This is a genomic window from Gilliamella sp. Pas-s95 (genome assembly GCF_009795795.1).
In the GTDB taxonomy this organism is placed as follows: domain Bacteria; phylum Pseudomonadota; class Gammaproteobacteria; order Enterobacterales; family Orbaceae; genus Gilliamella; species Gilliamella bombicola.
Window position 1 is genome coordinate 1 of the sequence record NZ_WTFC01000009.1, and the last position, 57,671, is coordinate 57,671.

The window sequence follows — 57,671 nt, forward strand, 5'->3', positions numbered from 1 at the left end:
GCGAGACTTGAACTCGCACGGCCAAAAAGGCCGAGGGATTTTAAATCCCTTGTGTCTACCGATTTCACCACCCGGGCTCAAAACTTACTACCAAAAGGTAATTGCGTTTTGAATGCTGTGCATTTTACCCATCTTAAATTTGTCGTCAACAAAAAAATTTAAATTATTATCTAACTGCTCAATGTTTGTCACATTTTGTGGGTTTATTCATCTATTCCGCTTAATAGCTAAAAATTCTGATGTGCTGATTAGCAATATTATTAGCGTTTAAAAAAATTAAATACGAATTAAACACTAAAAGATGAACCACAACCACACGTTGTTGTTGCGTTAGGATTATCAACCACAAAGCGAGAACCTTGTAGGCCTTCTACATAATCGATTGTGCCACCGACGAGATATTGTAAGCTCATTGGATCGATAACTAGCGATACGCCATTTTTTTCGATAGCGAGATCATCTTCATTTACTTTTTCATCGAAAGTAAACCCGTACTGAAATCCACTACAACCACCACCGGTAATGTAAACTCTTAGTTTAAGGTTTGGGTTTTCTTCTTCTGTTACTAATGATTTTACTTTATTGGCTGCTGCATCAGTAAAGTTGATTGGTAAAGCATCGCTCATATTCTTCTCCTAATATATTGATCTTAGCATTATATACCCTTGCTAAATGAAAATACAAAATAGAAAAATTCTATTAAATAAATTTCGAATAGTTGGCTTGAATTTATTTTGATTTTATGAATAAATACAATAAAATTTTATAGAGAGAGCATCTCAATTATGCGAAATACATTTAAATCAGAAAAGCTTTATCATCAGGCCTTATCCGTTATGCCTGGCGGTGTTAATTCACCAGTCCGCGCATTTAACGGTGTGGGTGGCACGCCTTTATTTATTGAGCGCGCAAACGGTGCATATATTTATGATGTGGATAATAAAGCTTATATTGATTATGTCGGTTCTTGGGGGCCGATGATCCTTGGGCATAACGATCCCGATGTTGCCAATGCGGTAATTAATGCGGTGCGTAATGGTTTAAGTTATGGAGCACCAACCGAAATTGAAACCAAAGTTGCCAATTTAGTGACACAATTAATGCCTTCTATTGAAATGGTGAGAATGGTAAATTCGGGAACCGAGGCTACTATGAGCGCCATTCGTGTTGCTCGTGGTTTTACAGGGCGCGATAAGATTATTAAATTTGAGGGTTGCTATCACGGACATGCCGACTATTTGTTAGTTAAAGCAGGATCTGGTGCGCTTACGTTTGGTCACCCAACTTCTCCTGGTGTACCTAACGATTTTGTTAAGCATACCTTAGTTTGTGATTATAACAATTTAGAGTCAGTCAAAAAGCAATTTGAGCAATATCCTAACGATATTGCTGCCATTATTATTGAACCTGTTGCCGGCAATATGAACTGTGTACCTGCCCAAAAAGAGTTTTTGCAAGGATTGCGTGAACTTTGTAATCAGTATGGTGCTTTATTGATTATTGATGAAGTGATGACGGGGTTTAGAGTCGCGCTTGGTGGTGCTCAAGATTATTATGATGTAGTGCCCGATTTGACTTGTTTAGGAAAAATTATTGGTGGCGGTATGCCTGTTGGGGCATTTGGTGGTCGTGCGGATATTATGATGCAACTAGCGCCAACGGGTCCAATATACCAAGCCGGGACCCTTTCAGGTAATCCTGTTGCAATGGCAGCTGGATATGCAACGTTAACGAAGTTGATGGAAGTCGGTATATATCAGGAGCTAGAAAATAAAACTGCAGCACTTGCCGATGGTTTATTAGCAGCAGCTAAAAAGTATAATGTGCCATTAGTGGTGAATTATGCAGGGGCGATGTTTGGGGTATTTTTTACAACTGCTTCCGAAGTGACCAGTTATCAAGATGTGATGCGGTGTGATGTTGAATTATTCAAAAAATTCTATCATCATATGCTAACGGAAGGTGTTTATTTTGCACCGTCAGCTTTCGAAGCGGGATTCATGTCACTTAAACATACAGATAAAGAGATCAATCACACAATTGAGGCTGCAAGTCGTTTTTTTAGTAACTTAGCTTAAAAATATGACACTGTTTTATATATCCAAAGAGAAAATTAAACTATTAAAATAGGTAATAATCATATGGTTAATCCACTTAAAGAAGGTGAAAAAGCACCTCAGTTTTCGTTGCCAGACCAAGATGGGGAGCTAGTAAGCTTGAAGGACTTTAAAGGTCACCGTGTTTTAATTTATTTTTACCCAAAAGCAATGACCCCGGGTTGCACTGTACAAGCATGTAATTTACGCGATTGTTCTGATGAATTAAAAAAGTATAATGTTGTGATCCTTGGTATTAGTACAGACAAACCTGAAAAGCTATCTCGATTTATTGAAAAAGAGCTGTTAAATTTTACATTACTTTCTGACGAAAATCACGAAGTCGCCCAAGCATTTGGTACTTGGGGCGAAAAAGAGTTTATGGGAAAAACCTATGATGGTATTCACCGTATTAGCTTTTTAATTGGTAAAGACGGAAAAATCGAAAAAGTATTTGATGATTTTAAAACAGCTAATCATCATGAAGTGGTTTTAGATTATCTTAAAAAACACGTCAAATAATTACTTTGAATAAAAGCAGATTAGCCATTAATCTGCTTTTAATTCACCATTTGCGTTATTTAATTCGTCCTGTTTTGGCCAAGCATTTATGATTGCTTTGACTAATGTCGCTAATGGTATTGCAAAAAATATTCCCCAAAATCCCCATAAACCACCAAATACAATCACAGCTAAAATAATAACTAATGGATGCAAATTGAGTTTTTCAGAAAATAAACAAGGCACGAGTAAGTTGCCGTCTAACGCTTGTATTAGAATATAGAAAAACAATAAATAACCAAATTGAGCAGTGAATCCCCATTGAAAGAGTGCTATAAGGACAACGGGGATACTTGAAATAATAATACCCACATAAGGCACCAATACAGATAAGCCAACAATCACTGCTAATAAGAGCCCATAATCTAAGCCAAAATACCAAAAAGGAATATAAACACAAATCGTTAAAATAATAATATGTAGTACATTGCCAACAATATAATTGGATATTTGCATATCCATTTCAATAGCAACTTTATTTAGAATTGTGCGGTTTTTAGGTAAGATTTTTGAGCAATATCCCCATATTTTGGCTTTATCTTTTAATAAAAAGAACATCATAATTGGTATTAATACTGCATTAATCGCAACAGAAACTAACCCTAATAAAGAGACAATTGAAAACTGCAGTAATGAATTACCCGTTTGTACAACTTTTTCAGTAATACCTTGAAGCACCGAATCGAATAAGCCGACATCGATTAATTCGGGATAGTGTTCAGGCAATGTGGTTAAAAAATTATTAGCAAAATTTAGCATGTTTGGAATATTGGTGATCAAGCTGATACTTTGTTGCCAAATTAGCGGCAATAAGATCATAAATCCGACCAATACCACCATGATAAAAAGCAGTAAAACGATCACAACAGATAGTGTTCTTGGAATATTTTTTTTGTGTAAAAAGTTAACCGGACTATCAAGCAAATAAGAAAGCACAATAGCAATAAAAACAGGCAGAAGAATTTTATTGAAAAAATAGATTATAATAAATAAACCAATAATAACCGCCATTAACGATACAACATGCGGATCACTAAAGCGCTTTTTGTACCATTCAATAAACATTTTTAACATTAAAATTCTCCTACTTTACTGATATTTTAAGCTATAAATTTAGTTTAACTATTTTTTTAAGCCACCCAATATGCCACGGGTGATCTGTTTGCCTATTTGATTAACAACTTGTCTTGTTGCGCTTTTGGCTATTTGTTGGGTAATGCCATCATGCTGCCCACCTTTGGGACCTTTGGAGCCAAAAAGCAGCGTACTTAGAAAATTAAGCAACCCACCATTATTTTGTTTATTGATATTATCATCACTTTTTGAGGCACTATTATTGGCATCTTGGTTAGGCAGGCCATTTAATGAAAATCCATCTTTTAATATTTCATAAGCCGATTGTCGATCTAAGCTCTGCGCATATTTATTGTAAAAATGAGATTGATGCATAATAGATGATTGATTATCTGGCGACATTGCCCCCATTTTGGAATTTGGAGCAATAATATAGCCTCGTTCAACCATGTTTGGGCGACCTTTTTCATCTAAAAACGAAATAAGTGCTTCGCCAACACCGAGCTCCATGATTGCTTTTTCGGTGTCAAAGCTTGGGTTAGCACGCATGGTTTGGGCTGCTGTTTTTACAGCCTTTTGATCTTTAGGGGTAAATGCGCGTAAAGCATGCTGTACACGATTACCTAATTGCCCTAAAACCGTGTCGGGAATATCGTTTGGATTTTGCGAGGCAAAATAAATGCCTACACCTTTAGAGCGAATTAAACGCACCACTTGTTCTATTTTTTCTAATAATGCAGGCGAAATATCATTAAAAAGTAAGTGAGCTTCGTCAAAAAAGAAGACAAGTTTAGGTTTGTCAAGATCACCAACTTCTGGCAAATGTTCAAAAAGTTCTGACAATAACCATAATAAAAAAACTGAATATAATTTAGGCGAGTTATATAATTTATTGGCCGATAATATGTTAACTATGCCATGACCTTCAGAATTAACGTGAATTAAATCTTGGATATCAAGCATGGGTTCTCCAAAGAAGAATTCGGCACCTTGTTGTTCGAGTGTTAACAATCCGCGTTGGATTGCACCAATTGACGATAGCGAAATGTTTCCGTATTGTGTAGTAAATTTTTTGGCGTTATCGCCTACAAATTGAATTAATGCTCGAAGATCTTTGAAATCAATTAATAGTAAGCCGTTATCATCCGCAATTTTAAATGCCAACTGTAACACGCCTGCTTGAACGTCATTTAAATCAAGTAATCGACCAAGTAAAATCGGTCCTATATCTGATACGGTACTGCGAACAGGTATTCCTTTTTCAGCAAAGACATCCCATAGTTCAATTGGTGACGAATCTGGTTGCCAGTTATCAACCTCAATGCTAGCTAAGCGGGCTTGTAGTTTGTCAGATAATATACCCTTTTCACCTATTCCTGTTAGATCACCTTTAACATCAGCAAGAAAGACCGGCACACCTATTTTTGAAAAACCTTCGGCCATTTTTTGTAATGTAACAGTTTTGCCAGTACCCGTTGCGCCAGTAATTAAACCATGACGATTAGCTAATGCAGCTATAATAGATAAATCTTTACCTTGGCTTTTGGCAATTACAATCGATTCACTCATAAATTAACCCCTTATTAATTTTATGATAAAAATTGCATTGTTATAGGAGCAAATCTGTTATAGGAACAATTATGCTATAAAACAATTTCTCTATTAAAATGGCTTATAATATTGTATTCTGAATTAGCAATAGCTGCTATTGTTATTATTCTATCTAGCCTATATAAGGAGGCACTATGTTTCCAGAATATCGAGAAATCATTTCTAAATTAAAAAATACCGATTTACGTTTTCAAAAATTGTTTGATCAACATAATGAGCTCGATCAAAAAATTAAAAACATTGAATCTGGAATTATTGTCAACACTACCGAAACGATAGAGGCACTAAAAAAACAAAAACTTAAAATTAAAGATGAAATTTATGAAATTTTAAGAAAAGCATCTGATACTCATTTAAATTTATAATCAAGTATCACTTGTAAACATTTTAATTAATAGACTAGTTATCACTTAAAATTAACACAAATAAAAACCCCAATAACTGGGGTTTTTTATTATCTGTTAACCTAATTGTTTGTATTCACCATTTTGGTTTTAATTTCTTAATTGTTCTTGAGCTTTTTTTTGTTTTCGGCTTTTGATTAACATAATTAAATTTTTATGTGGTGTTTTCATAGATTATTTCCTTTTTTGTTATAATTATATGGTTAATAAATTAATTTTTAATAACTTTTACTATATAAATTTTAAAATTGCTAAGCGACGTTGATATCGCTTAGCATTATTGGTAATACGCTGTATTATGGTTAAATTAAAACCATTGACCGAAGCGTTTAATATAAATCCGTTTCATCAACTGAGCAACACAGCAATAACTAAATAGGGTTGCTAAAAGCCATGGGAAATATGACCAAGGTAACGGTTGTAAACCAATTAATCCACCCAGTGGAGAAAACGGAATATAAATCCCTACAGCCATAATTAACATTGTCATCACAATAACAGGAAATGCTGCGGTGCTTTGCACAAATGGAATTTTTTGTGTTCTAAGCATGTGCACCACCAATGTTTGTGACAATAACCCTTCAATAAACCAACCTGAATGAAACAGCGATTGCGCTTCAATACTGTTTGCACTAAACACAAACCACATTAGTGCATAAGTTGTGATATCAAAAATAGACGATGTTGGTCCAATCCAAATCATAAAGCGTCTAATATTTAGCGCATCCCATTTGCGTGGTTTTTGTAAAAACTCATCGTCCATTTTGTCCCATGGTAATGAGAGTTGAGAAATATCATACAGTAAGTTTTGAATAAGTAAATGTATCGCTAGCATAGGTAAAAACGGTAGAAACGCACTAGCCACTAATACTGAAAAAATATTGCCAAAATTCGAACTTGCGGTCATATTTAAGTATTTCATGATATTGCCAAAGGTTTCGCGTCCGCATATTACACCTTCTTCTAATACCATTAGACTCTTTTCAAGCAGAATAATATCGGCAGATTCTTTAGCAATATCCGTTGCAGTATCGACCGAAATTCCTACATCAGCATCGCGCAGTGCCGGTGCATCGTTTATACCATCCCCTAAAAAGCCAACGGTATGACCGTTATCTTGCAATAATCGGATAATTCGCGATTTTTGTAGTGGAGTTAATTTAGCAAAAATAGTACGTTGTTCAATTTGTGTTTTGAGCTCAGCATCATCCATTTTTTCAATTTCAGCACCAAGTAGTGGAATGCCAGGCTCTAAACCAACTTCTCGACACACTTTGATGGTGATGATTTCATTATCACCGGTTAAAACTTTAACGCCAACACCATGTTCACTCAATGCTGAAATTGCCTCGAAAGCGCTTTCTTTTGGTGGATCTAAAAAGGTTAAAAAGCCACGAATAGCAAGCGCTGTTTCGTCTTGTACTGTGTATTGTTCTTTTGTTTCGCTAGCTGGAATGTCTTTTATACCAACCGCTAATACTCTAAAACCATCTTTGTTGTAGTCATGTGCAAGTGCAATTAACGCTTGTTTGCGTTTATCGTCTAACGGTAAGTATTCGCCATTTTCATAAACATGACTAGCAATAGATAGCATTTCTTCAACTGCACCTTTACAAATCATCAAATGGTTATCACTGCCATTTTGCACAACTACCGATAAACGGCGACGTACAAAATCAAACGGTAACTCATCAATTTTTTTGTATAAACCAACACCCACCTTTTTCATATTGGTTTTTTCTTCGGTAAAACGGATGATCGCTTTATCCATTAAGTTTTTCATACCACTTTGATAATAGCTATTAAGCCAAGCGAGTTCTAAAACAGAGGAATCAACTTGCCCCTTTATATCAAGGTGATGCTCTAAAATAATTTTATCTTGCGTTAAGGTGCCTGTTTTATCGGTACATAAAATGTCCATCGCGCCAAAATTTTGAATAGCGTTAAGTCGTTTAACTACAACTTTACGTTTTGCCATACCAACGGCACCTTTGGCTAGGTTAGCACTGACGATCATTGGTAACATTTCAGGCGTTAAACCAACCGCAACGGCTAATGCAAAGAGTGCTGCATCGCCCCAATCGTTTTTTGAAAAGCCATTAATAAAAAAGACAATTGGCACCATGATTAGCATAAAGCGAATAAGCAACCAACTAACACTGTTAACACCACGATCAAATGAAGTTTCAGCACGTGATCCAACAATTGATTTTGCTAATGAGCCAAAATGCGTATCAGCACCGGTTGCAACCACGATAGCAGTTGCGGTTCCACTGACAACGTTCGTCCCCATAAAACAGATGTTATTAACATCAAGCACATTATCTTTGTTAAGATTTGATTTTTCGATATTATCGGTCGTTTTTTGCGTTACTGCACCTAAGGTGTCATACTTTTCAACAGGAATGGATTCGCCAGTAAGTACCGCTTGGCTAACAAATAAATCCCTAGATTCAATTAATCGGATATCCGCTGGGATCATGTCGCCTGCTGATAAATAAACAATATCCCCCGGAACAATTTCACTTAATGGAATTTCAATGCGCTCTGGAGTCATATCTTTATGTGCACGACGCAACACGGTTGCTGTTGTGCGAATCATTGATTTTAAGGCTTCAGCCGCTTTGTTTGATCTAAACTCCTGCCAAAAACGCAATAATCCACTAAGCGATACCATGGTTAGGATAATAATAATCCCAGTTAAATCAGTTTCTTCACCATTTTGCAAAGGCAACCAAAAATCGGTCACAAAACTGACACTAGCTAATGCTAATAATACAAATATAAATGGGTTATTAAATGCCATTAATAATTGCACTAGAATTGAGGGTACCTTCTCACGTGCGACTTCGTTTTTACCATATTGTTCAATTCTCGATTTAGCACTTTCTTGTGTTAATCCTGAAAGACTAGATTGGAATTTAGATAAAATACTATCAAGGCTGCTTTGTGCCTCATTGATAGCTTTGATATCTGCACTATTTTGTGCTTTATTTTTTGATGTAGTTTTTGTCATCTCGAGTACCTATATTCATAATTTTGGCAAAAGTATGCCTACTCATTGTTACCAAGTAACGATAAGTTATTAAATTTTATGATGAGCTAAAATTTTATTGCATAGCAAAACTAGCCCGTAAAGCTATTTTGGATAGCTAGTGCTGAGCATTAAATTTAATTAGCAAATAGAATTAATTAAGAATTTAGATACAACTCGGTGGTTCTAAATGTTTTTCTGAAAGATGTAAAACACACAACATTAAGCTTTGTGCGCATTGATGTTTAGAATTTGTGTGATAGCGTGTAAGAAAATGCATATCGTTCACCATTACCGTTTTATCAATTTCGGCTTGTGAACTGAAAAAATAGTGATTTAGACAGGTTCATTAACCGATAATGATATGTTTAAATTTGTCTCCCCGCATTTTGGGGTGACCCGATTGAGTGTCCATATTTCTCCTGTAAATTGAACTCTTCACTTTATATTTTAACTTCCCTTCACCTTCATTTTTAACTTCCATTATAGCTAAAAAAGGAAGAAAAGCTCAAAAGGCGGGCATTTTATACGCTTTTCCGAAACAGAAGTCAACCAATAAATCAAAAAAGAGGAGAACAATTATAAAAAACAGCACTTATCGCTATTTTTACCTTCATTTTAATATAGAATTGATATCTCACTTACCTAATATAGGTTACAATCACAGCACGATTAATTAGTGAGAATACTTTAAATGGAAATTTCGGAATTACTCCATGATAATTGGTTCAATTTGATCATTATTTTTGTGCTTTCCTTTATCGCATTTATGTATAAAAAACGCCCTCAAAATGATGGTTTTGACAATATTATTAAATATACCGATATTTTGGAAAAGACACCTCACCCTCAATATAAAACAGAATTTTTAAATAATATTAAAAAGAAACTTATATGGAACAAGGTTTGCTTTTATAAAGCAGGGGGTATAAACAAAGAACGTATCGCTATTTCGCTAATTAACGCTGACGTTCATAACATTATCGAACTGACTCAGTTAGATTCATTAACACACTATTTTAGTATCACAAAAAATCACATAATACCACTTAAACCTTATTTAATTAAAGAGGTTATACTTAGTAGTACGGCATTTATGTTTGCCTTTGTTATGTTGCTTTCTAATATAGTAACAATCTTTAGCTCTTCTTTGATAATTAATGTTATTGTTGCTATTTTAACTATTTTTATCATTATCATCGCACTGTTTCGCTTTGCACTAACCCCAATAAAACGATTCAAAACATATCTTTTAATCGTAAAAGACAAAGCCTTTTTACAAAGAGCAAATAACGAATTAGCCAAAATAATAAAAGATAAAAATAACATTAACGCCGCAATGCTAGACGAAATAACGGAACCAGAAAAATAGCCCAACGGCAACTTAATAACATTATCAATTGGCGCTAATATAACGTATTAATCGACAAAATGAATGTGATAATAATAATTATCTCATCCTATTTTTATATAGCACCTAGGCTCGAATATTCAACCTTGCATTTTTTAACTGATTAACAAGATCCAACAGCGAAGAATTAAGTTGATGCATAAATTGCTGGTATGAAAATGCTTTCTTACTAATTTCGTCTAATTGTAATTCCCAATGCGCTGTCATGTCAGGCATCGACATGACATCGGGGAGAGATAAAATAAGATTTTTACCCACATCAGTTGCGCGAATTGCCTTGCCTTGGCGAGTTAAAAACTGGCGTTTAAATAGCAATTCAATAATGCCCGCTCTGGTTGCTTCGGTGCCTAGTCCATCAGTTTCGCGCAATATTTTTTTGATTTCGGGATCTTTAACAAATCGAGCAATTCCCGTCATTGCAGACAATAATGTTGCATCGGTAAATGGTCTTGGCGGTTGAGTTTCTTTACTAACCAGCTCGGTATCAATACATTGCACGGTTTCGCCTTTTTTTACTAATCGAGTTAATAGACCATTACTTTCATTACCATCTGTATCGGCTTCAACTTGATTATTTTTACTTTTAAACAAAACCTTCCAACCTTCGTCAAGCATTTGGTTAGCTTTAGAAACAAATTTACCGCCTTGAATATCAACATCAATTTGCAATTCAGCATATTTATAAGTTGGGTAAAATTGAGCTAAATATTGCGTTGCCACAACTTGATACACTGCTTTTTCGTTATCAGTTAACTTTTCCATTCTAGCTTTGCGCAACGTTGGAATAATGGCGTGGTGTGCTTCAACTTTTTTATCATTCCAAGCCTTGGAACGTAATGCAAAATCAGCATCACCAATAGCGGTTTGTAGTTCAGGGCAATTATTTTCAATGGCAGACTTTACGCCTGTAATTTGTTTTAAATGCTCTTCAGGTAAAAATCGACAATCCGACCTTGGATAGGTAATTAATTTGTGTTTTTCATATAACGATTGGCAAATATCGAGTACTTCTTGAGCACTCAATCCATTTTTTTTGGCCATTTCAATTTGCAATGTAGATAAATTAAATGGCATTGGTGGCGCCAGTTCTTTCTTTTTATTACTGACTTTGTCAATTGTTCCAGATTGATTATTAATACGCTGGCAAACATTTTCAGCTAATTTTTTAACTAATACGCGCCCTTCTTCATCCTGATAAGGCGAGCAAGCTTCGCTGGGTTGCCATTTCGCTTTAAATGTTTCATTATCTTTGGTTTGTAACACGGCAAATACTTCATAAAACGGTTTGGGTACAAATTGTGCTATCTCTAAATCTCGCCTAACGACTAACCCTAAAATAGGCGTTTGTACTCGCCCTATTGATAACACGCCGCGATAACCATTTTTTTGCCCAACAATAGTACAAAGCCGGCTCATATTAATGCCATAAAGCCAATCTGCTCGAGCTCTTGCTAATGCAGAAGTGGATAAAGGGATAAAATCTTGATTACTACGCAACTGTTGTAATGACTTTTCAACAGCGCTAGCATTTAAATCACTAATCAAACATCGTTGTATTGCTTTACGTTTATCTGGCGGTAGTTGACAATAATTTAAGACTTCATCAACTAATAACTGCCCTTCTCTGTCTGGATCACCTGCGTGTACAATTTGATCGGCGGATTTAATCAGATCCACCAGAATATTAAATTGCTTTTTGGTATTGTCTTTTGGCATCAATATCCATTGTTCGGGCACGATAGGTAAATCGTTAATCGCCCATTTTTTATAACGAGGATCATAGATTTCTGGAGTGGCTTGCTCTAATAGATGCCCAATACACCAGCTCACAACATCGCCATTACTTGCTTTAATAAAGCCATTACCCTTTTGATGAGGTTTAGGTAAGACATCAGCAATAGCCCGAGCTAAACTAGGTTTTTCGGCGATAAATAAACGATAGGACTGATTAGATTGCATGAGAATGATTGTTCATTAAAAATTCCAAAAGGTATAAGCTATTATTCATCTTTCTAAAAATATGAATCTAATTACCACCACTTTTTATATTTAAGCCAAATGACTGAAACAATACAAATGACAACAAGCAATAATATTAATCCAATAAAAGACCACCCTTCCCCACTAAAAGGAATACCGGCTAAATTGACCCCCAGTAAACTGGTTAAAAAAGTAATCGGCGTAAAAATAATAGTGAATAGTGACATTAAGTAAATTCGTTTATTGGTCGATTCAGCCAAGAAGCTGTTGATCTGCTCCATGATTGAGGCTATTCGTAATAAACAGCTATCAATATCAGAGACATAATGGTTTTGTTGATAAGAAATATCGTGTAATCGCTGACGATCGTTATCATCAATCCATGATATCCGTTCAGTTGAAATCTTCACAAAAATATCACGTTGTGGTGATAACAATCGGCGTAATACGATCAACTGTTTACGAACACGGCCTATTTCTTTATAAGAAAAGATACGTTGATTTAACACAGCATCTTCTAACTTAATGATTTTATTATGAACACTATCAAAAGACAGATTAACTTGATCACTAATTAAATCAGACATTTGAATCAACCAATCAGCCACATCAACCGGTCCAATGCCTTGTTCTAAATGATCTTTTAATTCCGCAATAGCCGCAATTTCTTGATGTCGAGTTGAAATGATCATGTTATCGGTAATAAAAAAACGAAAAGTAACAATAGGATCGGGAAGTTCATTAGGAATAAAGTTAACACCTTTTAACACGACTAACACCCCTGATTCAAAACGAATTTCTTTGGATATTTGGTTTGGTTTTACTAACTCATTTTTAATCAAATCAGGCACAAGATTTGTGGTATTTATCCAGTTGATGGTTTCTTGTTTAGCAAAATCTAAATGAATCCAAAATGGTTGCGAAACTGAAGGAGTGCTCTGTTCATTAAGCGGTATTGCTCTGCCTTTACCATCTAGCTGACAGCAGAAAGCCGGTTGAGCCTCTAGAAGATGTGAAACAGAAATAGAATTTACACTATTTTGATTAGTCATTATCGATCCCATTTGTTGTTTTTGCAAATTATATACTGAATCTATCTTAAAATGGAGTCACCAATTAGTGTTTATTTATTTTTCTTAAGGCATTAAATAGACTTGAGGGACACAAGAATTATCAGGGTGATGATAAATACCCAACTCAACCCCATACCAGCGATGGATATTATCCGATGTCAAAACGTCTTTAGGTGTGCCTTGTTCAACAATTTTACCCTGATTAATTAATAAGATTTTATCAGCATATAATGCCGCTAAATTGAGATCATGCAAGACACAACATACCGCCAATTTCTGCTTATGAGCAAGTTGTTTTAATAATCTTAAGGTCTGTTGTTGGTGATATAAATCAAGCGCTGAGGTTGGTTCATCTAAAAAAAGTAATTTTTCAGTCGGTTTGGGTTGCCATAATTGAGCTAAAACTCTAGCTAACTGCACACGCTGCTGCTCCCCACCCGATAAGCTACGGTAATCACGCTCAGCCAACTTTAAACAATCCGTTTGCGACATCGTTTCTTGCATGGCTTGGTTAAAATCAGCTTTACCATAAGGTGAACGGCCCATAGCAACCACTTCTTTTACTTTAAATGGAAACGTTAACTGGCTTTGTTGCAACATCACCGTTCTGACTTGAGACAACTGTTTTTCTGACCATTGTGATAGTGGTTTATTAAGTAAATAACATTCTCCAGATGATGGTTTTTGATAACCAGTTAACAAGCGCAAGAGTGTTGATTTACCGGCACCATTTGGCCCAATAATAATCATAATTTCACCGGCATTTATCGTTAAAGACACGTCATTAATTAAAGTGCGGCTTGCATAACTTAAAATCAAATGTTCAGCAATTAACATAGTCGATTCCATCTATTATTTATGTTTTAAAATTAGCCACAGAAAATAAGGACCACCAATTAAACTCGTAAAAAGTCCAACAGGAATTTCGGTAGGCGCAACTAATGTCCTTGCAAATGTATCAGCAAGCAATAATAAACAAGATCCACCTAATGCTGATGCAGGTAATAGCCAACGATGATTCGCACCCACTTTTAATCGAATCATATGGGGAACAACTAACCCAACAAAAGCGATTATGCCACTAACTGCGACCGATGTTCCTATTAACACCGCACAAAGCAATAATAAATAGCGTTTTATTCGCTGGACATTGATGCCTAAATAATGTGCATCTTCATCACCAAGTTGAAGAATATTAAGATGATGAGAAAGCTTAAAAACAGCAAACAGAGCGGGAGCAATAAATGACACTGCAACAAAAACCAGATCCCACGAGCCTTTACCCAAATTGCCCATCGACCATAATGAAATTTGTCGTAATTGGACTTCATCGCCTATATAGCTTAGACATCCCATTATTGCGCCAATAATGGCATTAATGGCAACACCCAATAAAACCATTTTAGCCAAGTTACATTGCGAGTTTAAGCTATAAATATAAATCAATAAGCAAATCAACAAACTACCTACAAAAGCGGCCACCATTTTACCGTAAAGCATCATAATAGGAGGAAAGATTGCAGGAAACAAAATAGATAATCCAACCATTAACGCCGCCCCACTACTGATACCTAATAAGCCAGAATCGGCTAATGGGTTTCTAAACAAGCCTTGCATCACTGCGCCGGAACTAGCTAATGCCATACCAACAACAACCGCTAATATAATTCTTGGCATGCGAATATTGAGCCAAATATTCCACAATGGATCATCTAATGGCATGTTCATTAAATGCGCGATAGACAAGTTTAAAGCACCACAATTAGCAGAAAGCAGAACAAGCGCTAAAAGGAGACCGGTTAATCCCCATAACAATGAACGATGGCTATTGGAATAATGACGATTATTTTGCACCGGCTAACCTCTTTTTTGTTGATTTTTTCATGTCATTTAATCAATAAGTGACTTTTAAGCTAGGGTCAACCACACTATAAGCGCGATGATCAAACTGATTAGCAGCAATTTCATCAACAATAATTTTTGCTAAATCAATACGATAAACAAAACCATGAACTTCTTGCTGATAATAACACTCGGCATGTTGTGTCATTTCACCATCACGCAGTCCACCTGGTCTTAAGATAACAAAATTTAACGTGCTAGTTTGCAACCAAAGTTCAGCTAATGACTTTTCTCGTACGGCATAACCAAAAGCTTGTTTAGCTTTAGTCGATAGCGTAGGCCATGAATCGCCACAGCCGAGTGAAGTTACCAAAATCATCTGCTTAATACTGGTTTGCTCAGCGCAATCAATAATTACTCGTTGAGCCTTATAATTTCCTGTTTCTCCCCCTAAGGTTGTCACAATCGTAGCATCCAATCCAGCTACCTCGCATAAAGATTTCACAAGCAAAGCATTAGTTGCGTCACCAACATAAGTTTCAATGCCTTGATTTGCTAATTGTTTAGCAAACTCATTATCACGAACCAGAACAATGTAACGCCAATTCGGATAAGTTTGCTTTGCTAGCTGCAAAACTTGATAGCCCGTTCCAAGTTTAGGACTTACACCAAAAATCAATAATGTTTTCATAATATTAATATCTTAAAATTAATTGATTTTTTTAGCTAATGCTCTAAATTTTTCTAACTGGTCTGCTTTTAGTTGATGTTTTTCATCACGACCAACAAAGATTTTGAACATCGCTTGCCCCATATGATTAAGAAATATCATTGATGCGGTAGACATCTTCATAAAGTTACGTTCAATAAAAGCAATGTACTGACAATGTTCTGCTTTGATATGACCACTTAGGCCTTTTTGATGACGTAAATTAAAGTATTTTTGGCTATGCGAGCCTGAAGGCAATTCACCCGAAATTTCAGCAATCACATCACCGGTATGAATTAAAAACAGCACCTCTCCCCAAGTTGTCACTTCATCCCAAATTGCATCAAAATGGCTACCATCAACAATTTTTGCACCGGGTAAAGCTTGAATTACTTGCGTCAATGTAACATGATGATCTTGAGCAATTTTTTCTAATAATTCTTCTGGATTGGTTTGCATATAAGCAGCTAAATTTGCTAAATGAGACTGTTTTTCTACCATAATAAGATCCTTTAGTTACGAAATGTTATGTGGGTGTTTTGCTTTTTTAATAACGGAATGAGGCATTGCTGGTTTACCATTGTTCGATAGTCCTGCTTGCGCTCTTTTTTGTTGTAATTCAATATATTCTGGATTATTGAGTTGTAACAGTAATTTCTGCAAAGCTTGTAGCATGTTGCTTGACCAAAAACGCCCCGATAAGGTTAAAAACATGCAATGATCTTTATTTTTTAAAAGTCCTACTTGATGCCATTGAGCAATTAGAGGCTCAAATAATTGATAGTGTGGCGTTAATTTTGTTAAATCAACTCGCCCCTTTTCAATACCTGCTTGTAATTGATATAACCATTCACCTACCAATGGTTTGCCGGTTAACGTCATTATTGGTTTCTTTCCTTGATCAAGCTGGGCATAATATTGGTTTAAATCGCGATGGAGCATAAAGGATTGACCACCTAAACGCCCACCAGCACAAGATCCAAAAGCAAAAAAATTCGAACCTTGTTTAATTAAAAAATTATATAAATTTCGTTCACGGCTGGTTTTTGCCCAATGAGAATTGGTTAAATGAACCCAACCTTGCTTAGCAAGGAACTCGGCACCTTGATGATAAAAATCACATTTATCTATTACTGATGGTATCTCAATACGCTTATTTTCAATACTTTTAGCCAGTGGCGTGGTTGACAATAAATTGAGCGAATAAAGATCAACGCCATCTAAAGGTAAATTGTTGGCAATGTCTAAATCTCGTTGCCACGTTTGAGCGGTTTGATTAGGTAAACCAAACATTAAATCACATACCAATGCAACACTATCACGCAATGCAATACGCTCAAAACGGTTAATAATCTGCGCTTCAGTCGATTCACGACCTAATTTTTGCCTAATTGCAGTATTAAACGTTTGCACTCCGATCGAAAAGCGATTTGCCCCCGCGTCAATATAACTATCAACACGTTCATCATCAAAATCAGAGATGCGACCTTCGATTGTAATTTCACAATCGGGGGCTAAAGGTGCATGCTGTTTAAAATAACGAATAACGCGCGCTAATTGCCCTGCGGCTAAAGCAGAAGGCGTACCACCACCAAAATAAATGGCATGAATAGGCGCTGATTGCATCGCTTTATTGTGAATTTCGAGCGATATTTCTTTTAATAAATAATCGATATATGTTTCAGTATTAAATTTTCTTAATGGATTTTGATAAAAACCACAAAACTGGCAATGAATATCACAAAAAGGAATATGGATATAAATTAACCGTTTTTTGCCAGTTAAAGCGGTATTTTGGATAATTTGCCACTGAGGTGCAACATCTTGCGGCGATAAAGGCAAACTGACTTGCAAAGGCATCACTGCCCAACGATTTTTGAAAGGTAAAGTCGCATTCTCTGCATAAAACGGACTAACATCTAATGATTTCATAACAACAATTCTTGAACAAATAATCTTCATAAATTAAATAATAATTATTATCATTTAGCAATATTTTTTATTTATTTTTTTTATAACAATTTGATATTTTTATGTATATTTTTATGTGGATATCTGTAACAAAGTTTTTAGGCACAAATTTGGCGATGTTTTAATCTATAAAAAAATAGCCTAATAGATTAAATTTACTACTAATTAAAATTCTCAAAACATCATGCAATCCTATTGAAATTTTTATCGTTGCAAAAATAAATATCGCCACCTTATTGATAATGGTTATCATTTTCATTATAGTATTTCGATTAAAAAATAACTAATCAACAGGAAATAAACGATGAAGAAAAATTTTTTCGCAAAATTAGGACTATTTTTATTCATTTTCGGCTTTAACAGCTTTATTAATTTAAGCTTTGCGAATGAAAGAATTGTTATTGCTGGAGGCTCTTTAACTGAGATCGTTTTTGCCCTTGGAGCAGGCGATCAGGTTGTTGGTGTAGACAAAACAAGTAGTTATCCTAGTAAAGCCAAACAGCTTCCCCAAATTGGTTATTGGAAATTGTTAAATATTGAAGGTATCTTATCGCTTAAACCCTCGCTATTTATTACATTAAGTGATGCTGAGCCTGATAACATCATAAGCCAAGTCACTCAAGCTAAAGTTGATGTTTTATCGTTACAACGAGTACCAGGAACGACCGAATTACTTTATGCTAATATTGAGAAAATTGCCGACAAATTAAATAAACAACCACAAGGGCAACAGTTAATCAACAAAATAAAAACCAACCTAACAAAAATTCAAGAAAAAATCAGCAATCACCCTAATAAGCCCAAAGTCCTTTTTTTAATGAGCATGGGTGGAACGAATTCGGTCGCAGGTAAAAACACCACTGCTGATGCCCTCATTACTATCGCAGGCGGGGAAAATCTTGCCAAACATACAAGCTACAAAACCTATACAGCGGAATCCCTAATTGCCATGAATCCTGAAATTATTGTATTAAACAACCACTCAATTGAACAATTAGGTGGAATGGAAAAATTAAATACTATTGCAGGAATAACAGAAACATCGGCCTATAAAAATCACCGCATTATTGCCATTGACGATAGCTATCTTTTTGGTATTGGACCAAGAGTTGACGAAGTTGCCCAAATACTTTATCAACATTTTTATCCTCAATAACATTAGATAACTAATTGGTAACATAATAATTATATTTAATTTATAACAATTTTAAGCGAAGCAATTGAAGCGTATTATTTAATTTATTATGTTTGAAAGGAATAAAATGCTTAACTTTACTCATTTTAAAAAAACTAGCACATTGGCTTTAAGCTTGTCCTTTATCATGCCCGCAATCGCAGCAGAAAATAATGATAAAGAAAAGTACAATGACGTCATGACAGTCACTGCACACGAGGCAACAAAAAAACCCGGTACTAATACCGAAATTTCTGAACAAGAAATCAGACGCGATGGCGGAACCAATTTTGGCACACTTATGCGCTATCAACCACTTATTTCAGCGCCGGGGAACATTTCAGGATCTGGTAGTGGTAAAAGTAGTTGGGATCGCGGTGGATTTACTGGCTATAATATTCGCGGTTTAGATGCCAACCGAGTTTCCATCGATATTGACGGCATGCCCTTACCCATCGCACAAGGACGCGTCAACTCAGTAGGTCGAGCTGGATTTGGTACTTACGGCATTGGGCGTGATTATATTGATACCTATATGTATAACAAAGTCGATATCCAATCAGGTGCAACATCCGTTAGTAATGCTAACAATGCATTAGGAGGATCGGTATCATTCCAAACCAAAACTGCAAGTTACTACCTATACCCTGGTAAAACAAGCTACTTTGGCTTCCAAAACAATTATGACAGTACCGATAGAAGTTATCATCAAGGATTAACCATAGCAGGTGGCGATGATTACCTTAATGGTATTCTTGTATTAAGTCGTCGTGATGGTCAGCAAGGTCGCAATCATGGTGATTCAATCAACAATTACCCAGAAAATTGGCATTCAAATTCAATATTGGCTGGATTCGGATGGCAAATGAATGATGAACATTTACTTAATACCACTGCTGATTACAACGGCAAAACCAAAAATTCACATTACGACACATGGGATAAGTATGGTAAAAAAATCGAATCCTTTGATCACCAAAGAAGCAAAAATAACCGTTTTAATCTAGCCATCAAAGATCAATGGAAACCAACCAACATTAACTGGATTGATAGCTTAACCACCCAACTCAATTATCAACAAACTCACGTTTACGATAATACAGACTTAAAACACACCTCTAGAGGCAATTTCAACACACAAACACACTACAACACCAAGGCTTATAACTTTATTACAACCCTATTAAAAAATTATGAAAATCAAAAAATCAGTGCAGGTTTAAATGCAAAATGGAGCAAAGATGAATCGCCATTTTATACATCGGCAAAATCACAATATGGAAGAATCTTTCCAGATGGTGATTACACCAAGCCTCAAGCTGATAGCCGCAGTTATCAATTAGGTGGATTTGTTGAAGATCGTATTAGTTTTAACGTCAATAACAGCAATAACTTCTATTTGGTCCCTGGAGCAAGAGCGATATACCAAAACACCAAACCGCGTCATCTTGAAAACATGAGCGTAACAAACATAAACTCAAGTCAACTTGGCAAACAGTACAACGGCAATAGTGATTTTAAAATATTACCATCCATGTCATTAATGTATGACATCACCCCAAATATGACCACTTACTTACAATACAAACGTGGCGTACAAATGCCAAATCAAAACCAATTATATGGTTCATATTTAGCGCATAGCCAAATGTATGTATTAGTGGGTGATTCTAATCTAAAAACCGAAACCAGTGATAATTTTGAATTAGGATTAAAAGGACAACCAACAGCAGGCATTACATTATCAACAGCAGCTTTTTATAATAAATACAAAAACTTCATTGCTTATTCTCGTTACAAAAAGAATTTTGTCGGAGCCGGTAACCGTATCGTTTATCAATCGGAAAACCGAGATAAAGCCTACATTTACGGTGCCGAACTAAGCAGTGAATTTAATATAGGCACATGGTTTGAATCTATAAACGGTTTAAGCGCAAGACTTGCTATCGGCTATAACCAAGGCAAATCAAAATCTAGCTATCTAGGCGACAAATACATAGAAATGGACACCATTTCCCCATTAAAAAGCATCATTGGTCTAGCATGGGATGACCCTAACAAATACTATGGTTTCGCATTGACCACAACCTTCCAAAAAGGCAAAAAAACAGACGGCACAACGCGTGAAACCTACAACAATGACGGTAAACCAATCAAAGATTCAACCGATGACTATTTTAGAATTGCAGGACATGGAATTGTTGATTTAACAGGTTATATCAATATCACTAAAAACGTAAAATTAAGCGGTGGTATTTATAATCTGACCGACCAAAAATACTGGGATTACCTAAGTAATAATAAACTATACAAAACATCAAATTACAAATATCTAGAAATGTTTACCGCACCGGGTAGGACATTCCAATTAGGTATGGATATTGATTTTTAATTGTAAATCAAAAATGATGTGTTGTTTTGGATCAACCCGTTTAGACGGGTTGTTTTTTTTCACGTTTTCTTTGGTAAAATCAATAAAATTAACAACCACTCTCTTTAGCAGTTAAATGGCTATTGCCTAGAGTAAGTTATTGTTGATTTTGCGGACTTGTTGGTCATCAGCGTCCTACCGTATTTATGTAAGTAATTGATTTGTTTAAAAACAACAAAACAAAAAACTTCAATAAAATCAATACCTTTTCTGACCGATTTTTAATTAGTTATTGCTAATAACGATGTATGTGCAATTATTTTTTATAGTTTTATCCAAAAAACGATTGAATATACATAACTAATGACAATAAACATAATAGAAAAAATACCTAAACCATAAGAAAACTTATTCTTACTTGATTTTACAAGTATAATTCCTACAATCAATAAGGAAAGATAAAAATACCAGAAATGCATTGGTGCATAAACAAAGATAACTCTAAGCAAAAAATAAAATATGTTAACTAAGTCCCATTCGTACATTTAATTTATCATCCATTAATATTTTTTATTCATTAAATATTCTCTTTTCATTATTACTATCAGCAACTATTTTTAGTTTGTGCTATATATTCATAATGTAAAAAAATATCGTGCTGTTTTTTTCCTATAAAAGATTGGAAACGATTATTTTTCTGGTAACGGCATAACCGCTGTTTCTTTATATTCTTTTGTCTTTTTATCCCACTCTTGTAATTTGAATATACAAAAGAATTTCTTTTTATCCTCTGTTGGCTTAGCGCCGATAGATAGCAAGTAATCGGTATCTTTTTTCGGTATAAATACTATTTTTTTGTTATTCCATTTACATGTAACCAATTCAGTGTAACCACGATGGAACCATCCCGGTTCTTGTTTTTTATATCTATAAACAGCCACATTAAAAATAAACGGCTTATCTGGCACTATATTAAGCTGATTTATTGGTTTTGCATTTTCATCCGAAACCTGTACGCCATGAATGTCGGTAACAATAGGCGCATAAGTTTCATCACCAAATCGATAAGCCATGAAATATCCTAATTTACGTGTATTTGTTTCGTCATATACACGTAATCTGCTTGCAGTAAAATCATCTGAGCCCACTTGTACTACAGTAATCCTAGCCTTAGGTTGTTTACCTTTTGGCTCAACATCTGAATAAAAACGAGCTTTTGCTAAATATTCTTCTTGCTTTTTTTTTGCGCTATCAGCTTGTTTTGTTGCGATATCTTGTGCACAAGATGTGATCAATAGTGAAAAGATAATAAAAGTGGATAATTTGAATAATTTATACATTATTTTCTCTCATTATTTTTATAGTGAATTCAAAGGATAATATATATTTCAATTTAAAGAAAGAATTTTAGTTTTTATTAAGTTGATTTGATTAACGTTAATTTTATCCTCAGCAAAACTCTAATTTGTGAACTATGGCTTAGAATTGCCTTAAGGTAATATCTTTGATAACTCATGACCTTAAAACTAAATATTTATCAACCATTTTGTTAACTCTAAAAGCCTTAATTTGGGTCTGATGATTTTGACAAATTGATTTATTTCTAACTTTTTAATTATTTTTGTAAGTTAGACGCAATCTGAAATAAATCACATTATTGGTCACTGTTCCAATAAAAATAGAATGTTTATTTAACTTACAAAAAATATTAAATATATTATAGACAAACCCTCTTAAAGGGTTTGTCTATAACTGTTATTTCATTCTGGTGCAATTTGCCTCTTCTTTAATTTTATTATTCGATGAACTATATTCGATATCTTTAGTTATTGTTTCTCGCACATAAGTCAAAATAAATTTATCATTGCTTTCTTTTTGTAATGATCGTGTCTTTTTGCTAAAAAAGTAATCCGTTTCTTCTTGTTTTGTTTTATTATCATAAGTTTCTACAAGGCTTTCTTTGTCCCAATGTCCTGTTTTTAGATTTTTAGAATATAAAGAATTATTCTCATATTTAAATGACATTAACACATATTCATCATTATATTTTTTTTTAAATTCCTCAAAACCATTGCCACTCCAATCAGATGCATAGTATGTCACTTTACAACTCCATTCGCCTACAAACATTTCATCCGATACTCGTTTTTCACCACAACCAGATAAAATTATTCCTAAGAAAGCAACTAAAAATATTTTTTTCATACCATCTCCTTAATTAAATCTAGATAATAGTATGAAACTTATTAATTAATAGCAATGAAAAATCCTCATCAAGTAATCATACAGATATTTTTTAAAATCATTCAACGAAATAAATTAAACATAATAGCGGCTTTATCTTTTCTAATAATTGCTATACATCTTACGACCCACCCTCCAAAATTTCACATCAAAAAGCAATCAACATAAAATAATACAAAATAAATTTACTTTCGTTTTATATGTGTATGATGCCGAAAATTTTGAAATTGAGCTATCGGGCGAATGCTACATTATCAACAGCGACGACGAACACAATTTTGTGCTATATCAAACACAGAAAGCACTATATGATATCGCTGATTTTGTGACATGACGCTGTTGAAGATTGATAGTGTGTTTGTTAATATCTCAATTATCTAATTAAATTGAGTAGAACCATGAAGTATATACATATAATTAAATTTTTAATGACTCACGATTTGACGCATTTGAAAGAGTGTTGGCAGGCTGAATTTACTAGACGTAAAAGAGTATCTATTTACCGTATTTTAATATCACATATCAGAATAAATTCAACACATAAAAAATACCTATTTTGGTGGCGTTTAGCTCATGAAATGTATATGCATGGAAATAAAAAACAAAAGGAAATCGCTTGGAATATTCAAAAAAAATTAGTATATAAATTTAAAATCGATATTCATCTTGGTGCAAAAATAGGTAAAAATCTACATTTTCCCCATCCCTATTCAATAACAATTGGAGAAAATGTAACAATTGGTGAAAATTTATTTATTCATCAGAATGTTACCATAGGTTATGGTCATGGACAGATGCATATTATTATGGGGGATAATGTTTATATTGGCGCAAACTCCGTTATTTTGGGTGGTGAAATAAAAATAGGCAATAATGTAAAAATCGGAGCAATGTCATTTGTAAATAAAGATATTCCAGATAACTGTACTGTTTATACGCAAAAAACAAATACAATTATCCGGAATAATTGATTATTACTGTGGTTTTTCTGTCTACTTGATTCCAGGTTCTGCATCTAAATCAATAGACCTAATAATGCCCTATTTTTTCATTCTTTTAACTAATCTTTTTCGTCTAATACTCGTAACTCAAAATCCATGATTTACTGAATTACCTTATTCAGGGTTCTTATCATATACAGATGGAACCTTATATCAATCCACATCATATAAGCATAAATTAGCTATTTACAAGCATAGGTATCTCAATAATTGCTAACATTTTGATCGTTAATTTTTCTGCCTAACACATCTTGTTGTCCAAACATTTAGCTCGCTAGGTTTTTTTGTTTGAATATCTCTAGAACTATAAGTGTGTACATATTTAAATTCATCCTCTGAAACATATTGATATTCCCATATATCTTCATACTCAATGTTTTTATCTAGATTATGATGCTCTTTTCTATAGCGTTCAAATGAAAATTTTTCCGGTGCTAAATTATAAGATTGTTCCGTGATTGAGTTATCTTTCTGTTTTTCATATTTTACCGGGATGTTATTTATTTCAAAATTTCTGTCATCAGTAGAAGTTTTTTCGATATCGTACACCCCTTCGTAATGACACATCCATTCACCAATTAGCATATCCTCTGTAACCTCAGGCGAACATCCAGACAAAGCAAACGCCATTAGTAAAAATGCAACTATTCTTTTTAACATTATTATTCCCTTTTTATTATTATAAAGTTAAATTATAACAAATCATTCTAGATAGCTCATTTATTATGAGTCTTTAGTATACTTCTCAATAACATTTAGCAAATACTCTTTATATCAGATGCTGTCGTCGAACATTGATATTTTTATTGTATTTAGATGGTCATTAGCCATTCCCAATATTGTCTTCTAATTCTGTTTATCAATTACCTTTAATTTTTGGCAAAATACACAGCTACTTGTAAATGTATCTGATCTCATTTCATGATAATGAATTTTATTCAGAATAAAAATTAAAACACAGTTAATCTGTAAAATCCAACTTAAGCAATTAAATTTTATAAAACATTAGAAACTTCTTTAACTTATTTATTTTAATGGCGTCCCCTACAGGATTCGAACCTGTGACCTACGGCTTAGAAGGCCGTTGCTCTATCCAGCTGAGCTAAGGAGACTGGGATTGGATTTGTTGATTAGACGCTGTGTATTATATAAAGCTATTTCTATCCGTCAATGATTTTTAATGGTTTATTGCGTTGGATTGTCAAAATATCACCAATCTAGGTGTTTATTTTTTGTTTTGGTCATGAATATAGACGAGCTATAAGCAATTTGGTGACTATTTGATATATAGCGCTTTATTTGTTAATCGTTTTTGATTTTAGTTATTTTCCTCTATTTTTTCAGGTTGCTTTATTTTTTTGTTGGCTATTTTGCATAGTTCTTCACATTTGCTTTTTTTCATCACTTCAATAATGTGTGATAACTGTGCTTCAAATGCCGGTTGTTGAGTTATTAGTGTTTCAGCCTTTTCGATAATTTGTAGTTTTTGTTGTTCAGTTATCACATTTGCATAATTTTCAGCCGATTGTTCTAGAGTAGTGATAATATTAAGTTTGGATTGTTCAGTTAAACAGTCCAGTAGTTCCATCCACTTAAATCCACCATAATAGTATTTTAACATTTCTACTTGCATCATTTTTGTACTATATTTTATAACTCCACCCTTCTCCACTTCTGGAAGTTCTTTATAAAACTGGTTAACCTGCTGTGATATTGCCGCAAAATATTTTATATTAAAATTACTTAATAGAATGATTTCAGCTTGGAATTTTTTTAGGTTATTGGTTAGGTCTTGGCTCGTTAATTGGTTTAATTTATTTGGCGAAAAGATTAAATACATTTCTACTATATAGTTAATATAATTGGTGATTTGCAATTGTTCGTCTAATTTATCGTTTGAAAAATTTCCAATAAGTTTGGGATCGGTGAATTTGCTAAGGATTGCTTTACCTTTTGCTGTATCCAATCTAGGTAATGTTTTTTGAGATTCAATTTGTTTAATTAATAGATAAAACTGCGTGTTGTCAGAGTGATAATTAAAGTCTATCGCATGCGTAAAGCAACTGATTAATATTAATATGGCACTTATCATTAACTTCATATTTTGTATTCCTTACATTGTCATGATTAATATTTGCTTATTTAGCCTTCGCAATTTGCGCTTTTAGCATGGCTAGGCGGCTTTGTCCTTGTTGCATTTTTTTTTCAGGAGATAGTTCGTTGCGTTGATCTTGCCATGCCAAGTCATCTTGTGGCAGTTCTAATAAGAATCGACTTGGTTCGACTTGTATTGTTTCTCCAAATTGTTTACGTTGTCGGCTAAATGAAAATGTGAGCTCTTGTTGAGCTCGAGTAATGCCTACATAGGCTAGGCGGCGCTCTTCTTCGATATTGTCTTCATCAATACTGTTTTGGTGAGGTAATAAGCCTTCTGACATACCAACTAAATACACATAAGGAAACTCTAACCCTTTCGAAGCATGCAGTGTCATAAGCTGAACTTGATCGAGCTCTTCTTCGGTTTCGTTACGTTCTAGCATGTCTCGTAAGGTAAATCTGGCAACAGCTTGTTCAAGTGTCATAGCTTCGTCAATATCATCGCCTTTTAACATATCATTTAACCAGCTAACTAGCTGTTCAACATTGCGCATACGCATTTGGCCTGATGCTGGGGATGTGGATGTTTCATAAATCCAGCTTTCATAATTGATACCATGCAGTAGTTCATAAATCGCGTCCATCGGTTCATGATGTGATTTTTGAATAAGCGTATCAAACCAATGAATAAATACCTGTAGCGATTCCATGCGTTTGCCAGATAGTAGTTGAGTTAACCCCATATCATGACTTGCTTGATATAGGCTAATACCTCGGTGATTTGCCCACTCCCCTAATTTTTGGATGGTTGCTGGGCCAATTTCTCGTTTTGGTGTGTTGATAATGCGAATAAACGCATTATCATCATCAGGATTAGTTAATAACCGTAAATAAGCCATTAAGTCTTTGATTTCAACACGTGCAAAAAACGAGGTTCCGCCCGATATTCGATATGGTATTCGGTATTGCATTAGCATTTTTTCAATAAGACGCGCTTGATGATTACCACGATACAATATGGCATATTGTCCGTATTGGCTATTATTCGTAAAACGATGACCAATAAGATCATTAATAACTTTTTCGGCCTCGTGTTCTTCACTATCGGCCGAGATGATTCTAATAACTTCACCATAGCCAAGCTCTGAGAAGAGTTTTTTTTCAAATATATGTGGATTATTTTCGATTAAGATGTTGGCAACTTTTAAAATACGACCCGATGATCGGTAATTTTGTTCGAGTTTGATTACTTCTAAATTTGGGAAGTCCTGTTTCAGTAATACTAAGTTTTGTGGACGTGCGCCTCGCCAAGAGTAGATTGATTGATCATCATCGCCCACCACAGTGAATTTAGCTCGGTTGCCAACAAGTAATTTGATAAATTCGTATTGGCTAGTATTAGTGTCTTGATATTCGTCAACTAGCAAATAACGAACTTTATTTTGCCACTTTTCGCGGACTTGTTCGTTGTTTTTTAATAATAGTGTAGGTAGTAAGATCAGATCATCAAAATCTAAAATACTACACGATTTTAGTTGTTTTTCGTAAAGTTGATAGCAGTGTGCAAAAAGCTTTTCTTTGTTAGTTTGCGCCCTTGCCATGGCAAGGGTTGAGTCGATAATGTCGTTTTTCCAATTTGATATGGTTGCGCGCAGTTGGTTGATAAGGTCTTTATCTCCATCTAACCATTGCTGTGTGAGTTCTTTTAATAGTGCTGTTTGGTCGTGATCGTCAAATAAAGAAAAGTTCGACTTGATGCCAAGGTGTTTATATTCTTTGCGGATAATATCTAACCCTAAAGTATGGAATGTCGATATTTTTAGCCCTCTAGCCTCTTGTTTGCTGAGCGATTGAGCAATACGTTCCTTCATTTCACGTGCGGCTTTGTTGGTAAAAGTGACGGCAATAATGTGGCGTGGTAAATACTCTTTAACACGAATTAGGTAAGCAATTTTGTTGATGATAACCCGAGTTTTTCCAGAACCAGCGCCCGCTAATACAAGACAAGGCCCTGAAACATATTCGACAGCTTTTTGTTGGCTTGAATTTAAACGCACTGAATAAAAACCATTATGAAAAATGTGGATTAGTATATAACGATATACTAGTTGCGTCCAATTATCATCAATATTTATCGATCATAACCGCTATTTTTTGTCATCTACTTGATGAATGTTAAAGCCTGCTCAACAACGTCAACACCCGCACTTTTTTTGTGGGCATTTTCGCTCAAATAACGTCTCCATTGCCTTGCGCCTTTGTGTCCATTAAATAACCCTAATGTGTGGCGCATGATATGATTTAGCTGTGCACCTTGTGTCAGTTGCTGTTCAATATAAGGGTAAAGTGCCTGAATCGCTAATTTAGGTTCGATTATTGGAGAGTTTAATCCAAAAATTTGTGCATCAATTTGAGTCAGTAATAGTGGGTTTTGATAAGCTTCTCGCCCAACCATTACACCATCAACATACTTTAGATGGTGTTTTATTTCGTCAATTGTTTTAATACCACCGTTAATCGCGATAGTTAAGTCGGGATAATCTTGTTTAAGTTGGTAAACACGATCATAATCGAGCGGAGGGACTTCTCGGTTTTCCTTTGGGCTTAACCCAGACAACCACGCTTTACGTGCATGCACAATGAATGTATTAGTATAGGGCATGACTTTTTCAATAAATTGACATAAAAATGCATAGCTATCAAAATTATCAATGCCAATTCGGGTTTTTACTGTGACGGGAATATCAACCTGATCTTGCATTTGTGCAACACAGTCTGCAACTAAATCGGCTTTTCCCATTAAACAAGCACCAAACATGCCATTTTGTACACGATCGGATGGGCAACCTACATTTAAATTTATTTCATCATAACCACGTTCTTGTGCTAATTTTGCACATTGTGCTAATGCTTTAGGATCGCTACCACCTAGTTGTAAGCTGACTGGATGTTCTTCATTATTGAAAGCTAAATAATCCCCTTTTCCAAATAAAATCGCGCCAGTGGTCACCATTTCGGTATAGAGTAATGTTTGTTTAGTTAAAATTCGATGAAAATAACGGCAATGCTTATCGGTCCAATCAAGCATAGGGGCAATGGAAAAACGATTTAGACTTGAACTGTTATGCAAAAAAACCTCGACATCAATTAAAAATTCGTTATTTTACTCGACGTTTTCAAATAAAACCACCATATAAATAATAAGAATGGATACAAACTAAACAAATATCTCAATATACGGCTATTGTAAATATTTTTAATTATATTTATCGCTTCAGTACTGCTTTTTATAATACCATGCCAATTATTATTACTTTATACGGTAGTTATTACTAATAATCGTTGCAAGTTATTACCTTTTATAGGTATAAAATTAAAATAGGTAAACAAAAATAAAAAACCTCGTTAAGTAACGAGGTTTTTTATTAAGAATCGGGGTCAGGATTATCGTCATCAGATTTTTTATCAATCGGGTCTGATATACCTTGTTTATTCATTTCTTCTAATGATTTGGAACCGTCTAATTCTGATGCTTTAATATCTTTTACTAGGCCCATTTCATCAAAATAAACAGCATAACTTCTTTGGCTAACGTCACCATGCTGAGGTTGTTGGCGAAAAACATAATACCAAACATTATCACCAAAAACAGAAGTTAACATTGGTGACCCCATAATAAACACAACTTGTTCTTTGCTTTGACCTACTTTTAATAGATCAAGAGCATCTTGTGTCACATAATTACCTTGGTTGATATCCGGTCTATATATCCAATGCTCAACAACCGAACAACCAGTTAATAAAACACTCGTTACAATTGCAAAGGCGGTAAATTTACGAAACAGCATCTAACTTTATCCATTTAAAAAATGATAGGCCATATTATCGCTGATATTTTTCCTGAGTGCTAGCCAAATTGATAAATTCTTTAACAATTAGCTAATAATCAAGTTATCATCAAGTAATGATACAAATTATCACTTGACTTTTATCCTTGTATCCACCAACTTAATACAGTCATGATAGACGCTTTTTTTAAACAATTAAGGTACAAAATGAAACTAGAAACAATAGATCAAAAAGCAAGTTATGCCATTGGATTACAAATTGGGCAACAATTGAAAGAGTCAGGTTTGAATAATTTAGAACTCAACGCGTTAAAACAGGCTATGGAAGATGTTTTAGCCGGTAATCCGCCTGCACTACCTTTACAAGAACTACATGATGCACTACGTCATGTACACGAACAAGCAACAAAAGAAAAAGCCAAACAAGCAGAAAAAATTGCTCAAGCAGGTAAAGATTTTCTTGCTAAAAATATTGATAAAGATGGTATTAAATCGACTGAATCTGGTTTACAGTATGAAATCATCCAACAAGGTGATGGCGCTTTACCTAAAGCAACAGATCGCGTTCAAGTTCATTATACAGGTCAATTGATTGATGGTACAGTATTTGATAGCTCAGTAGAGCGTGGACAACCGGCTGAGTTTCCTGTCAATGGAGTAATTCAAGGCTGGGTTGAAGCACTACAACTGATGCCTGAAGGTTCAAAATGGCGTTTGTATATTCCTCAAGAATTAGCCTATGGTGCTCAGGGTGCTGGTGCATCAATTCCACCATACAGCACATTAATATTTGATGTTGAATTATTAAAAGTTTTATAAGAAAGAATGGACGCGACTTGGCGTCCATTTGTTTTAAACTATTATTGTTTAGGAAGAAGATAGGCGCTAAATGCCGCCAGTAACAATAAAATACTTGCCGTACCAAACGCAACTAAATGAGTGTGTAAGTGATCGTAAGCCCATCCACCTAACCATGAACCAATCATCGCACCAATTTGATGCCCCAAATAGGTTAATCCGGAAAGTAATCCCACAATTTTTACACCATAAATATCTGCTGTAATAGCTCCAGACATTGACAAAGCGCCAGCCCAAACCAAACCACCCACTGCTGCAATAGTAAAAAGCTGCCATTTAGTTGATGCTAAAACAAGAGCAATAAAACCTAAGCCTCGTATTAAATAAACCATCATCAAAATGTTTTTTCGTTGTACTATATCAGATAGATAACCCAAAACTAAGGTACTAAAAATAGCGACTAAACCAATTAAACCAATACCATTAGAACTGGTGATAGGATCAAATCCATGATCGATAAGCATTGGGACACCGTGTGTTCCTAATAAATTCATACTAAAGCCACAGGTAAAAAGCCCAAAACTCAGTTGCCAAAATGGACGTGTTTTTAGCACATCTATAAGTTTGACACTAGGCTCTATTTTTTGATTGATAACAGGCTCTATACTAGAATTTTCGATCTCAGATTGATTATCTTTCATAATAAACAAAGCAATAGGCAAGGCGATAATCATAAAAATCACAGCAAACGAAATTAGCGTTGTTTGCCATCCATAAATAGGAATGAAGAATGCAAAAACAGGTAACATCACCGCAATACCTGCCATACTTCCTGTTGATAAAATAAATAAGGCCAATCCTCTGCGTTTAATAAACCAACGCGCAACAATGGGCGTAAAGCTAACTGACCCCACAAAAGAAGTACCAAAAGATAATGCAATACCGAAAGATAGTAAAAAGCTCCAATAATCGGTTGAGTTAGCTGACCAAACTGTCGAGATAATAATAATGATCGCACCTAATATTAGGACAAAACGAGTACTATACTTACCCACTAAATATCCCGCTATTGGCATTGCGATACCTGAAAAAAGCATGCCTATAGCAATAATGCCAGAAAGGACGCTACGACTAAACCCAAGATCATTGGCAATGGGTAGGAAAAAAACACCCATACTCATTCTCAACCCACTAGAAAGCAAAGTGAGAAAAGATGCTGCAATAACGATATTCCAACCAAAATACCATGGAGATCGCATAATAACTCCTGATTATTTTTTATAGAAAACGGATCAAAAATTGTAGCATTTAAGTTTAGCTGATGTGTATAAGTTATTTATTTTCCGCTATAATATTTATTTATCTACATTCACAAAAAGTTAAGGAAAGTTATATGTCAACAAACATGATTCGTATTGCGATAACTGGCGCTGGTGGCAAAATGGGACGGCAACTTATCCAAGCTGTTTCGCAAATCGAAGGGGTTACCTTAGGTGCAGCATTTGAACGAGCAGGTTCATCACTAATTGGTAGTGATGCTGGTGAAATTGCTGGGATCGGTATGTGTGGCATTAAAGTCACCGATAATTTAGCACAAGCTAAAGACCAATTTGACGTACTGATCGATTTTACCCGACCTGAAGGCACCCTTGCACACTTAGCTTTTTGTGTTGAAAATAAAAAAATGATAATCATTGGCACAACTGGTTTTGATGATGCAGGTAAACAAGCTATTGCTGATGCAGCTAAAAACATTGCCATTGTATTTGCCGCAAACTTCAGTGTCGGTGTTAACTTAGTGCTGAAATTATTGGAAAAAGCCACCAAAATTATGGGCAGTTATACTGATATCGAAATTATTGAAGCGCATCACCGTCACAAGGTTGATGCGCCGTCTGGTACAGCATTAGCCATGGGTGAAGCAATAGCAGATGCACTTGATTGCAACTTAAAAGAGCGTGCAGTTTACTGTCGCGAAGGTCACACAGGGGAAAGACCACAAGGTGCTATCGGCTTTGCAACTATCCGAGCTGGGGACATAGTAGGAGAACATACCGCTATTTTTGCCGATATTGGTGAACGTGTTGAAATTAGTCATAAAGCATCCAGCCGTATGACATTCGCTAATGGCGCTGTACGAGCTTCACTCTGGCTTGCCAAACAACCTGTTGGTTTATACGACATGCGTGATGTTCTAAATCTCAATAATTTATAATTTGAAAATGTCAGATGAAATTTGGATGCGACATGCATTAATGCTTGCTAATCGTGCCGAATCGATAGGAGAGATCCCAGTCGGTGCGGTGATTGTTGATGAAAATAATCAAATTATTGGTGAAGGCTTTAATCAACCTATTAGTAAGCATAATCCCACTGCTCACGCCGAAATACTAGCTATTGAACAAGCGGGTAAATTTTTGAATAACTATCGCATAATTAATACAACCTTATATGTCACTCTTGAACCTTGTATTATGTGTGCTGGCGCCATTATTCATAGCCGTATTAAACGTGTAGTATATGGTGCAAATGATTACAAAACTGGCGCAGCAGGTTCTTTTATCGATATTCTTGCTCAGCAAGGCATCAACCATTATGCAGAAGTGACAGGAGGAGTACTAGCTAACGAATGTAGTACTATTTTGAGTGATTTTTTTAAAAAACGGCGTTTACAACAAAAGGTGACTAAAAATAGTTATCAAAAAATTTTAGGTAACTAGGTGTTCGAGCATAAAATACGAAAATCTATTCCCATGTTAGTTTAATAAAAAATGGGTTCGCTTATTCTTTTTACCAAGGAAAATTGCTAGAATCTCATTTAATTTTTTTAAAATTTAATTTGAGCATTATTAATGAAAAAACACACATTAGAAATGATGATATCTACTGATGATATCCAAAAGCGCGTGATTGAACTAGGTCAACAAATTAGTCAAGATTATCAACATAGCCAAAATGAACTTATCTTAGTTGGTCTTTTACGTGGCTCTTTCATTTTTATGGCTGATTTGAGCAGAGCAATTACCGTTGGACACGAGGTTGATTTTATGACTGCGTCAAGCTATGGTAATGCTGTTATTAGTAACCGTGATGTTAAAATATTAAAAGATTTAGACGAAGATATCCGTGATAAAGATGTATTGATTATCGAAGATATTATAGACACGGGTAATACACTTAGCAAAGTTATGGCTATTTTAAAATTACGTCATCCACGTAGTATTGAAATTTGTACACTGCTAGATAAACCTTCACGGCGCGAAGTGAACGTTCCAGTGAAATATATCGGATTTTCGATTCCTGACGAATTTGTCGTGGGTTATGGTATTGACTATGCTCAGCACTACCGTCACTTACCTTATATTGGTCATGTCACTTTACTTGAATCTTAATATTATACGAGGTCTATGTGTCGCGATTTTCCTGTTCATTAGGTTTACTGTTAGTTATGACAGCGACATCAAGTTACGCTGACATGAAATTATCCATTAAAGGATTATCAGGAGAATTAGCTGACAATGTCAATACACGTGTTTCATTAATTTCCCCCAATAAAGTGGTTGATACGCCCGCTTTTAAGCGGTATTTTGAAAGTGAGGTGCAAAAAGCACTACGCGCATTAGGTTACTATTCGCCAACTTTTGAATATAACGCACAAGATCCCAAAGTCCTTGTCGTTAACATATCACCAGGTGATCCCGTATTAGTTGAGCAGCTCAATGTCAATATTACTGGGGATGGACAAAAAGATCCCGATTTTCAATATTTGCTAAAAAACAACTTACCCAAAATTGGCGATGTGTTAAATCATGGCATTTATGAGTCATTTAAGAAAAGCTTACAAAATTTATCACTAAAAAAAGGTTACTTTGATGCCGATATGCCTAAACATCAATTGGCTGTTTCGACAGTTGAAAATAAAGCCTTTTGGAATATTGATTACACTACAGGTAAACGTTATCGACTAGGTAAAGTCACTTTTCATAACGCCAAAATCCGTGACGATTATTTAGCAAATATTGTTCCATTTAAAGATGGTGAGGAATATACAGCCGAACAATTGTCATTATTAAATAGACGCCTTACCTCAACAAACTGGTTTAATTCAGTGGTTGTTGTACCTGACTTTCCACATTTAACAAAAGACAAAGTTCTACCTATTGATGTTGAAACCTCGCCTCGCAAAAAAAATAATATGGACTTAGGTTTAGGCTTTTCAACAGATAACGGTGTACATGGAAAAATTGGTTGGAACAAACCTTGGATCAATAGTCGAGGACAAAGTTTTCAAAGTAACTTATCGCTATCTTCACCAGAACAACTGGTCACTATGAGTTACAAAATTCCATTAAAAAAATCACCTCTTGAGCAGTATTATACCATTCAAAGTGGTTATAAAAAGATAGATAATAACGACACCTACTCACGTTCTTATACGTTTGGAGCATTGCGCAACTGGGATAATTTTTATGGATGGCAAACAGCATTAGGTTTTAATCTATTACGGGATGATTTTACCCAAGGTGATGCAAGTTTCAAAACATTTTTGTATTACCCTTCACTTAGCTTATCAAGAATTCGTTCTGATGGTGATTTATTAGCGATGTGGGGGGATTCGCAACGTTACTCTGTCGAAGCCGCTGGAGAATCATTAGGGTCAGATATTAATTTAGTTCGTTTTCAAGCTCAACAAGCTTGGATTCGCTCGCTACATAAGTCGCATCGATTTATTGCTCGTGGCAATTTCGGTATTATACAAGCAAGCAATTTTGATCGAGTTCCACCATCGTTTAGATTTTTTGCGGGTGGTGAGCGCAGTATTCGTGGTTATAGCTATCAATCTATTTCACCTAAAGATAAAAAAGGCAAATTAAAAGGTGCCTCTAAACTCATCACAGGTTCAATTGAATACCAGTATAATTTATCAGGTCCATGGTGGGGGTCTGCCTTTGTTGATACTGGCGAAGCCATAGACAAAGTTGATACAACCAAATTTTATACAGGAACAGGATTTGGCATTCGTTGGGCCTCTCCTGTTGGGCCAATAAAAATCGATTTAGCAACACCATTAAATAAAAACACCGGTTCTATTCACCTATATATTGGTCTAGGAAGCGAGTTATAATATGGCTAAAAATTTAGTTAGAATAAAAAAAGTAAAAAAATTAAAACAGATACGCAAATGGAAAAAGCGAAGCATAGCCATTTTATCTGTTATCGTCTTTCTAATTGTTTTTGTTATCTTGTTTATATATACCAGTCTTGGTGTAAAACTAACTACCTATGTTTTAAATAAATTTCTACCTGAGCTAAAGATAGCTCAAGTTGAAGGCACATTACATAATCTGCATATACAAGGACTTTCGCTTGAATTACCGAATGTTAATGTTCAAGTTAATGATGCTTCATTTTCATTAGCTGGACATTGTTTATTAAAAACCCAAGTCTGTGTAAATCAATTTAATGCCGATGGTGTAAAAGTTTCAATTAATACTGGACAAATAGATAGTTCGCCTAGAGAAGAGCCTAACACAGAAAAACGTTTTGAACTCAAAACGCCGTTACCTATAGATCTTAAAAATACCCACTTAACAAATATAAAAGTCACCGTTGATGATATGCAATTTGGTATGTCAGACTTTACTGGTAAAGCAAGGTGGATTAATAATCAAATTTATGTTTATCCCGCTGTAGCAACAGATTTAAGCGCTATTTTTGCCGATAATAAAACAACCAATTTACCTGTTGAAGCAACAAACGAAGATATCGCGCTTAATGAAAAAATTAGCCAACTTTTTAATCAACCACTGATTGATTCATTACCTCAAGTTAATATTCCATTAAATATTAATGTGATAAGTTTAACTGGTAATAACTGGTTATTACATATGGGTGGGCAAGATTATCGATTCAATAACGTTATAATTCAGACTAATATCGTCAATAGTCGTATCATTGTAAAACAAGTCGATACAGATGCTACCACCCCTTACGCAAGCGGACATGCTTCGGTTTCGGGCGAAATCACATTACATGACGACTGGCCAGTATTAGCATTAGTGAAAGCAAATACCGAACAAAACCAATTCGATGCACAATTTTCAGGTAAATTGCTTGGAGAGCTATTAACTAACGCAACGCTTGATGGCTTGAATCAAATAAAAATAAATGGGCGCATCAATTTTATAGAAAAATACTTGCCTATCATGACCCAACTCGAAGGTAAGCATATTCAATGGCCAATTGAAGGACAAGCGCAATATGAATTAAATGATTTTTCTGCATCAATAGAGGGTAACGTGCAGCAGTATCAAATGTCAGCTAAAGGCCATATAAAAGGAGAGGAATTAGCCAACACGATGTTTGATATTGCCGGTACAGGCACTAATCAAGGTGCAATGATCGACCATGGAATAATTAAATTACCCCAAGGTGAAATTAATATAGCAGGAACTGCAAATTGGCAACAAGCACTACAATGGGATACCGACATAAAACTCAATAACGTTGATATCACTAAAGAATTGCCAAATTATCCAATTCGATTAAACGGTCAATTGAAAACAACCGGCTCGCTAGAAAGTGACAAATGGGCATTTAATTTATCCGATTTACAGTTAAAAGGTAATATCAATCATGCTGATTTTTTGGCATCAGGTAATCTATCTGTTAACTCTGAAAATAAAGCCACTGCAGATAATTTTGCGATTAAATGGGGAAAAAATCAGCTCAATATAAATGGCTCAAGTGAAAGCGGCAATTTACTTACAAAGTTAAATTTCGAATCGCTATCGTTATTGATTGACGGCATGCAAGGATCTGTTGTGGGCAATATTGAACTCAATGGCACTGCTAACAATGCCACTATTGATACCAATTTGTCGGTTAACTCATTTTCTTTTGACACAATCAAAGTAGCTAAAGCTAATCTTATTGGCAAAATTCGGTATAAAAACCAATTAAGTGGCAATATCAAGCTCACTGGTCAAACAATAGAGCTACCAAGCCAAATCATCAAAAAAGCAAATATTGAGTTATCAGGCAGTGAAAATCACCATACTTTAACGGTAAATATTGATGGTGATCCAGCATCATTGACAACTTCGTTAACAGGGCAACTTGATAAAGATCGCACAAAATGGAGCGGGACCATTGCGCATGCCCTTCTGAATTTAGGCAAGAACAATAATTGGCAACTCGCTAAATCGTTGGACTTATCTTATGACATAAAGAATCAAATACCAGCCATTAATGCCCATTGCTGGATAAATGAAAAGTCAACTATTTGTCTTGATAAACAATTTTCGCTAACTAAAAACACCGATACCAGTATTACGCTAAAAGAAATTAATCTATCTAAACTACCAATACCTAACGATGGTGAAACCAAACTTACTGGTAATGTAAATGGCAAAATAATCATACAATTTAAAAATGACAATAAAATACCATCAATAAAAGCGAATATAACCAGTCATGATGTTTATATTCAACAAATTGTTACCTCACAGTCGTTGCCACTGCCTTTCGAACTTTTCAAAATCAATGCAGAATTTAATGAACAACAAGCTAAATTAGATTGGATTTTTGGCCTAAATAAACTAGGAAAAATCAGCGGAAATATAGTGATAACAGATCCAACCAATCAAAAAACATTAAGTGGCCAATTAAATATCGATCATTTAGCGTTAGCGATTATTAATCCATTATTAGACAGTAAAGATTATGCTAAAGGTGCCATTAATGGTACGGTTAAATTTTCTGGATCATTAAATGACCCATTGCTAACTGGTAATATTAGCTTGAAACATAGTGAAATACAATCAAGCCAATTACCCATTGACATCAAATCAGCTAAGTTTGATATCAATTTCAATGGGAAATCATCCACATTAAAAGGTGTTTTAACCACTCAAGCAGGTAATGTTAATATTAATGGTAATGCCAGCTGGAATACCTTAGATAAATGGCAAGCTTCGTTAACAGTTAATGGTGCCGCCATGGAAGTTTCAGTGCCACCAATGATTGTTATGACCATTATTCCTGATATTAAAATCAATGCAACACCAGACGAATTAACGTTATTAGGAAAAGTAAGTATTCCAAAAGGTAAAATAACGGTTGAATCGCTACCCTCATCAAGCGTTGATGTTTCGCCCGATGAGGTCATGCTTGGTGCAAATCGAAAAGAAATTAAGGCCCAAGAATTTGGCATGAAAATCAATGGACATATTGAAATTAATATTGAGGATAAAGTGACTGTCGATGCCTTTGGATTAAATGCATCGCTTAAAGGTAATTTAATTGCAACACAAACCAATAAAGGACTCGATCTACATGGAGAGATTTCAATTCCAACAGGTCGATTCCATGCCTATGGGCAAGACTTGATTATTCACAAAGGTATCATCACATTTTCAGGTGCAACCGATCAAGCTATGCTCGACATTGAAGCAATCCGTAATCCAGAATCAATGGAAAATAATAACATCATGGCGGGGATTCGTGTTACAGGATCGTCGGAATCACCTAAGATTGAAGTGTTTTCAGATCCTGCCATGTCACAGCAAGAAGCCCTTTCCTACTTAATTCGAGGTCAAGGACTTGATAGTGCGGAACAAAGTGATAGTGACATGATGACCGCATTACTCGTTGGTATTGGCACAGCAAAAACCGGTAAATATATTGGTGATATAGGTAATGCATTTGGTATCAAAAATCTAACGCTTGATACACAAGGTGCGGGTAACAACTCTAAAGTTGTGGTTAGCGGGTATATATTACCTAACTTACAACTAAAATATGGTGTCGGCATTTTTGATTCATTGGCAACGTTTACTTTACGTTATAGGCTTATGCCGAATCTTTATTTAGATGCAGCATCAAGCTTAGCGCAAACATTGGATCTGATTTATCAATTTGATTTCTAACATTACCCCAAAGGACTCTATGCCCATTACCTTACGCAGAACCTCAATGGAGTAAAATGCTAACACCAGCCTAGCTAAAGCGTGCTAACTGACACTTTAATTAGGCTGCATATCAGATTATGCCATTTCAGTGATAAAATAGTGCTATCAGCATTTATTTTTGTCCAATGGCATATAAACCCATAACACCAAAAAACTTCAATAAAATCAATGTCTTTTCTGACTGATTTTGGGCTAGTAATTAGATCTCTTTAACCAAAAACACCTCCACAAAATCTAACCCAAGGTTATGTTGTTTGTCTTGCTTGACGTCAGAATGTGCCACGATAGAGCGAGGCTAGCACGCCAAACAGGAACGTTTGGCTAGTTTGTGCTTGTGCTATTTGAACGTCTGAGCAAAGCAAAGATGGCCTCGTAAAGGCAAGCGTCAGGATGATACAAGTAATTGTGGAGAGCAGTCTGAAAGGTCACATTATGCAGACAAAGCCTGGGGTCGCTAAGGGAATTCGCTTCAAATTTCCTTAGCTCGGACGTGGTCACTGTCGCCATTTTAATCACTTAAAGCCAAAACATCCGAAACTATCACACAAAACCAAATCAACCCTCCCCAAAACATCACCTGATTTAAAGAAGAAAAACCATTGATTTTATTAAAATTTTTATTTACTAAGTTTACAAATCTATTAGCGCAAAGAACTCGCTAAAAGCGAGTTCTTTGTCAACAATCGATTCCATTCTAATAGAACACGACTAATTGGGTTATTCTTCAATTTTCTTATAAAACCAAGAATATCCCATTCCTCTTTTCGTGTAAGCATCTTTCACTTGACTACAAGGGTATCCTTCTTTTATTGCTTTTTGTAATTTATTTTCTTCATTCCAGTTTAATTTCTGAGCTTTAACGGCTTCTAATTTATCTATGCATGAGTTATATGTAGCAACAAATTCCGCATTATTTTCTGTATAGAATTTGACATACTTATCACTTTCTTTTTTCCATGCTTTTTCCCAACTAACGTTACAAGCTGATTGAAAAACCAGATCCTCTGCACAGTATAGCGATTTTTTTGATTCAATGGTTTGAATATCGACATTGGCTAATTCATCAGCCGCCTTTTCTTCTAGTGCTTTTTGGGCAACACTACACTTAGAGCCAGTTCTTTTATCTAATTTACATAAAGACTGCATTTTTGCTTTAATTTCATTAAAAGATAGCTGTTTTAACTCTTTTTTGCCTTCATCTACTTTTTCTTTATAAACCGTTTCCCAAGCTTCACATTTCGGGCTTTTATTAAACGAAAAACTACTCTTACACTCATCTACCTTTAAATATTCATCAACTGATTCGCCCCATGACATACCAGAAACTTGTTGTCTGATGGCGCTCATTTCAGATTCTACCGCTTGTTTTTTTTCGTCTTCTTTCCGTTTTTTTTCTAATTCATATTTTATCTTTCTGTCTTTTTCAATTGCAGACATTGCAGCACGACATTCAGGATTTTTTTCTACCTTTTCGATACCGCCTTTATCATTTGCTATAAATGCCTTTTCTAAATCCTGATTACATTGCTCTACTTTTTTATTTGCTGAGTCTATATTGTTTAAATAATATTCCTCGTTTTTTTCTTCACAACCCGTTAAAATCATAGCGGTGGTTAATATAATTAAAACGTTTTTTAAGGCTTTCATTTGTTCTCCTATTTAATTTACTTTTATTTTTATAACTATATTAATCAATAATAAATTGTTATTATTGATTAATATGTTACATGAATTAGCTTATCACTTCTAGAAAATTGCTTAATTTTGGGAGTGACTTGTTTTGTTTTCTGTAATTTGAGAAATGACGGTAGTGGATACAGGTAAAAAGCAAACTCACTTATACCCTACTAACATTTCACGTTTTGCACCAAACCCTTTTCGTTTTTCAACGGTAAATCCGGCGCTCATTAAATGACGACGAACAAAACCAGCAGCCGTAAAAGTCGCAAAACTACCGCCTGGGGCTGTTAGGCTAAAACAATTGCTAAATAAACATTCTGACCACATATCAGGATTTTTAGCCGGTGAAAAACCATCAAAAAACCAAGCATCAATCAATACATTTTTCTTAACTAGAAAATCTGAAAAATGCCTAATATCATCATAGCATATTGTCAAACTAACGTTGTCAAATTGGCAGGTAGAATCAATCAAACTAGCCTGAAGTTGTTTTGCTAACGAAAATAACGTTTCATTTTTAGAAACCACATTATCATGTATCTTTATTAGTTCATCTAAAGATAATGGATACTTTTCGACACTGAAAAAGGCAAGATGTTTCAGTATATGATTTGGATGCTCACTTCTAAAATTTAAAAACGTTTGCCATAAAATTAAAAAACTTAAACCTGAACCAAAACCTGTTTCACCAACAATAAATGTATCTTGCTTATGCTGTAAAAAACGCTGATGTAAATCATTACCGTCAATAAATACATACCTTGTTTCCTCAATGGCGCCTTCCGTATTAAAATACACATCATCAAAATGAACAGAAATAGGCGTCTGATTTTCATTCCAAATAATCGTCGATTTATGCATAAATTTCCTTTAAACAGCTATATTTAACAACTGTATATTAATGTTAATTATGTATATAATACGCTAAGTTAACTTATGAGGTAAATTATGGTATTTCTTTTCCGCTTAATTAGTGTGGTTATCATTGGTCTTGTTATTTGTGTGTTAGGCACTATTTTTTGCTTATTTAATCCAAGAAATCCCAAAAATGTGGCAAGATTTGCCCATTTATTTGGTTTTTTCTTTAAACCTATATTTGGCGTAAAAGTTGATACTCGCATTCACCCTAATATTAATAAAATAGGTAGTTGTGTATATATTGCTAATCATCAAAATAACTATGACATCATCGTAGCATCAGATGTCGTACAACCTAAAACAGTCACCGTCGGTAAAAAAAGTTTAGCTTTGATTCCATTTTTTGGGCAACTTTATTACCTTACTGGCAACATTCTTATTGATCGTAATAATAAATCAAAAGCTCACGATACAATCGAACAAGTTGTTAATGAAATCAAAAAACGTGGCATATCTATTTGGATGTTTCCTGAAGGTACTCGTAGCCGCGGACGTGGATTGTTACCGTTTAAAACAGGGGCATTTAAAGCCGCAATTGCTGCTGGAGTACCCATTGTGCCAATTTGTGTATCGCAAACTAATGATATCAAATTGAATCGTCTAAATAATGGACATTTTATTGTTGAAATGCTAGAGCCTATAGAAACAAAAGATCTAAGCAAAGAGGATGCTAGAACCTTAATGGAACAATGCTATAACCAAATGGCTGCTAAAATAGCGCAAATAAATGATGAAGCAAAACAGTTAAATAATCAAAAATAACTCATGAATAAACAAGATCGTAATTTTGATGACATCAGCAATAAGTTTGCACAAAACATTTATGGCACAACCAAAGGAAAAATTCGCGAAGCGATAGTATGGCAAGAATTAGAAAAAATTTTAGTTACTTATCCAACCAATAAGCCACTAACCATACTTGATGCTGGTGGTGGGCAAGGTCAAATCGCCGGCAGGCTTGCCAAGCTTGGACATCAAGTAACACTTTGTGATATCTCAGAACAGATGCTAGAACTAGCAAAACAAAAGGCTCAAGCAGAAAAGGTAAATATAAATTGCCTTTGCTGCCCTATCCAACAGCTTGATAACTTAATTAACCAAAAGTTTGATTTAGTCATTTGCCATGCGGTATTAGAATGGGTAGCAGAGCCAATTGAATTAATAGCATCATTAAAAAAACATCTCAAACCCGAAGGCTATTTATCGTTAATGTTTTATAATTATCATGCGCTTTTATTTAAAACTGTCACATTAGGCAATTTTGGTTACACACAATCAGGGTTAGCTAAACGCAAAAAGAAAACACTTTCTCCCGATTTTCCAAGAGTTCCAACAGACGTATATCACTGGCTTACACAACTGGATTTTACTATTTTACAAAAAACAGGGATTCGCATTTTTCATGATTATCTTACCAATAAATCCAAAGCCGAAACTCACTTTGAACAGTTATTAGAACTTGAGCAAACATATTGCCAAACTGAACCTTATCTTAATTTAGCAAGATATATATTAGTTACTGCAAAAAACTAAATTTGTATTTAGAGATTTAATCAATGGGATATAGCCTTAACCGCTATATCCCATTGATTTAGAAGAATACCGCATTCACTATTAACAAAGATACAGTTCCTGAAGCCCAAAGGACTGTTGAGGTAATACTCCATACCTTAATTTGCTCTTTAACTTCAGTCACACCTAATGAACGATTAACTACCCAAAAATAGGCATCATTGAAATGTGAAAACATAAATGAACCTATTGAACAACCTAATCCCGCCATAATTGGATTAACTCCTAACGTACCAATCATTGGTGCAGTAATACTTGCAGCGGTAATCATTGCAACAACACCCGACCCTTGAATTAAGCGAATTAAAGTTGAAATAGTTAATGGTAATAAAATACCTGGCACACCAATTTGAACAATATATTGAGCAATAATTTGGCCTGTTCCGGAATCACGTAGTACCATGCCCAAAGCACCACCGCCACCAATAACTAATAGAATAATGCCTGCTGAACGTATAGAATTTTCCATTTGATGAACAACATCCTTACGTGGAAATGAATTTGTCAAGGACATTATTGCAATCAATAAGCCAATACCAACTGCGACAATAGGATGCCCCATTGTTTTTATCATAACCGCAATGGTATTATCCCATTTCATTTCACCGACTAATGTAGCACTTAGAATCAAAATAATAGGAGTAATAATTGGAGAAAACGATGCTAAAGCACTGGGTAAGTGTTGATCATCTTCGATATCATTAGGTTTGATAGTCAATCGTTCACGAGTAAAATTTTCACCATCTTCTGTTGGAATTTGATAAATACTACGCCCCACATAACGCGTGTAAATAAATCCTGCAATCGTAATAGGAATAGCAAGTACCATTGCCCAAAGCATGTACTCACCAAGTCCAATACCAAATTGAGAAACAACACCAAATGGGCCAACAGCTGGTGGAATCATGCTATGGCTTATAACTAACCCCATTGCTAATGTTGATCCTAAACCAACAACCGATTTACCAGTACTCCGTGAAATTGCTTTAACTAAAGGTAATAAAACAATAAAGGCTGAATCACAAAATACAGCTAAACTTACTAACAAGCCAATAATTACCAGCGCTAATTCTTCTCTGCCTTTTCCTAGTAAATTAATGAAGACTTGAGCCATCTTTTGTGCTGCGCCACTCATTTGTAAAATGGCCCCCATCATGACACCAAAACCAATTACAATACCAATATTACCTAGTGTATTGCCAAATCCTTTACTAATGGTAGCTATCATAAATTGACCTGGCATACCACCAAGTGACCCTGTAATAAAGGCTGAAATAATCAACGCAGGGAAAGCTTGAATTCTTGTTTTCAAAATCATAAAAAGTAATAACGTGATGGCAACTAATAACCCTGCAATCATTCTCCAACTATTTTTCTCTATAGTTTCTAAACTACCTAGATAAAAGACAATCAGTCCCACTACAAGCAAAATAATACCATTAAGCATGACATAAGGATAAAGTGTCTTTTTTGGATTATTTTTTTTTGACATATAAATTCTCCTTTCGATAGAGAACAAATGCTATCGAATATAAAATTATCTAAAGCAAAAACCACATTGATTAGCATTTGAATTTTGGTGCATACAATGCAGCTAAACGGATTGCCTCAATTAAACTAACTGCATTGGCAATCCCCTTTCCTGCGATATCATTTGCTGTACCGTGATCAACAGAAGTCCGAAGAATTGGCATACCATTAGTAATTGAAATAGTACGATGGAAATCAACCATTTTAGTCGCAATATGACCTTGATCATGGTAAGGAGATAAAACAGCATCATAAGCTCCCCCCATAGCAAAATAAAAAACACTGTCAGCTGGTTTAGGACCACTGATATTAATTCCTTTCTGCTGTGCCATCTCAATACCAGGTAACAAAATATCGTCATCTTCATGACCAAATAGACCATGTTCACCGCAATGAGGATTAATACCAGCTACCGTCATTTTAGGATTTTTAATACCTAATTTGATCAAAGCATCATTACAACGAACAGCATAATCACAAACTCTTTCGGGAGTTAAAGATTGAATGGCATTAACTAAAGACACATGGCGAGTTAAAAAAAACACTCGTAGATCTTTGACCTGAAACATAGTCAAAGGATCTTGACTATTGGTTAAGTCAGCTAAAATTTCAGTATGACCAATATAGTTAACTTGACCTGCTTTTAATGATTCCTTATTAATTGGCGTTGTAGCTATAGCATCAAGCTTACCTTGCATAGCTAGCTCAGTAATTTTTTTGATATAATCAAATGCCGCTTTCCCACATTGACCTTCAATTTTTCCATTTTTGAATGTACTATAATTTAACTCACCACACTGAATAAGGTTTAAAATATTTGGTTCATCCCGCACTTGTGATAAATCGTTAATAACATTGATGTGTAGGTTAACTTTGGAAAAGTTACACGCATCGGCTAAGATTTTTTTATCCCCAGTGACTACCACACAACCATATTGATATGTTTCTGGTTCGGCGATACTTTTAACAACAATTTCTGGTCCTATTCCAGCAGGATCACCCATTGGTACCCCGATCATACAACGACGACTCATTTTTCGACTCCTTAGAAATAGTAATAAAAAACATAGAATGAATAATTTTTAAATAAATCAGTTACACAATTATGGATTAGGCTTTTGACTTTCATGAGATGAAATCTTAGTACTTAAATAATCAATGCAGTGAACTAGTGTATTGTCATTACCCACAAATCCACCTTTTGTTACAATTGAATAACCATCACATTTTCCTCCCACCAAATGCCCATAAACTGTTAAAGGTTCAATTTCATCTTTTAACAAAAAACCACTACTCCCCAAACGATTAACAACATTCACTGTTACATCTCCACCACTCGTGTAAATACCGCGAATGATTGATTCAGGGTGAAACAAAACTTGAGCAGTAATTTCTGCAATTCCTTTATTTAATGCATTACTTATTTCAACTATGCTCATATTGTAGCCTTCTGCAAGGCTAGTCAGATTAGAGACCTGCTCAGGTGTTTCAACCGTATCAATGCCAATTACATCAAACTGCTCTATTTTGGTTAATAATCTAGTTACAATCGGTTCGGCTTTTTTGGTATCTTTAGATATCTCAATTAATTCACTTACCAACACTGTTTCTAACCACACTTTTCGATCGTATTTCAACTTTTTAATTTGTCGTTGGGTTAATTCAGACACACTACCAATTGCAATAAAAACTTTATTTGCCATCTTTCGCTCACTTGAATAGCGCAAATGCGCAAATTGTGCAGTAAAAGGACCAGGATCAACACAAAAAACAGGTAAATCGGCATTATTTGCAGCTTGCGCAATAACACTTATATCGGTATCGGTTGTTGCATCAAAGATCACAATACGTCCACCTTGCTGATAAACCTGCTTTAGCCTTTGCTCTATTCTTTCTTTACCTTCTAAAACATCTTTTAGGGCTATATGTGAAATAGGATAACGAGACTGGCATCGAAATAATTCAAGAATAGATGATTCAGTCATAGGATTTTTAGGATCATTACGCATGGCAGTATTTTGTAAAGGAATGCCATTGACTAATAGAGAACCACCAACACAAATTCTATCACTTGAAGGATAAACTGGTACAACCAATGCCATTAAGTCAGGATCATTATCAATGACAGCATCGACTTCAGCCCCTAAGTTACCACGTAATGTTGAATCAATACGTTTACTAATAAGGGGACGATATTGTTTAAACTGACTGATACAATTAACAACACGAGAATAAGCTTCCTTATATGGAATTGAGCGAGAGTCTGTTGCAAACGAAATCACATCAAATCTAGTTAAATCTTCATTAAAACTTTCTAAACATGTAATTGCATTGAACCCTTTTTTGCTTAACAATGCACTCGTGGCATTGGCGCCTGTTAAATCATCGGCTACAACGGCTACTTTCATATATTTGCTCCCTATCGATACTTAAGTTCATTAAATGAACTCATTTTTATACATCTTCACAAAACGGTATTTTCAAATATGGTTAATACCCTCCTTAATAAATAAACTTAATATCTTGATTCACTAATTTTTTTTCGAAACTTTCAGGAAATTTTTTTTCTGTGATTAAATAATTAAATCGATTCAAATCACAGATCTTAAATCGACAACGTAATCCTAATTTGCTACTATCAACTAATAATGCTGATTGAATCGATCTTGATACAGCCATCCATTTACAATCAGCTTTAATTTGTGTTGTAGTAAGTGCACCATCTTCAAAATTAAAACCATCAGCACCAATAAATGCCAAATCAATAACCTGTTCAGATAAATATTTCATTGTCTGAGTGTTATAAGTTGCAACAATGGAGTTTTGTACTTCCCCAGGGCAAATAATAGTATTGATCTCTGGACGATGAGTTAATTCAATCGCAATATGTAAATCAGGTGTAATAGCAGTGATAGGAACATTGATATTAAGAGCAAATTCTCGCATAGTGGTTCCCGCATCAATAAAAATAACCATACCAGGTTGTAATAAGCCGGCTGCAATTTTACCCACCTTTTTTTTACTTTCTGAAAAACGGCTTTGTTTGACATTGTAAAGCGGAGTACCATTTAAAAAACTTCGCTTTATTTCACCACCATAAGAAACTCTAACTAGCCCCTTTTCTTGCAAAATTTTTAAATCACGACGTATACTCATATGTGAAACTGAAAATAGATTCGATAACAAATTAATAGTAGCGACATCATACTCATCTAAATATTCGAGAATTCGTTTATATCTTGGTAATTCTTGGTTCATAAGATATCTCTCTGTTAAGTTGGATTAATTGTAAATAGTTAATAATGCAAAATATGTTAATCATTTAACACTTTCACACCACAATTTAACAATTGTGATCACAGTCAAACTTTAATGTTTTGATGGATAGATTTTTGTTAATCATTGAGATTATTTTCACCATTACACATAAAATTATTCATAGAAACTACTATAGAAACAAACCTAAGTAAGCAGTACATTTATATAAATAATTCAAAAAAATATACTTTAAATAAAGAAATGGAATAATCATATGCTAAATAAAAATGAAATCATTCAAACAGCAAAACAGGTTTTACACACAGAGGCAAAAGGTATTAAATCAATTATCAGCACGATCAACGAAAATTTTGTTAAAGCTGTCGAATTAATTCTAACAACTAAAGGGAGAGTTATTGTTACTGGTATAGGCAAACCCGGTTATATTGCACACAAGTTATCAGCAACATTAATGAGTACTGGAACACCTTCATTTTATTTGCATCCAGCTGAAGCCATTCATGGTGATTTAGGGAGTATTACCAAAGATGATATCATCATTGCTATATCAAATAGTGGTGAAACTTCTGAAATTGTTAATATTTTACCAACTATTAAATTAATCGGTGCACCGTTAATTTCAATATGTGGTAATGCATCATCAACACTGGCTCAATTTGCTAGCTGCCATTTAAACGCACAAGTTAAACAAGAAGCTTGTCCACATAATTTAGCACCAACAACCAGCACCACAGTACAATTAGCACTAGGCGATGCACTAGCTATAACGATAATGCAAGCAAAAGGATTTACCGATAAAGACTTTGCGTTTTATCATCCTGGTGGTAACTTAGGGAAAATACGATTAAAGACGGTTAAAAATTTGGTTAAAATGCAGAATAGAAAAGCATTTATAACATCAGAAAAAAATATATATAACGCTATTTTTGTAATGACTGATTCAGGCATTGGCGCAGTTGGTGTGATAGATAAAAACAATATTTTACTAGGCATCATCACCGATGGTGACATTAGAAGACAGCTCAAAGTTTATCCCGATTTACTAAATAAAAATGTAAAAGAAATAATGATAACCAATCCTACAACAATAAATGAAAATCAATATGTTAGTGAAGCAATTTTAGTTATGGAACACCATAAGCCTAGACCTATCACTGTTTTACCTGTAATTGATGATAAAAATCATTTTCTTGGGATGATGCATATTACAGACATTCATCATTAAAATTTATTTTTATCAAAAATAATGTCTTGCAAATTATGCTAGTGGAACCTTATTAAAATAACTATATAAACTAAAATGAGCACTCGAAAAATTTATCATAAATCGTTATCATAAGCAGATTAATTTTATTGGTTAAGGAAAATAATCATGATTGTTGTAACGGGCGGTGCCGGATTTATTGGTAGTAATATTGTGAAAGGTCTGAATGATCTAGGACATAAAGACATTTTGGTTGTTGATGATTTAACCGACGGCACTAAATTTGCCAATTTAGCTGATCTAGATATTGCCGATTATATGGATAAAGACGAGTTTATTGCAGCTATTATTAGTCATGAAGATCTTGATATTGATGTTGTTTTTCACCAAGGTGCTTGTTCATCAACCACTGAATGGGATGGTAAATTTATGATGGAAAACAATTACGACTATTCAAAGGACTTATTGCATTATTGTTTAGACTTCAACATTCCATTTCTATATGCATCATCAGCTGCGACGTATGGCGGACGCAGTGATAACTTTATTGAAGACCGTGCTTACGAAAAACCTTTAAATGTTTATGGTTATTCTAAATTCTTATTTGACCAATACGTAAGACAACTGTTACCCCAAGCTAATTCACCGGTTTGCGGATTCCGTTATTTTAATGTCTATGGACCTCGCGAATCGCACAAAGGCAGCATGGCGAGTGTTGCATTTCACTTAAATGAACAGATTAACAAAGGTGAAAAACCAAAACTTTTTGCTGGCAGTGAAAATTTTAAACGTGACTTTATTTATGTTGGTGATGTCGTTGCGGTCAATTTGTGGTTCTGGAAAAACAAAATCTCGGGCATTTATAACTGTGGAACAGGTCGAGCAGAATCATTTCAAGCTGTTGCTGATGCAGTACTTAACTACCATAAAAAAAGCGAAATTGATTATATTCCTTTCCCTGATCATCTAAAAGGACGCTATCAAAGCTATACCCAAGCTGATCTGACTAAATTTAGACAAACGACATGTTCAATCGAATTTAAAACCGTTGCAGAAGGCACTGCTGAATATATGAAATGGCTAAATGAACAATAAAACGGAATTAATTAAATGAAAACACTCATTATTGGTCCTTCATGGGTTGGCGATATGATGATGTCGCAAAGTCTGTATCGTACATTGAAACAACTTGATTCTAATAACCAAATTGATGTTTTAGCACCTGCTTGGTGTCGAGCGCTGTTAAATAAAATGCCAGAAGTGAATCAAGCAATTGCAATGCCATTAGGGCATGGTGAGTTTGCTTTAGCAAAACGTCACGAAATAGGAAAATCACTACGTGATAACCATTATGATCAAGCAATTGTGTTACCTAATTCATTTAAATCCGCATTAATCCCATTTTTTGCAAAAATATCTAAACGCACAGGTTGGAAAGGTGAAATGCGTTATGGATTATTAAATGATATACGAAAACTTGATAAGCAGGCCTTTCCACTAATGGTTGAACGCTATGTTGCACTTGCTTATCCTAAAAATCAAATTCACTCGGCATCGGACTTACCACAGCCTCTGTTATGGCCTAAACTCAATGTTGAACAAGATGAAATAACGCAATCACTTTCAACTTTTACAATTGCACAAGATAAACCATTAATTGGTTTTTGCCCAGGCGCTGAATTTGGCCCTGCAAAACGTTGGCCAGATTATCATTACGCAGCTCTTGCCGATATGCTAGTTCAACAACATGCTAAAATTATTATTTTTGGTTCAGTAAAAGATCGCAACGTTGGTGAACAGATTATTGCAAAAATGACACATGGCGATCAATGTATTAACTTAGCTGGACAAACCCAATTAGAACAAGCAGTGAGTTTAATTGCCGCTTGTAAAGCGATTGTTACTAATGATTCCGGATTAATGCATGTTGCTGCTGCATTAGATAGACCACTGGTGGCACTTTATGGACCAAGTAGCCCTGATTTCACACCACCATTATCAAATAAAGCCGAAGTTATTCGTCTAATTACTGGCTACCAACGTGTACGCCAAGGTGATGCTGAACAAGGCTATCACCAAAGCTTAATTGATATTAAACCTGATAACGTATTTGAGACATTAATGAAACTCATTATGCGTTGTGAAAAGAGTAATGGATAATGCGTGTACTAGTTGTTAAAACATCATCCATGGGGGATGTACTTCATACTTTACCAGCATTAACTGATGCGGCCAACAGCTTATCAAATATAGCTTTTGATTGGGTAGTAGAAGAAAATTTTGCCCAAATACCCAGTTGGCACTATGCAGTAAATAAAGTGATCCCTGTTGCAATAAGACGCTGGAGGAAAAGCTGGTTTGCCAAAACAACTCGCCAAGAACGTCATGACTTTATCCAGACCTTAAGACAACAACAATATGATGCGATTATTGATGCGCAAGGACTTATTAAAAGTGCATTCCTTATTACTCGTAAGGCTCAAGGCATTAAGCACGGTTTAGATCGAAAAAGCATCAAAGAGCCCATTGCCAGTTGGTTTTATGATGTAAAACACAATGTACCCAAACAGATGCATGCCATTGAGCGCATTAGATTGCTGTTTGCGCAAAGTCTACAGTACCAACTACCTAATTCAATGGGTGATTATGCCATTGCGCGCCACTTTTTATCTTCACTACCTAGCGATAATCAGCAGTATCTAATTTTTTTACACGCAACAACCCGCGATGAAAAACATTGGAGTGAAGACGCTTGGCGAAAATTAATTAAATTAGTTGAACCAACAGGATTAAGAATAAAGCTACCTTGGGGGGCACCACATGAACAAGCACGAGCAATTCGCCTAGCTCAGGGATTTCAACATGTCGAAGTACTTCCCAAATGTCCACTTTCTGACATAGCAACCATTATTGCTGGAGCAAAAGCGGTTGTTTCGGTTGATACAGGACTAAGTCATCTAACTGCTGCATTAGATCGTCCCAATATTACTTTATTTGGCAAAACTGATCCTAAACTAATCGGAGGATATGGAAAAAACCAATTCAGTATTATCTCAAACGAAAAAAGCATGCAAACCATTCAAGCCGAACAAGTTTATCAACAATTAGCTAATTTTTTATAAGTTAACCAAAAGGAAAGTATGCAATGAATAAATATAGCGAACTTATTTGCGAAAAATACGCACAAATTGGCAGTAACGATCTGGGTTATATTGAAGATGCCTTAGGAGCTGTTATGCAAGTGTTGGACGATATTGTTCGTAACGATCAAGTACCACAAGAACTAAAAGATAAAGCTGCTTATGCAGCAGCTAATTTATTGATCAGCGACTTTGATGTTAAATAGCCGCTGGTAAACTAATAATAAATCTCGTAGATTGCTCATCGGATTCAGCATAAATTGAGCCTTTATGCGTTTCAACAATGGATTTTACGATCGCAAGCCCTATGCCTGTACCCGAACTATCATTACCATTACGGTGGCGTGACTCATCAACCCGATAAAACCGATCAAAAAGATGTGGTAAATGTTTACTATCAATTTTTTTACCTGGATTAGCAATAATAATCCTAATGCGTTTTTCACTAACTTGACTTAAAGTTATTGTGATAATTTGGTTTTCTGGTGTATAACGAATTGCATTGGATAAAATATTACTAATTGCTCGCCCTAACATCATCTTGTCCCCTTGAATATGGGAACAGTTACCTTCAAGGTTAAAGATGATATTTTTCTCATCAGTCAGTGGTTCAAAATACTCACACATCATTGTGATCATATCATGTAAATCAATATCAATTAAATTGGGTACCAATTGACGATTATCTGCTTGTGCTAAAAATAGCATATCAGAAATCATCTGCGACATTTTTTCGTATTCTTCTAAATTAGAATATAAAATCTCACGGTATTCGTTAGTCGATCGAGCATTACTAAGCACAATTTGTGTTTGTGTTGTTAGATTGGTAATAGGTGTTCGCATTTCATGAGCAATATCTGCCGTAAAATTTCGTTGACGCTGAAACACATCCTCCATACGATTAAGCATATGATTAAATGCTTTTACTAAGCTAACGTATTTAATGGGAACCAAAGATGTAGGAATACGGTAATTCAAGCTTTTAAGATTAATTTTCTCGATCTTTCTAATCAATCGATTTATGGGTTTTTGAGTAAAATAGATACTAATAAAGGAACCAATTAATGCCAAAATACAAGCAATACCAATAAGTAATCCTAAACCATCGTGTAATCGTTGAATAAATTCAATATATAAATCACGACCAACAGCAGCTATAGTAGTGTATTGTTTACCATTTTCAATAACAACGCTTGACGCAGCAACCCGATACGATGCTTTATCTTGATTCCAAATAGTTGTGCTGTGATTTTTAATAATGGCATCAAAATCAATTTGAGTTTTAGCAAAGGCTAAATTTGGACCACGGGTTCGATAAACAATTTTACCTGTATCATCAATAACATAAACAAACAAACGATGATGACCAGTTAAAATTAGTAATAAATTCTGAATAAACTCATCACGATTATCATCTGGAGAATAGTAAACAAGCTCGCGTTCAATAGAATCAATAACCGAATTAAGTTCGGAGACATTGTGTTGAATTGATATTTTTTCAAAAGAGTGTTCAATTAAAAAACTGAAACAATAAAGCAGACCACTTGTTAACAAACAAACAGCAAGCGGCAAACGAAATGAGATTAACTTACTCGTTTTCATCCAAGACATCTAACTTATACCCCATTCCACGAACTGTATGAATTAACTTTGGTTCAAAATCGGCATCGATTTTATTACGTAATCGTCGAATCGCGACATCAATCACATTAGTATCGCTATCAAAATTCATATCCCAAACTTGAGACGCAATTAAGGAACGAGGCAACACCTCTCCTGGATACCGTAAAAAATACTCTAACAATAAAAATTCTTTATTAGTTAAATCAATACGTTTATCTCCACGAGTTACTGTTCGTTTATGAAGATCCATGACCAAATCAGCAATACTCAATTGAGAATTATTGACCTGAGGAACATTACGACGAAGCAGAGATTTAACTCGTGCTAATAATTCGGCAAACGAAAAAGGTTTTACTAAATAATCATCTGCACCTAAGTTAAGACCTTTTACTTTATCATCCACACTACCCATAGCTGTGAGCAACATAATTTGGACATCTTTACCTGCTTCACGCAATGACTGAACAATTTTCCAACCAACAATATCTGGCAACATGACATCTAAAATAATTAAATCATAGTCTTCAGTCATGGCTCGATGATAGCCATCAAGGCCATTATTTGTTAGATCAACAACAAATCCAGATTCAACTAAACCTTGGCGAAGATATTCACCTGTTTTTTGCTCATCTTCAACTACTAACAATTTCATATTTGAATACTTCCTTTGTTATTTGTCTGATTGCCGAAATTGCATAACAATGCTATAGAATAAATGACAGACGCTAAACCAACCATGATAAATTTATGACTATTTTGTAATAATAATGTCATCAATTAGTTGGTTTTTTTTTGTTATAGTAGCCACACAATGATTCATGAAGCTAGACATTACTGTTTCATTGTTTTATTTCCTTTCATCCATTCCTTGCAATTTAATGCACCCTAGTTTATCTAGGGTTTTTTTTATTCTAAATCGATGTAAGTTTGCATATAAACTGAAAACAGCAAGCAGTTAGGTATAGATGTCGGAGTATTTTAGCAAATAATATTCTATATTCTACATTCTTTTACTTTCTTTTACTTTTTACACAACACAATACCTGTTTCAATATGATCGGTATAAGGAAACTGATCAAACATAGCAAAATGTTGAATTGAATGTGTTTTGGTCAATAGCTGCAAATTATCACGCAATGTATAAGGATTACACGAAATATAAATAATAGTTTTATAGGATTTCAATATATCAATGGTATTTAAATCCAATCCACTGCGGGGTGGATCAACAAGTACCGTATCACACTGATAATCATCTAAATTAATCCCTTTTAAACGATTAAACTCGCGTTCTTTTTTAATTGCGCAAGTAAATTCTTCGGCCGATAATCGTACAATAATAAGGTTATCAATATGATTAACAGCAATATTATACTGAGCTGAATAAACCGATGCTTTAGCTATTTCGGTAGCCAACACTTTGCGGAAATTTTGTGCCAGCGCTATTGAAAAGTTACCATTACCACAATAAAACTCAAGTAAATCACCTAACGAGTTTTTAGTGACTGATATAGCCCACTGTAGCATTTTAATATTTACCGCAGCGTTAGGCTGAGTAAAACTATTTTCGACTTGACGATAAACGAACACTTTATCCATTACAGGCAAAACTTCATCAACATAATCGACATCTATGGCAATTTTTTGATTACTTGCTCGCCCAACGATATGAACATCTATCCCCTGCTCAGCTAATTGCATTTTTAATTTTTTTGCTTCAATAATCCATGCATCATTTAACTTTTTATGATACAAAAGCGTAATCAATAGCTGACCACTTAATGTCGAAAAATAATCAATTTGAAATAATAAATGGCGAAGTAACTGATTATGTTGCAACAAAGGCAAAATAGCTTGCATGGATCGATTAATGAGTTTAGTTGCGATAGGAAATTCATCGACCCTAATCCTTTTTTTTGTTTTTTTATCATACATAACATGATAAAGGTCTTCGCCATCATGCCAGATTCTAAACTCGGCACGCATACGATAATGGCTTATAGGCGATGAATAAACTGCTAATTCGGGAAGTGAAAAGTCTGATAATAATGCCTTTAAATTATCTACTTTTTTTTCTAATTGTTGATTATAGTTATCATTCGAAAAACATTCAGTCATAGTCATTATCTGGTAGTGATTATAGGAGTACTATTTAATATGAAATTCTAAATTAATTTGCGTTAGCTTATAAAATGGTTAAGCACCAAACTATTTAAATTAATTTAATGTCTACAGTGTAAACAAATAATCATTTCGCATGGCATAACCACGCCTTAATCTTAGCATAAATAACCAATGATGATAAGTTTTGCTGAAATAAAGCGTATAATTATCAGACATACAGACAGGCTTTAAATCACAAAAAATTACCAGCAATTAAACACCTCATAAAGAACGAATAATAATCCATCACACTTTTATTGATTGTAGTTATAACAATTGCCGTTATAATGT

At 34.8% G+C, this 57,671-nt stretch carries 48 protein-coding genes and 1 tRNA gene; 20 read left to right on the top strand and 29 right to left on the bottom strand.

Going from position 1 to position 57,671, the window contains the following annotated elements:
- Positions 1 to 287: 287 nt before the first annotated feature.
- Entirely contained in the window at positions 288 to 626 is a 339-nt protein-coding gene (erpA, locus tag GQ598_RS03605) for an iron-sulfur cluster insertion protein ErpA (protein WP_034914816.1), read from the bottom strand.
- Between the two features lie 159 nt (positions 627 to 785).
- Here erpA and hemL point away from each other — a divergent pair, with 159 nt between their 5' ends.
- Positions 786 to 2,078, top strand: a complete 1,293-nt coding sequence (hemL, locus tag GQ598_RS03610; protein WP_160402393.1) for a glutamate-1-semialdehyde 2,1-aminomutase — start codon at positions 786 to 788, stop codon at positions 2,076 to 2,078.
- Between the two features lie 63 nt (positions 2,079 to 2,141).
- Positions 2,142 to 2,618 (top strand): thioredoxin-dependent thiol peroxidase, encoded by a 477-nt coding sequence (gene bcp, locus GQ598_RS03615; RefSeq protein ID WP_091349742.1) that lies wholly within the window; start codon positions 2,142 to 2,144, stop codon positions 2,616 to 2,618.
- 27 nt (positions 2,619 to 2,645) lie between these two features.
- On the opposite strand, the gene GQ598_RS03620 is transcribed toward bcp, so the two are convergent.
- Together GQ598_RS03620 and GQ598_RS03625 are read right to left on the bottom strand one after the other, a co-directional pair.
- On the bottom strand, positions 2,646 to 3,731 hold the full coding sequence (locus tag GQ598_RS03620) for an AI-2E family transporter (RefSeq protein ID WP_091349738.1): 1,086 nt from the start codon (positions 3,729 to 3,731) through the stop codon (positions 2,646 to 2,648).
- Positions 3,732 to 3,779: 48 nt separating this feature from the next.
- Positions 3,780 to 5,300, bottom strand: a complete 1,521-nt coding sequence (locus tag GQ598_RS03625) for a helicase HerA-like C-terminal domain-containing protein (protein ID WP_160402394.1) — start codon at positions 5,298 to 5,300, stop codon at positions 3,780 to 3,782.
- A 176-nt stretch (positions 5,301 to 5,476) separates the two neighbouring features.
- Between GQ598_RS03625 and GQ598_RS03630 the strand changes: the two genes are divergently transcribed.
- Positions 5,477 to 5,707, top strand: a complete 231-nt coding sequence (locus tag GQ598_RS03630) for a YdcH family protein (RefSeq protein WP_065582975.1) — start codon at positions 5,477 to 5,479, stop codon at positions 5,705 to 5,707.
- A gap of 346 nt (positions 5,708 to 6,053) precedes the next feature.
- Here GQ598_RS03630 and mgtA read toward each other — a convergent pair whose 3' ends face one another.
- Positions 6,054 to 8,762 (bottom strand): magnesium-translocating P-type ATPase, encoded by a 2,709-nt coding sequence (gene mgtA, locus GQ598_RS03635; protein WP_160402395.1) that lies wholly within the window; start codon positions 8,760 to 8,762, stop codon positions 6,054 to 6,056.
- Between the two features lie 712 nt (positions 8,763 to 9,474).
- Between mgtA and GQ598_RS03640 the strand changes: the two genes are divergently transcribed.
- Complete coding sequence (locus GQ598_RS03640) at positions 9,475 to 10,152, top strand: hypothetical protein (RefSeq protein ID WP_160402396.1); 678 nt, start codon at positions 9,475 to 9,477, stop codon at positions 10,150 to 10,152.
- A 105-nt stretch (positions 10,153 to 10,257) separates the two neighbouring features.
- Here the strand turns inward: GQ598_RS03640 and GQ598_RS03645 are convergent, their stop codons facing one another.
- The 7 genes from GQ598_RS03645 to hutW form a co-directional block, all read right to left on the bottom strand.
- Entirely contained in the window at positions 10,258 to 12,150 is a 1,893-nt protein-coding gene (locus GQ598_RS03645; protein ID WP_160402397.1) for a DNA topoisomerase III, read from the bottom strand.
- Between the two features lie 71 nt (positions 12,151 to 12,221).
- A complete protein-coding gene (gene zntB, locus GQ598_RS03650; RefSeq protein WP_160402398.1) occupies positions 12,222 to 13,223 on the bottom strand; it encodes a zinc transporter ZntB in 1,002 nt (333 codons plus the stop codon).
- Positions 13,224 to 13,307: 84 nt separating this feature from the next.
- Positions 13,308 to 14,081, bottom strand: a complete 774-nt coding sequence (locus tag GQ598_RS03655) for a heme ABC transporter ATP-binding protein (RefSeq protein ID WP_202112664.1) — start codon at positions 14,079 to 14,081, stop codon at positions 13,308 to 13,310.
- 15 nt (positions 14,082 to 14,096) lie between these two features.
- Positions 14,097 to 15,098 (bottom strand): iron ABC transporter permease, encoded by a 1,002-nt coding sequence (locus GQ598_RS03660; RefSeq protein WP_160402400.1) that lies wholly within the window; start codon positions 15,096 to 15,098, stop codon positions 14,097 to 14,099.
- Positions 15,099 to 15,138: 40 nt separating this feature from the next.
- Positions 15,139 to 15,777 carry an NAD(P)H-binding protein gene (locus GQ598_RS03665; protein WP_160402401.1) on the bottom strand — a complete coding sequence of 213 codons (639 nt, stop codon included), beginning with the start codon at positions 15,775 to 15,777 and terminating at the stop codon, positions 15,139 to 15,141.
- Between the two features lie 18 nt (positions 15,778 to 15,795).
- Positions 15,796 to 16,296: a heme utilization cystosolic carrier protein HutX gene (gene hutX, locus GQ598_RS03670; protein WP_160402402.1), complete on the bottom strand. Its 501-nt coding sequence runs from the start codon at positions 16,294 to 16,296 to the stop codon at positions 15,796 to 15,798.
- A 15-nt stretch (positions 16,297 to 16,311) separates the two neighbouring features.
- Positions 16,312 to 17,727, bottom strand: coding sequence for a heme anaerobic degradation radical SAM methyltransferase ChuW/HutW (gene hutW / locus GQ598_RS03675; protein WP_160402403.1), 1,416 nt, complete (start codon positions 17,725 to 17,727; stop codon positions 16,312 to 16,314).
- 343 nt (positions 17,728 to 18,070) lie between these two features.
- On the opposite strand from hutW, the gene GQ598_RS03680 reads away from it, so the two are divergent.
- A complete protein-coding gene (locus GQ598_RS03680) occupies positions 18,071 to 18,922 on the top strand; it encodes a hemin ABC transporter substrate-binding protein (RefSeq protein ID WP_160402404.1) in 852 nt (283 codons plus the stop codon).
- A 106-nt stretch (positions 18,923 to 19,028) separates the two neighbouring features.
- Positions 19,029 to 21,332 (top strand): TonB-dependent receptor domain-containing protein, encoded by a 2,304-nt coding sequence (locus GQ598_RS03685; RefSeq protein ID WP_160402405.1) that lies wholly within the window; start codon positions 19,029 to 19,031, stop codon positions 21,330 to 21,332.
- Positions 21,333 to 22,000: 668 nt separating this feature from the next.
- Here the strand turns inward: GQ598_RS03685 and GQ598_RS03690 are convergent.
- Together GQ598_RS03690 and GQ598_RS03695 are read right to left on the bottom strand one after the other, a co-directional pair.
- A complete protein-coding gene (locus tag GQ598_RS03690) occupies positions 22,001 to 22,651 on the bottom strand; it encodes a hypothetical protein (RefSeq protein ID WP_160402406.1) in 651 nt (216 codons plus the stop codon).
- 415 nt (positions 22,652 to 23,066) lie between these two features.
- Entirely contained in the window at positions 23,067 to 23,516 is a 450-nt protein-coding gene (locus GQ598_RS03695; RefSeq protein ID WP_160402407.1) for a hypothetical protein, read from the bottom strand.
- Positions 23,517 to 23,953: 437 nt separating this feature from the next.
- On the opposite strand from GQ598_RS03695, the gene GQ598_RS03700 reads away from it, so the two are divergent.
- The gene (locus tag GQ598_RS03700; protein ID WP_160402408.1) at positions 23,954 to 24,526 is read left to right on the top strand and encodes a serine O-acetyltransferase; all 573 of its coding nucleotides are present in this window, start codon (positions 23,954 to 23,956) and stop codon (positions 24,524 to 24,526) included.
- A 258-nt stretch (positions 24,527 to 24,784) separates the two neighbouring features.
- On the opposite strand, the gene GQ598_RS03705 is transcribed toward GQ598_RS03700, so the two are convergent.
- The 6 genes from GQ598_RS03705 to bamE form a co-directional block, all read right to left on the bottom strand.
- Positions 24,785 to 25,216, bottom strand: coding sequence for a hypothetical protein (locus tag GQ598_RS03705; protein ID WP_160402409.1), 432 nt, complete (start codon positions 25,214 to 25,216; stop codon positions 24,785 to 24,787).
- A 375-nt stretch (positions 25,217 to 25,591) separates the two neighbouring features.
- A tRNA-Arg gene (locus GQ598_RS03710) sits at positions 25,592 to 25,668 on the bottom strand.
- A 206-nt stretch (positions 25,669 to 25,874) separates the two neighbouring features.
- On the bottom strand, positions 25,875 to 26,657 hold the full coding sequence (locus GQ598_RS03715) for a hypothetical protein (protein WP_160402410.1): 783 nt from the start codon (positions 26,655 to 26,657) through the stop codon (positions 25,875 to 25,877).
- A gap of 37 nt (positions 26,658 to 26,694) precedes the next feature.
- Complete coding sequence (gene rep / locus GQ598_RS03720) at positions 26,695 to 28,710, bottom strand: DNA helicase Rep (RefSeq protein WP_160402411.1); 2,016 nt, start codon at positions 28,708 to 28,710, stop codon at positions 26,695 to 26,697.
- 104 nt (positions 28,711 to 28,814) lie between these two features.
- Entirely contained in the window at positions 28,815 to 29,783 is a 969-nt protein-coding gene (dusA, locus tag GQ598_RS03725) for a tRNA dihydrouridine(20/20a) synthase DusA (protein WP_237410309.1), read from the bottom strand.
- A gap of 295 nt (positions 29,784 to 30,078) precedes the next feature.
- Positions 30,079 to 30,501: an outer membrane protein assembly factor BamE gene (gene bamE, locus GQ598_RS03730; protein ID WP_160402412.1), complete on the bottom strand. Its 423-nt coding sequence runs from the start codon at positions 30,499 to 30,501 to the stop codon at positions 30,079 to 30,081.
- A 207-nt stretch (positions 30,502 to 30,708) separates the two neighbouring features.
- Between bamE and GQ598_RS03735 the strand changes: the two genes are divergently transcribed.
- On the top strand, positions 30,709 to 31,320 hold the full coding sequence (locus GQ598_RS03735; protein ID WP_160402413.1) for an FKBP-type peptidyl-prolyl cis-trans isomerase: 612 nt from the start codon (positions 30,709 to 30,711) through the stop codon (positions 31,318 to 31,320).
- 41 nt (positions 31,321 to 31,361) lie between these two features.
- Here the strand turns inward: GQ598_RS03735 and GQ598_RS03740 are convergent, their stop codons facing one another.
- On the bottom strand, positions 31,362 to 32,558 hold the full coding sequence (locus GQ598_RS03740; RefSeq protein ID WP_160402414.1) for an MFS transporter: 1,197 nt from the start codon (positions 32,556 to 32,558) through the stop codon (positions 31,362 to 31,364).
- Positions 32,559 to 32,692: 134 nt separating this feature from the next.
- Here GQ598_RS03740 and dapB point away from each other — a divergent pair, with 134 nt between their 5' ends.
- The 5 genes from dapB (at position 32,693) to GQ598_RS03765 (ending at position 40,229) form a co-directional block, all read left to right on the top strand.
- Positions 32,693 to 33,514: a 4-hydroxy-tetrahydrodipicolinate reductase gene (gene dapB, locus GQ598_RS03745; protein WP_160402415.1), complete on the top strand. Its 822-nt coding sequence runs from the start codon at positions 32,693 to 32,695 to the stop codon at positions 33,512 to 33,514.
- A gap of 7 nt (positions 33,515 to 33,521) precedes the next feature.
- Positions 33,522 to 34,019 carry a tRNA adenosine(34) deaminase TadA gene (tadA, locus tag GQ598_RS03750; RefSeq protein ID WP_160402416.1) on the top strand — a complete coding sequence of 166 codons (498 nt, stop codon included), beginning with the start codon at positions 33,522 to 33,524 and terminating at the stop codon, positions 34,017 to 34,019.
- Between the two features lie 132 nt (positions 34,020 to 34,151).
- Positions 34,152 to 34,691 (top strand): hypoxanthine phosphoribosyltransferase, encoded by a 540-nt coding sequence (hpt, locus tag GQ598_RS03755; RefSeq protein WP_085247860.1) that lies wholly within the window; start codon positions 34,152 to 34,154, stop codon positions 34,689 to 34,691.
- Between the two features lie 56 nt (positions 34,692 to 34,747).
- Entirely contained in the window at positions 34,748 to 36,424 is a 1,677-nt protein-coding gene (locus tag GQ598_RS03760) for an autotransporter assembly complex family protein (RefSeq protein ID WP_160402441.1), read from the top strand.
- Between the two features lies 1 nt (position 36,425).
- Positions 36,426 to 40,229 carry a translocation/assembly module TamB domain-containing protein gene (locus GQ598_RS03765; protein WP_160402417.1) on the top strand — a complete coding sequence of 1,268 codons (3,804 nt, stop codon included), beginning with the start codon at positions 36,426 to 36,428 and terminating at the stop codon, positions 40,227 to 40,229.
- 759 nt (positions 40,230 to 40,988) lie between these two features.
- On the opposite strand, the gene GQ598_RS03770 is transcribed toward GQ598_RS03765, so the two are convergent.
- Positions 40,989 to 41,918, bottom strand: coding sequence for a hypothetical protein (locus tag GQ598_RS03770; protein ID WP_160402418.1), 930 nt, complete (start codon positions 41,916 to 41,918; stop codon positions 40,989 to 40,991).
- A gap of 186 nt (positions 41,919 to 42,104) precedes the next feature.
- Complete coding sequence (gene mnmD, locus GQ598_RS03775; protein ID WP_160402419.1) at positions 42,105 to 42,812, bottom strand: tRNA (5-methylaminomethyl-2-thiouridine)(34)-methyltransferase MnmD; 708 nt, start codon at positions 42,810 to 42,812, stop codon at positions 42,105 to 42,107.
- Positions 42,813 to 42,899: 87 nt separating this feature from the next.
- Between mnmD and GQ598_RS03780 the strand changes: the two genes are divergently transcribed.
- Both GQ598_RS03780 and GQ598_RS03785 read left to right on the top strand, forming a co-directional pair.
- Complete coding sequence (locus GQ598_RS03780) at positions 42,900 to 43,631, top strand: 1-acylglycerol-3-phosphate O-acyltransferase (protein WP_160402420.1); 732 nt, start codon at positions 42,900 to 42,902, stop codon at positions 43,629 to 43,631.
- A 3-nt stretch (positions 43,632 to 43,634) separates the two neighbouring features.
- Positions 43,635 to 44,402, top strand: a complete 768-nt coding sequence (locus tag GQ598_RS03785) for a methyltransferase domain-containing protein (protein ID WP_160402421.1) — start codon at positions 43,635 to 43,637, stop codon at positions 44,400 to 44,402.
- A gap of 58 nt (positions 44,403 to 44,460) precedes the next feature.
- Here the strand turns inward: GQ598_RS03785 and GQ598_RS03790 are convergent, their stop codons facing one another.
- The 4 genes from GQ598_RS03790 to GQ598_RS03805 form a co-directional block, all read right to left on the bottom strand.
- A complete protein-coding gene (locus GQ598_RS03790) occupies positions 44,461 to 45,801 on the bottom strand; it encodes a GntP family permease (protein ID WP_370516525.1) in 1,341 nt (446 codons plus the stop codon).
- Between the two features lie 202 nt (positions 45,802 to 46,003).
- Entirely contained in the window at positions 46,004 to 47,005 is a 1,002-nt protein-coding gene (gene pdxA / locus GQ598_RS03795) for a 4-hydroxythreonine-4-phosphate dehydrogenase PdxA (protein ID WP_160402422.1), read from the bottom strand.
- A gap of 69 nt (positions 47,006 to 47,074) precedes the next feature.
- Entirely contained in the window at positions 47,075 to 48,379 is a 1,305-nt protein-coding gene (locus GQ598_RS03800) for a four-carbon acid sugar kinase family protein (RefSeq protein WP_160402423.1), read from the bottom strand.
- Between the two features lie 94 nt (positions 48,380 to 48,473).
- Positions 48,474 to 49,229: a DeoR/GlpR family DNA-binding transcription regulator gene (locus GQ598_RS03805; RefSeq protein WP_160402424.1), complete on the bottom strand. Its 756-nt coding sequence runs from the start codon at positions 49,227 to 49,229 to the stop codon at positions 48,474 to 48,476.
- Positions 49,230 to 49,503: 274 nt separating this feature from the next.
- Between GQ598_RS03805 and GQ598_RS03810 the strand changes: the two genes are divergently transcribed.
- The 5 genes from GQ598_RS03810 to GQ598_RS03830 all read left to right on the top strand — a co-directional run bounded on the left by GQ598_RS03810 (position 49,504) and on the right by GQ598_RS03830 (position 53,800).
- Positions 49,504 to 50,475, top strand: a complete 972-nt coding sequence (locus GQ598_RS03810; RefSeq protein WP_160402425.1) for an SIS domain-containing protein — start codon at positions 49,504 to 49,506, stop codon at positions 50,473 to 50,475.
- A gap of 147 nt (positions 50,476 to 50,622) precedes the next feature.
- On the top strand, positions 50,623 to 51,549 hold the full coding sequence (gene rfaD, locus GQ598_RS03815; protein ID WP_160402426.1) for an ADP-glyceromanno-heptose 6-epimerase: 927 nt from the start codon (positions 50,623 to 50,625) through the stop codon (positions 51,547 to 51,549).
- Positions 51,550 to 51,564: 15 nt separating this feature from the next.
- Positions 51,565 to 52,614, top strand: coding sequence for an ADP-heptose--LPS heptosyltransferase RfaF (gene rfaF, locus GQ598_RS03820; protein WP_160402427.1), 1,050 nt, complete (start codon positions 51,565 to 51,567; stop codon positions 52,612 to 52,614).
- Positions 52,614 to 53,576 carry a lipopolysaccharide heptosyltransferase RfaC gene (gene rfaC / locus GQ598_RS03825; protein ID WP_160402428.1) on the top strand — a complete coding sequence of 321 codons (963 nt, stop codon included), beginning with the start codon at positions 52,614 to 52,616 and terminating at the stop codon, positions 53,574 to 53,576. Before rfaF ends, rfaC begins: the two co-directional genes overlap by 1 nt.
- A gap of 23 nt (positions 53,577 to 53,599) precedes the next feature.
- On the top strand, positions 53,600 to 53,800 hold the full coding sequence (locus tag GQ598_RS03830) for a YaeP family protein (protein WP_160402429.1): 201 nt from the start codon (positions 53,600 to 53,602) through the stop codon (positions 53,798 to 53,800).
- Here GQ598_RS03830 and GQ598_RS03835 read toward each other — a convergent pair.
- The 3 genes from GQ598_RS03835 to trmA all read right to left on the bottom strand — a co-directional run bounded on the left by GQ598_RS03835 (position 53,793) and on the right by trmA (position 57,335).
- Positions 53,793 to 55,205 carry a heavy metal sensor histidine kinase gene (locus GQ598_RS03835; RefSeq protein WP_160402430.1) on the bottom strand — a complete coding sequence of 471 codons (1,413 nt, stop codon included), beginning with the start codon at positions 55,203 to 55,205 and terminating at the stop codon, positions 53,793 to 53,795. The two genes, GQ598_RS03830 and GQ598_RS03835, sit on opposite strands and share 8 nt — an antisense overlap.
- A complete protein-coding gene (locus tag GQ598_RS03840; protein WP_091349598.1) occupies positions 55,183 to 55,869 on the bottom strand; it encodes a heavy metal response regulator transcription factor in 687 nt (228 codons plus the stop codon). The genes GQ598_RS03835 and GQ598_RS03840 overlap by 23 nt, the downstream gene beginning before the upstream one ends.
- A gap of 368 nt (positions 55,870 to 56,237) precedes the next feature.
- Positions 56,238 to 57,335 (bottom strand): tRNA (uridine(54)-C5)-methyltransferase TrmA, encoded by a 1,098-nt coding sequence (gene trmA, locus GQ598_RS03845; protein WP_160402431.1) that lies wholly within the window; start codon positions 57,333 to 57,335, stop codon positions 56,238 to 56,240.
- Positions 57,336 to 57,671 lie beyond the last annotated feature (336 nt).

What these genes read in the sequence shown, in the direction of transcription:
- GQ598_RS03780 (WP_160402420.1), top strand. Translation starts at nt 42,900, where the DNA reads ATGGTATTTCTTTTCCGCTTAATTAGTGTGGTTATCATTGGTCTTGTT.
- bcp (WP_091349742.1), top strand. Translation starts at nt 2,142, where the DNA reads ATGGTTAATCCACTTAAAGAAGGTGAAAAAGCACCTCAGTTTTCGTTG.
- GQ598_RS03695 (WP_160402407.1), bottom strand. Translation starts at nt 23,516, where the DNA reads ATGAAAAAAATATTTTTAGTTGCTTTCTTAGGAATAATTTTATCTGGT.
- GQ598_RS03630 (WP_065582975.1), top strand. Translation starts at nt 5,477, where the DNA reads ATGTTTCCAGAATATCGAGAAATCATTTCTAAATTAAAAAATACCGAT.
- hutX (WP_160402402.1), bottom strand. Translation starts at nt 16,296, where the DNA reads ATGGTAGAAAAACAGTCTCATTTAGCAAATTTAGCTGCTTATATGCAA.
- GQ598_RS03800 (WP_160402423.1), bottom strand. Translation starts at nt 48,379, where the DNA reads ATGAAAGTAGCCGTTGTAGCCGATGATTTAACAGGCGCCAATGCCACG.
- GQ598_RS03735 (WP_160402413.1), top strand. Translation starts at nt 30,709, where the DNA reads ATGAAACTAGAAACAATAGATCAAAAAGCAAGTTATGCCATTGGATTA.
- GQ598_RS03625 (WP_160402394.1), bottom strand. Translation starts at nt 5,300, where the DNA reads ATGAGTGAATCGATTGTAATTGCCAAAAGCCAAGGTAAAGATTTATCT.
- mnmD (WP_160402419.1), bottom strand. Translation starts at nt 42,812, where the DNA reads ATGCATAAATCGACGATTATTTGGAATGAAAATCAGACGCCTATTTCT.
- GQ598_RS03655 (WP_202112664.1), bottom strand. Translation starts at nt 14,081, where the DNA reads ATGTTAATTGCTGAACATTTGATTTTAAGTTATGCAAGCCGCACTTTA.
- GQ598_RS03805 (WP_160402424.1), bottom strand. Translation starts at nt 49,229, where the DNA reads ATGAACCAAGAATTACCAAGATATAAACGAATTCTCGAATATTTAGAT.
- GQ598_RS03760 (WP_160402441.1), top strand. Translation starts at nt 34,748, where the DNA reads ATGACAGCGACATCAAGTTACGCTGACATGAAATTATCCATTAAAGGA.
- GQ598_RS03770 (WP_160402418.1), bottom strand. Translation starts at nt 41,918, where the DNA reads ATGAAAGCCTTAAAAAACGTTTTAATTATATTAACCACCGCTATGATT.
- mgtA (WP_160402395.1), bottom strand. Translation starts at nt 8,762, where the DNA reads ATGACAAAAACTACATCAAAAAATAAAGCACAAAATAGTGCAGATATC.
- GQ598_RS03810 (WP_160402425.1), top strand. Translation starts at nt 49,504, where the DNA reads ATGCTAAATAAAAATGAAATCATTCAAACAGCAAAACAGGTTTTACAC.
- GQ598_RS03685 (WP_160402405.1), top strand. Translation starts at nt 19,029, where the DNA reads ATGCTTAACTTTACTCATTTTAAAAAAACTAGCACATTGGCTTTAAGC.
- rfaF (WP_160402427.1), top strand. Translation starts at nt 51,565, where the DNA reads ATGAAAACACTCATTATTGGTCCTTCATGGGTTGGCGATATGATGATG.
- GQ598_RS03835 (WP_160402430.1), bottom strand. Translation starts at nt 55,205, where the DNA reads ATGTCTTGGATGAAAACGAGTAAGTTAATCTCATTTCGTTTGCCGCTT.
- GQ598_RS03620 (WP_091349738.1), bottom strand. Translation starts at nt 3,731, where the DNA reads ATGTTAAAAATGTTTATTGAATGGTACAAAAAGCGCTTTAGTGATCCG.
- GQ598_RS03830 (WP_160402429.1), top strand. Translation starts at nt 53,600, where the DNA reads ATGAATAAATATAGCGAACTTATTTGCGAAAAATACGCACAAATTGGC.
- trmA (WP_160402431.1), bottom strand. Translation starts at nt 57,335, where the DNA reads ATGACTGAATGTTTTTCGAATGATAACTATAATCAACAATTAGAAAAA.
- GQ598_RS03740 (WP_160402414.1), bottom strand. Translation starts at nt 32,558, where the DNA reads ATGCGATCTCCATGGTATTTTGGTTGGAATATCGTTATTGCAGCATCT.
- GQ598_RS03645 (WP_160402397.1), bottom strand. Translation starts at nt 12,150, where the DNA reads ATGCAATCTAATCAGTCCTATCGTTTATTTATCGCCGAAAAACCTAGT.
- GQ598_RS03840 (WP_091349598.1), bottom strand. Translation starts at nt 55,869, where the DNA reads ATGAAATTGTTAGTAGTTGAAGATGAGCAAAAAACAGGTGAATATCTT.
- tadA (WP_160402416.1), top strand. Translation starts at nt 33,522, where the DNA reads ATGTCAGATGAAATTTGGATGCGACATGCATTAATGCTTGCTAATCGT.
- GQ598_RS03705 (WP_160402409.1), bottom strand. Translation starts at nt 25,216, where the DNA reads ATGTTAAAAAGAATAGTTGCATTTTTACTAATGGCGTTTGCTTTGTCT.
- GQ598_RS03790 (WP_370516525.1), bottom strand. Translation starts at nt 45,801, where the DNA reads ATGATTGCAGGGTTATTAGTTGCCATCACGTTATTACTTTTTATGATT.
- erpA (WP_034914816.1), bottom strand. Translation starts at nt 626, where the DNA reads ATGAGCGATGCTTTACCAATCAACTTTACTGATGCAGCAGCCAATAAA.
- rfaC (WP_160402428.1), top strand. Translation starts at nt 52,614, where the DNA reads ATGCGTGTACTAGTTGTTAAAACATCATCCATGGGGGATGTACTTCAT.
- rfaD (WP_160402426.1), top strand. Translation starts at nt 50,623, where the DNA reads ATGATTGTTGTAACGGGCGGTGCCGGATTTATTGGTAGTAATATTGTG.
- GQ598_RS03665 (WP_160402401.1), bottom strand. Translation starts at nt 15,777, where the DNA reads ATGAAAACATTATTGATTTTTGGTGTAAGTCCTAAACTTGGAACGGGC.
- GQ598_RS03765 (WP_160402417.1), top strand. Translation starts at nt 36,426, where the DNA reads ATGGCTAAAAATTTAGTTAGAATAAAAAAAGTAAAAAAATTAAAACAG.
- GQ598_RS03640 (WP_160402396.1), top strand. Translation starts at nt 9,475, where the DNA reads ATGGAAATTTCGGAATTACTCCATGATAATTGGTTCAATTTGATCATT.
- hutW (WP_160402403.1), bottom strand. Translation starts at nt 17,727, where the DNA reads ATGAAATCATTAGATGTTAGTCCGTTTTATGCAGAGAATGCGACTTTA.
- bamE (WP_160402412.1), bottom strand. Translation starts at nt 30,501, where the DNA reads ATGCTGTTTCGTAAATTTACCGCCTTTGCAATTGTAACGAGTGTTTTA.
- zntB (WP_160402398.1), bottom strand. Translation starts at nt 13,223, where the DNA reads ATGACTAATCAAAATAGTGTAAATTCTATTTCTGTTTCACATCTTCTA.
- GQ598_RS03715 (WP_160402410.1), bottom strand. Translation starts at nt 26,657, where the DNA reads ATGAAGTTAATGATAAGTGCCATATTAATATTAATCAGTTGCTTTACG.
- hemL (WP_160402393.1), top strand. Translation starts at nt 786, where the DNA reads ATGCGAAATACATTTAAATCAGAAAAGCTTTATCATCAGGCCTTATCC.
- GQ598_RS03785 (WP_160402421.1), top strand. Translation starts at nt 43,635, where the DNA reads ATGAATAAACAAGATCGTAATTTTGATGACATCAGCAATAAGTTTGCA.
- dapB (WP_160402415.1), top strand. Translation starts at nt 32,693, where the DNA reads ATGTCAACAAACATGATTCGTATTGCGATAACTGGCGCTGGTGGCAAA.
- hpt (WP_085247860.1), top strand. Translation starts at nt 34,152, where the DNA reads ATGAAAAAACACACATTAGAAATGATGATATCTACTGATGATATCCAA.
- GQ598_RS03690 (WP_160402406.1), bottom strand. Translation starts at nt 22,651, where the DNA reads ATGTATAAATTATTCAAATTATCCACTTTTATTATCTTTTCACTATTG.
- GQ598_RS03680 (WP_160402404.1), top strand. Translation starts at nt 18,071, where the DNA reads ATGAAGAAAAATTTTTTCGCAAAATTAGGACTATTTTTATTCATTTTC.
- GQ598_RS03700 (WP_160402408.1), top strand. Translation starts at nt 23,954, where the DNA reads ATGAAGTATATACATATAATTAAATTTTTAATGACTCACGATTTGACG.
- pdxA (WP_160402422.1), bottom strand. Translation starts at nt 47,005, where the DNA reads ATGAGTCGTCGTTGTATGATCGGGGTACCAATGGGTGATCCTGCTGGA.